General features: G+C 44.8%; 64 protein-coding genes. 57 read left to right on the top strand and 7 right to left on the bottom strand.

Annotated elements, in window-relative coordinates; all coding sequences use genetic code 11:
* The 28 genes from ACGS9J_RS25505 to ACGS9J_RS25370 form a co-directional block, all read left to right on the top strand.
* Positions 1–904 (top strand): GspE/PulE family protein (locus tag ACGS9J_RS25505; protein WP_442233405.1); only part of this gene is annotated, 904 nt, incomplete at its 5' end.
* 41 nt (positions 905–945) lie between these two features.
* On the top strand, positions 946–2,052 hold the full coding sequence (locus ACGS9J_RS25500) for a type II secretion system F family protein (RefSeq protein ID WP_442233404.1): 1,107 nt from the start codon (positions 946–948) through the stop codon (positions 2,050–2,052).
* Between the two features lies 1 nt (position 2,053).
* The gene (locus ACGS9J_RS25495; protein WP_442233403.1) at positions 2,054–2,671 is read left to right on the top strand and encodes a type 4 pilus major pilin; all 618 of its coding nucleotides are present in this window, start codon (positions 2,054–2,056) and stop codon (positions 2,669–2,671) included.
* Between the two features lie 118 nt (positions 2,672–2,789).
* Complete coding sequence (locus ACGS9J_RS25490; protein ID WP_442233408.1) at positions 2,790–3,236, top strand: lytic transglycosylase domain-containing protein; 447 nt, start codon at positions 2,790–2,792, stop codon at positions 3,234–3,236.
* Positions 3,233–3,898, top strand: coding sequence for a prepilin peptidase (locus ACGS9J_RS25485; RefSeq protein WP_442233402.1), 666 nt, complete (start codon positions 3,233–3,235; stop codon positions 3,896–3,898). The genes ACGS9J_RS25490 and ACGS9J_RS25485 overlap by 4 nt, the downstream gene beginning before the upstream one ends.
* 13 nt (positions 3,899–3,911) lie before the next feature.
* Positions 3,912–5,345, top strand: a complete 1,434-nt coding sequence (gene pilV, locus ACGS9J_RS25480; protein WP_442233401.1) for a shufflon system plasmid conjugative transfer pilus tip adhesin PilV — start codon at positions 3,912–3,914, stop codon at positions 5,343–5,345.
* Positions 5,346–5,382: 37 nt separating this feature from the next.
* The gene (locus ACGS9J_RS25475; protein ID WP_442233400.1) at positions 5,383–5,850 is read left to right on the top strand and encodes a hypothetical protein; all 468 of its coding nucleotides are present in this window, start codon (positions 5,383–5,385) and stop codon (positions 5,848–5,850) included.
* Positions 5,851–6,019: 169 nt separating this feature from the next.
* On the top strand, positions 6,020–6,787 hold the full coding sequence (locus ACGS9J_RS25470; RefSeq protein ID WP_442233399.1) for a hypothetical protein: 768 nt from the start codon (positions 6,020–6,022) through the stop codon (positions 6,785–6,787).
* An 11-nt stretch (positions 6,788–6,798) separates the two neighbouring features.
* Complete coding sequence (locus ACGS9J_RS25465) at positions 6,799–7,434, top strand: hypothetical protein (protein ID WP_442233398.1); 636 nt, start codon at positions 6,799–6,801, stop codon at positions 7,432–7,434.
* Between the two features lie 2 nt (positions 7,435–7,436).
* Entirely contained in the window at positions 7,437–7,661 is a 225-nt protein-coding gene (locus ACGS9J_RS25460; protein ID WP_442233397.1) for a hypothetical protein, read from the top strand.
* Position 7,662: 1 nt separating this feature from the next.
* Entirely contained in the window at positions 7,663–9,927 is a 2,265-nt protein-coding gene (locus ACGS9J_RS25455; RefSeq protein WP_442233396.1) for a DNA topoisomerase 3, read from the top strand.
* Positions 9,928–9,929: 2 nt separating this feature from the next.
* Positions 9,930–10,397, top strand: a complete 468-nt coding sequence (locus ACGS9J_RS25450) for a single-stranded DNA-binding protein (RefSeq protein WP_442233395.1) — start codon at positions 9,930–9,932, stop codon at positions 10,395–10,397.
* A gap of 723 nt (positions 10,398–11,120) precedes the next feature.
* Positions 11,121–12,197, top strand: coding sequence for a DUF3560 domain-containing protein (locus ACGS9J_RS25445; RefSeq protein ID WP_442233394.1), 1,077 nt, complete (start codon positions 11,121–11,123; stop codon positions 12,195–12,197).
* A 166-nt stretch (positions 12,198–12,363) separates the two neighbouring features.
* A complete protein-coding gene (locus tag ACGS9J_RS25440; protein ID WP_442233393.1) occupies positions 12,364–13,149 on the top strand; it encodes an LPD29 domain-containing protein in 786 nt (261 codons plus the stop codon).
* A gap of 21 nt (positions 13,150–13,170) precedes the next feature.
* Positions 13,171–13,584: a hypothetical protein gene (locus tag ACGS9J_RS25435; RefSeq protein WP_442233392.1), complete on the top strand. Its 414-nt coding sequence runs from the start codon at positions 13,171–13,173 to the stop codon at positions 13,582–13,584.
* Positions 13,574–13,954, top strand: coding sequence for a hypothetical protein (locus ACGS9J_RS25430; RefSeq protein WP_442233391.1), 381 nt, complete (start codon positions 13,574–13,576; stop codon positions 13,952–13,954). The genes ACGS9J_RS25435 and ACGS9J_RS25430 overlap by 11 nt, the downstream gene beginning before the upstream one ends.
* A gap of 661 nt (positions 13,955–14,615) precedes the next feature.
* Complete coding sequence (locus ACGS9J_RS25425) at positions 14,616–14,804, top strand: hypothetical protein (protein ID WP_442233390.1); 189 nt, start codon at positions 14,616–14,618, stop codon at positions 14,802–14,804.
* 51 nt (positions 14,805–14,855) lie between these two features.
* Positions 14,856–15,044 (top strand): hypothetical protein, encoded by a 189-nt coding sequence (locus tag ACGS9J_RS25420; protein WP_442233389.1) that lies wholly within the window; start codon positions 14,856–14,858, stop codon positions 15,042–15,044.
* Between the two features lie 3 nt (positions 15,045–15,047).
* Complete coding sequence (locus tag ACGS9J_RS25415) at positions 15,048–15,251, top strand: hypothetical protein (RefSeq protein ID WP_442233388.1); 204 nt, start codon at positions 15,048–15,050, stop codon at positions 15,249–15,251.
* A 74-nt stretch (positions 15,252–15,325) separates the two neighbouring features.
* Positions 15,326–15,454: a hypothetical protein gene (locus ACGS9J_RS25410; RefSeq protein ID WP_256364576.1), complete on the top strand. Its 129-nt coding sequence runs from the start codon at positions 15,326–15,328 to the stop codon at positions 15,452–15,454.
* A gap of 127 nt (positions 15,455–15,581) precedes the next feature.
* Positions 15,582–15,896, top strand: coding sequence for a type II toxin-antitoxin system HigB family toxin (locus ACGS9J_RS25405; RefSeq protein ID WP_048797410.1), 315 nt, complete (start codon positions 15,582–15,584; stop codon positions 15,894–15,896).
* Entirely contained in the window at positions 15,893–16,252 is a 360-nt protein-coding gene (locus ACGS9J_RS25400) for a helix-turn-helix domain-containing protein (protein ID WP_442233387.1), read from the top strand. Before ACGS9J_RS25405 ends, ACGS9J_RS25400 begins: the two co-directional genes overlap by 4 nt.
* A 20-nt stretch (positions 16,253–16,272) precedes the next feature.
* Complete coding sequence (locus tag ACGS9J_RS25395; protein ID WP_442233386.1) at positions 16,273–16,473, top strand: hypothetical protein; 201 nt, start codon at positions 16,273–16,275, stop codon at positions 16,471–16,473.
* A gap of 37 nt (positions 16,474–16,510) precedes the next feature.
* Entirely contained in the window at positions 16,511–17,134 is a 624-nt protein-coding gene (locus ACGS9J_RS25390) for a DUF2913 family protein (RefSeq protein WP_442233385.1), read from the top strand.
* A 20-nt stretch (positions 17,135–17,154) separates the two neighbouring features.
* On the top strand, positions 17,155–17,688 hold the full coding sequence (locus ACGS9J_RS25385; protein WP_442233384.1) for a hypothetical protein: 534 nt from the start codon (positions 17,155–17,157) through the stop codon (positions 17,686–17,688).
* Positions 17,685–17,912, top strand: coding sequence for an antirestriction protein ArdR (locus ACGS9J_RS25380; protein WP_442233383.1), 228 nt, complete (start codon positions 17,685–17,687; stop codon positions 17,910–17,912). The genes ACGS9J_RS25385 and ACGS9J_RS25380 overlap by 4 nt, the downstream gene beginning before the upstream one ends.
* A 412-nt stretch (positions 17,913–18,324) precedes the next feature.
* The gene (locus ACGS9J_RS25375) at positions 18,325–18,648 is read left to right on the top strand and encodes a hypothetical protein (RefSeq protein WP_442233382.1); all 324 of its coding nucleotides are present in this window, start codon (positions 18,325–18,327) and stop codon (positions 18,646–18,648) included.
* A 344-nt stretch (positions 18,649–18,992) separates the two neighbouring features.
* On the top strand, positions 18,993–19,142 hold the full coding sequence (locus tag ACGS9J_RS25370; protein ID WP_442233381.1) for a hypothetical protein: 150 nt from the start codon (positions 18,993–18,995) through the stop codon (positions 19,140–19,142).
* Between the two features lie 446 nt (positions 19,143–19,588).
* Here ACGS9J_RS25370 and ACGS9J_RS25365 read toward each other — a convergent pair whose 3' ends face one another.
* Genes ACGS9J_RS25365 through ACGS9J_RS25355 form a run of 3 tightly spaced genes read right to left on the bottom strand, consistent with a single transcriptional unit; the run spans position 19,589 to position 21,293 of the window.
* Positions 19,589–20,071, bottom strand: coding sequence for a hypothetical protein (locus tag ACGS9J_RS25365; protein WP_442233380.1), 483 nt, complete (start codon positions 20,069–20,071; stop codon positions 19,589–19,591).
* Between the two features lie 37 nt (positions 20,072–20,108).
* Positions 20,109–20,810: a StbB family protein gene (stbB, locus tag ACGS9J_RS25360; RefSeq protein ID WP_442233379.1), complete on the bottom strand. Its 702-nt coding sequence runs from the start codon at positions 20,808–20,810 to the stop codon at positions 20,109–20,111.
* A gap of 9 nt (positions 20,811–20,819) precedes the next feature.
* Positions 20,820–21,293, bottom strand: a complete 474-nt coding sequence (locus tag ACGS9J_RS25355; protein ID WP_442233378.1) for a hypothetical protein — start codon at positions 21,291–21,293, stop codon at positions 20,820–20,822.
* A gap of 307 nt (positions 21,294–21,600) precedes the next feature.
* Between ACGS9J_RS25355 and ACGS9J_RS25350 the strand changes: the two genes are divergently transcribed.
* The 5 genes from ACGS9J_RS25350 to ACGS9J_RS25330 all read left to right on the top strand — a co-directional run bounded on the left by ACGS9J_RS25350 (position 21,601) and on the right by ACGS9J_RS25330 (position 27,741).
* Positions 21,601–21,942: a plasmid mobilization protein gene (locus ACGS9J_RS25350; protein WP_442233377.1), complete on the top strand. Its 342-nt coding sequence runs from the start codon at positions 21,601–21,603 to the stop codon at positions 21,940–21,942.
* Complete coding sequence (locus ACGS9J_RS25345; protein ID WP_442233376.1) at positions 21,932–25,036, top strand: LPD7 domain-containing protein; 3,105 nt, start codon at positions 21,932–21,934, stop codon at positions 25,034–25,036. The genes ACGS9J_RS25350 and ACGS9J_RS25345 overlap by 11 nt, the downstream gene beginning before the upstream one ends.
* A gap of 145 nt (positions 25,037–25,181) precedes the next feature.
* Entirely contained in the window at positions 25,182–25,394 is a 213-nt protein-coding gene (locus ACGS9J_RS25340) for a type II toxin-antitoxin system Phd/YefM family antitoxin (RefSeq protein ID WP_442233375.1), read from the top strand.
* Positions 25,395–25,774: 380 nt separating this feature from the next.
* Positions 25,775–26,665, top strand: a complete 891-nt coding sequence (gene repA / locus ACGS9J_RS25335) for a plasmid replication initiator RepA (protein WP_442233407.1) — start codon at positions 25,775–25,777, stop codon at positions 26,663–26,665.
* A gap of 803 nt (positions 26,666–27,468) precedes the next feature.
* Complete coding sequence (locus ACGS9J_RS25330; protein WP_442233374.1) at positions 27,469–27,741, top strand: hypothetical protein; 273 nt, start codon at positions 27,469–27,471, stop codon at positions 27,739–27,741.
* Between the two features lie 155 nt (positions 27,742–27,896).
* Here ACGS9J_RS25330 and ACGS9J_RS25325 read toward each other — a convergent pair whose 3' ends face one another.
* The 3 genes from ACGS9J_RS25325 to ACGS9J_RS25315 form a co-directional block, all read right to left on the bottom strand.
* Positions 27,897–28,124, bottom strand: coding sequence for a plasmid partition protein ParG (locus tag ACGS9J_RS25325; protein WP_442233373.1), 228 nt, complete (start codon positions 28,122–28,124; stop codon positions 27,897–27,899).
* Between the two features lie 64 nt (positions 28,125–28,188).
* The gene (gene parA / locus ACGS9J_RS25320; protein ID WP_442233372.1) at positions 28,189–28,809 is read right to left on the bottom strand and encodes a ParA family partition ATPase; all 621 of its coding nucleotides are present in this window, start codon (positions 28,807–28,809) and stop codon (positions 28,189–28,191) included.
* 122 nt (positions 28,810–28,931) lie between these two features.
* Complete coding sequence (locus ACGS9J_RS25315; RefSeq protein ID WP_442233371.1) at positions 28,932–29,747, bottom strand: tyrosine-type recombinase/integrase; 816 nt, start codon at positions 29,745–29,747, stop codon at positions 28,932–28,934.
* Between the two features lie 770 nt (positions 29,748–30,517).
* Here ACGS9J_RS25315 and dinQ point away from each other — a divergent pair.
* Both dinQ and ACGS9J_RS25305 read left to right on the top strand, forming a co-directional pair.
* Positions 30,518–30,598 (top strand): damage-inducible type I toxin DinQ, encoded by an 81-nt coding sequence (gene dinQ / locus ACGS9J_RS25310; protein ID WP_442233406.1) that lies wholly within the window; start codon positions 30,518–30,520, stop codon positions 30,596–30,598.
* Between the two features lie 104 nt (positions 30,599–30,702).
* Positions 30,703–30,975, top strand: a complete 273-nt coding sequence (locus ACGS9J_RS25305) for a hypothetical protein (protein WP_442233370.1) — start codon at positions 30,703–30,705, stop codon at positions 30,973–30,975.
* Between the two features lie 133 nt (positions 30,976–31,108).
* Here the strand turns inward: ACGS9J_RS25305 and ACGS9J_RS25300 are convergent, their stop codons facing one another.
* Positions 31,109–31,501 (bottom strand): helix-turn-helix domain-containing protein, encoded by a 393-nt coding sequence (locus ACGS9J_RS25300; protein ID WP_442233369.1) that lies wholly within the window; start codon positions 31,499–31,501, stop codon positions 31,109–31,111.
* A gap of 313 nt (positions 31,502–31,814) precedes the next feature.
* Here ACGS9J_RS25300 and ACGS9J_RS25295 point away from each other — a divergent pair, with 313 nt between their 5' ends.
* From ACGS9J_RS25295 to ACGS9J_RS25190, 22 genes are all read left to right on the top strand, one after another.
* Positions 31,815–32,306 (top strand): transcription termination/antitermination NusG family protein, encoded by a 492-nt coding sequence (locus ACGS9J_RS25295; RefSeq protein WP_442233368.1) that lies wholly within the window; start codon positions 31,815–31,817, stop codon positions 32,304–32,306.
* Complete coding sequence (locus ACGS9J_RS25290; protein WP_442233367.1) at positions 32,275–32,481, top strand: hypothetical protein; 207 nt, start codon at positions 32,275–32,277, stop codon at positions 32,479–32,481. Before ACGS9J_RS25295 ends, ACGS9J_RS25290 begins: the two co-directional genes overlap by 32 nt.
* A gap of 6 nt (positions 32,482–32,487) precedes the next feature.
* Positions 32,488–33,138, top strand: coding sequence for a lytic transglycosylase domain-containing protein (locus ACGS9J_RS25285; protein ID WP_442233366.1), 651 nt, complete (start codon positions 32,488–32,490; stop codon positions 33,136–33,138).
* Entirely contained in the window at positions 33,125–33,472 is a 348-nt protein-coding gene (locus ACGS9J_RS25280; protein ID WP_442233365.1) for a hypothetical protein, read from the top strand. The genes ACGS9J_RS25285 and ACGS9J_RS25280 overlap by 14 nt, the downstream gene beginning before the upstream one ends.
* 17 nt (positions 33,473–33,489) lie before the next feature.
* Complete coding sequence (locus tag ACGS9J_RS25275) at positions 33,490–33,855, top strand: VirB3 family type IV secretion system protein (protein WP_442233364.1); 366 nt, start codon at positions 33,490–33,492, stop codon at positions 33,853–33,855.
* Positions 33,812–36,214, top strand: a complete 2,403-nt coding sequence (locus ACGS9J_RS25270) for a VirB4 family type IV secretion system protein (RefSeq protein WP_442233363.1) — start codon at positions 33,812–33,814, stop codon at positions 36,212–36,214. The genes ACGS9J_RS25275 and ACGS9J_RS25270 overlap by 44 nt, the downstream gene beginning before the upstream one ends.
* 2 nt (positions 36,215–36,216) lie before the next feature.
* Positions 36,217–36,873, top strand: a complete 657-nt coding sequence (gene virB5, locus ACGS9J_RS25265) for a P-type DNA transfer protein VirB5 (RefSeq protein WP_442233362.1) — start codon at positions 36,217–36,219, stop codon at positions 36,871–36,873.
* A gap of 79 nt (positions 36,874–36,952) precedes the next feature.
* Entirely contained in the window at positions 36,953–37,348 is a 396-nt protein-coding gene (locus ACGS9J_RS25260) for a hypothetical protein (protein ID WP_442233361.1), read from the top strand.
* An 8-nt stretch (positions 37,349–37,356) separates the two neighbouring features.
* Complete coding sequence (locus ACGS9J_RS25255) at positions 37,357–38,286, top strand: type IV secretion system protein (RefSeq protein WP_442233360.1); 930 nt, start codon at positions 37,357–37,359, stop codon at positions 38,284–38,286.
* Between the two features lie 176 nt (positions 38,287–38,462).
* Positions 38,463–38,816, top strand: a complete 354-nt coding sequence (locus tag ACGS9J_RS25250; RefSeq protein WP_442233359.1) for a type IV secretory system conjugative DNA transfer family protein — start codon at positions 38,463–38,465, stop codon at positions 38,814–38,816.
* Position 38,817: 1 nt separating this feature from the next.
* Complete coding sequence (locus ACGS9J_RS25245) at positions 38,818–39,594, top strand: virB8 family protein (protein WP_442233358.1); 777 nt, start codon at positions 38,818–38,820, stop codon at positions 39,592–39,594.
* 2 nt (positions 39,595–39,596) lie between these two features.
* Complete coding sequence (locus ACGS9J_RS25240) at positions 39,597–40,397, top strand: TrbG/VirB9 family P-type conjugative transfer protein (protein ID WP_442233357.1); 801 nt, start codon at positions 39,597–39,599, stop codon at positions 40,395–40,397.
* Complete coding sequence (locus ACGS9J_RS25235) at positions 40,381–41,598, top strand: TrbI/VirB10 family protein (protein ID WP_442233356.1); 1,218 nt, start codon at positions 40,381–40,383, stop codon at positions 41,596–41,598. Before ACGS9J_RS25240 ends, ACGS9J_RS25235 begins: the two co-directional genes overlap by 17 nt.
* 5 nt (positions 41,599–41,603) lie before the next feature.
* Positions 41,604–42,617 (top strand): P-type DNA transfer ATPase VirB11, encoded by a 1,014-nt coding sequence (virB11, locus tag ACGS9J_RS25230; protein ID WP_442233355.1) that lies wholly within the window; start codon positions 41,604–41,606, stop codon positions 42,615–42,617.
* Between the two features lie 2 nt (positions 42,618–42,619).
* A complete protein-coding gene (locus ACGS9J_RS25225) occupies positions 42,620–42,973 on the top strand; it encodes a hypothetical protein (RefSeq protein ID WP_442233354.1) in 354 nt (117 codons plus the stop codon).
* A gap of 25 nt (positions 42,974–42,998) precedes the next feature.
* Positions 42,999–44,513, top strand: coding sequence for a type IV secretory system conjugative DNA transfer family protein (locus ACGS9J_RS25220; RefSeq protein WP_442233353.1), 1,515 nt, complete (start codon positions 42,999–43,001; stop codon positions 44,511–44,513).
* Positions 44,452–45,429, top strand: coding sequence for a toxin co-regulated pilus biosynthesis Q family protein (locus ACGS9J_RS25215; RefSeq protein WP_442233352.1), 978 nt, complete (start codon positions 44,452–44,454; stop codon positions 45,427–45,429). Before ACGS9J_RS25220 ends, ACGS9J_RS25215 begins: the two co-directional genes overlap by 62 nt.
* A 6-nt stretch (positions 45,430–45,435) precedes the next feature.
* The gene (pilM, locus tag ACGS9J_RS25210; protein ID WP_442233351.1) at positions 45,436–45,882 is read left to right on the top strand and encodes a type IV pilus biogenesis protein PilM; all 447 of its coding nucleotides are present in this window, start codon (positions 45,436–45,438) and stop codon (positions 45,880–45,882) included.
* 14 nt (positions 45,883–45,896) lie between these two features.
* On the top strand, positions 45,897–47,540 hold the full coding sequence (pilN, locus tag ACGS9J_RS25205; RefSeq protein ID WP_442233350.1) for a PilN family type IVB pilus formation outer membrane protein: 1,644 nt from the start codon (positions 45,897–45,899) through the stop codon (positions 47,538–47,540).
* Positions 47,541–48,857, top strand: coding sequence for a type 4b pilus protein PilO2 (gene pilO2, locus ACGS9J_RS25200; protein ID WP_442233349.1), 1,317 nt, complete (start codon positions 47,541–47,543; stop codon positions 48,855–48,857).
* Positions 48,844–49,407: a type IV pilus biogenesis protein PilP gene (gene pilP / locus ACGS9J_RS25195; protein ID WP_442233348.1), complete on the top strand. Its 564-nt coding sequence runs from the start codon at positions 48,844–48,846 to the stop codon at positions 49,405–49,407. Before pilO2 ends, pilP begins: the two co-directional genes overlap by 14 nt.
* 9 nt (positions 49,408–49,416) lie before the next feature.
* Positions 49,417–50,119 (top strand): ATPase, T2SS/T4P/T4SS family (locus ACGS9J_RS25190; protein ID WP_442233347.1); only part of this gene is annotated, 703 nt, incomplete at its 3' end.

Below are 50,119 nucleotides of genomic sequence, written 5' to 3'. Positions count from 1 at the left end.
AGAGGGGCTTGGTTTTTTGCCCGAACAGAATGCCACCATCAAACGTATCCTGCGTCGCCCGGAGGGCATTGTTGTACTGTCAGGCCCAACGGGGTCGGGGAAATCCACCACGCTCAGATCGCTATCTTCGTGTTACCTATCGAGGGCGGGGCTGGGTAAAAATGGTTTGCCAAGGAAAAGACTCCTGACGATAGAAGACCCGCCAGAAGGTCGTATACCTGGTGCAGTACAGACACCCATTATCGCGGATAAAAAGGATGCTCGCGCGGTAACGCTTGCCTGGCTTCGGGCTATATCATCGGCTCTCAGGTTAGATCCAGATGCTATTTTGAATGGCGAGATGCGCGATATGGATTCAGCAATGGCCGCGATTAATGCGGCGATGACAGGACACTTGCTGATGACAACACTACACGCCAATGACGCAATCAGTATTATTGAACGTCTGGAAATCATGGGAATAAGTGCACGTTTAATTGCCGATGCGCAACTTATGGTGGGGTTGATAAGTCAGCGCTTGGTGCAACGATTGTGTCCGCATTGCAAAGTCTCCTACAAGGAAGAGGCGGAGCGCATGGATGAAGATGACCGCAAATTGATAGAACATCACTGTCAACCTGAGCATGTGTATCTGCGTAATACGGGAGGGTGTGAGCATTGTTTTAAAGGCGTTATTGGTCGAACAGTTATATCGGAAGTTATTGCACCTGACGCTAAGTTTTTTGAAATATACCTTGCGCGGGGAAAGGCAGCAGCCAAAACCTACTGGAATACAAACCTAAAAGGCATCACGAGAAACGAACACCTGTTGCACTACATCAATGCCGGTGAAGTTGACCCACTTGCAGCGGATGAAATATGCCCAATTGATGAAGATACTTATACGCTAATCAAAGAGCTTTAATTAGCGACAAATTACCATATTATCATAAGGAGTCATTTGACATGATCCACCGGCTGCAATTCTCCTTGCAGTCCGTCAAAGAAAAGGCCACTCATGCAAATCGATGGCTATATCGACATTCATTTTCAGCTAACGACCGCATCGAGTTTTACGAGATGCTGGCGTTTTTATTAGATAATGAAAAACCTTTGCGGCAAGCGTTATCTGACATGCGCGACGTTGCGACGGATTTTGGTCGAAAAAAACATCCTTCTGCGGTGTTATTGACGGACTGCATACACGCCCTGGATGAAGGGGAGTCAATAGAAGTGGCATTGATTGATTGGGTGCCTATTCAGGAAGCAACTTTAATTGGCGCAGGCGTTCTTGAAGGCAATATCGCTGAGTCGTTGCGTCGGGCCAGCCGGATCGTTGCGGGGAAGGGGGAAATGCTGGCCGCTATCAAAGGCGCGGTCATGTACCCCAGCGTGTTAATCATTATCGTGATTGCGATGATGTATATGGTAAACGAAAAATTCATTCCTCAGTTAGAGAAGATGGTGCCGCGTGAAAAATGGGAGGGTGCGATATGGTTGTTGGGGAATCTATCCCAGGGGGTGATAGAAAACGGTTTTTTATTCATTGTTTTTGCAATATTGATTGTTGGGTTGATTTATTGGTCGTTAGAGAACTATACCGGTAAATCAAGGAAGTTCATTGATTCAATCACGCCCTGGTCGTTATATCGTATTTTTCAAGGAGTAACGTTTCTGCTGAATATATCAGCGCTGCTTCGTGTAAATATACAGACATTGAACGCGCTGAATATTATCAACGAGAATGCCAGCCCTTGGTTGCAACAACGGGTTAAGGAAACACAGATATACATCAGGCAGGGGCAACATTTAGGGAAAGCATTAAAAAGTACAGGTTATAACTTCCCGTCAAAGGAATGTGTAAATCAAATGATGTTACTCACAGAAGGAGATGGCGCTGAAAATATTCTTGAAGGATATGCTAATCGCTGGCTTCAACAAGCGATAAAAGATGTAAAGAAAAAAGCACTTCGTTTAACAATACTTTGTTTTGTCTTGGTGTTTTCGTATATGGCGACACTGTTGCTGGCAATATCTCAAATTAATTCACTTGTTGACTCATTAGGAAAATAAAATGACAGTAATTACACGTAATAAAACTAACGCACCAACCACTAACAAAACTGACAGCGTACACCGTGGCTGGTTGGGACTGGAGGCGGGCGGCGTACTGCTGCTGATTATGGTTGGTACAGTATTGGCGTTAATCCTGGTTGCTTCGCTGTTCAGTAAAAATGATACCAGTACGGAGCTTTCTAACGCACAGTTCATCATGAACCAGACGCGGGGCCTTTTGAAATCCAAGGGGAACTATGACTTTAGCAGTTCCACTAAAATGACCGGCACCCTGATCCAGTTCGGCGGCATTCCTTCCGGCATGACCATTAACGGTACTGCGCAATCAGGAACGGCTACGGCGGTTAACGTGTGGGGCGGTGATGTGACAGTTTCGCCTGAGAAAGTGAATGGTTCTACCAATAACAAGGGATTCTCGCTGACCTACAAGAACGTGCCTCAAGAGGCCTGTGTAACGCTGGCAACAAAAATGAGTGAAACCAGCCTGGTGAGTGAGTTGAGCATTACGGGAACCAATAATGTGGGTGGTGTAACCGCAGAAAAAGCCGGTACACAGTGCAAAGCGGATAACGGCTCTGTCGGTACAAACACCTTGATTTTCAAGTCCAATAACTAATGACATTTCCCTATAGGTAATAAAGGGGGCTTATGCCCCCTGTTACTGAATAAACAGGGGGCGGCGAGTGAAATGTAAGCGTAGCTTTTTATCCTTATTATGTTTTTTCTCTATCATCATGCTGTTTTTTTCTTCCGGTGCAAAAGCCTATTGTTTTGAGACCGCCGGGGAAAAATATAAAATTGATCCGCTGTTGCTAAAAGCAATAGCAACACAAGAAAGCGGGCTAAATCCAAAAGCCATTAATCACAATAAAAATAAAGCAGGTAAGATAACCAGTACCGATTACGGCTTGGCACAGATTAACTCAACGCATATCCCGTCGCTCATTCGTATGGGAGTCATTAAATCAAAAGATGATCTGCTCACTAATCCTTGCCTGAATGTACAGATTGGTGCATGGATACTGGCTAAGCACATAAAGCAATGTGGGGTTAACTGGATGTGCCTGGGAACGTATAACGCCGGATTTCGCGAGGATAACGATGAAAAAAGGATGAAATATGCCAGGCGGATTTACGCAATTTACACGTCATTATTAACGGGAAAGAGGACAACATCATGAACTATTGGGACGTGCTGTTGTTTATCATCACCGCTTATGCATTTCAGATTTTGGCCTTGTATTCTGCTGATCGCTTTATTAAAACACATGAACCACGTTATGGTCTGTCCGTTCAGTGGTGCTATGCGATAATTATACCGTGGTTTTCTGTGTTAGCTGTACTATCAATGCAAAACGATACAAAATTCATGAATATATTATTTGTTTCGGCGTTTTATGGTTTTTTGACGCTATTTATCATATTGGACATTGAACGAAATTGGCTACCAAAGTGCTTTACTCTCACCTTTATTGTTGTCGGTGTTATTTATCGCGCTATTGAACCGGAAAGCGAATGGTGGGTAATGATAGCAACATTATGCATCCTATGGCTGGGGTTATTTCTGTTTAGAATCTATATCAACCGGCGAGCAGGAGGGGAAGTGTTTGGTCTGGGTGATGTTTATTTGATAGTGGGTTTGGCTGTATGGTTTTCAGGTTTAACCGCATTAAAATTAATCACCGTTGCAACGTTGTTGGCAATCCTTTTTCTTTTATTCAAAAAGTATCGTTCTCCTTCTCGTTGGCGTCACCATCATGAATATCGAGGTGCGCCATTTGCCCCATTCTTATGCGGGGTGGCGGCTGTGTGGGGTGTGCTGCCCGTCGCAACCTTCTCATAATCAGGATTAGATCATGAAAAACATTTTGCTTTCCCCGAAGATACATCGGGGCTATATGGCGCTTGAAGCGCTGGGCGTTCTGCTGATTATCATGCTGGCTTCTGTGTTCGCTGCTGAAAAGGTTAGCGAATATCTCCAGGAAAAAGAGTGGGGTGTCATGGCGATACATGCCACGACGTTCAACGAAGCAGCCAAAAGCTATATTGCAGATAATACTGACTCACTGTTGGCAACCTCGACGCCTGGCAATCCCACGAAGATCACCCCCTCGCTGCTGACGAGTAAGGGCTATTTGCAAAATGGATTCTCAGCAGAGAACAGCTACGGTCAAACTTACGTAACGGCAGTTGTCAAAAACGACAAACTGAAAGACAAGCTCCAGGCATTGACGTGTACCGTCAGTGGAACGGCGATCCCCTATCGTGGTTTGCGGTCAATTTCAACGCAAATTCAAGGCATGGGCGGCTATGTGAATGAAGATAATGTCGCAACCGGGGCATATGGCGGCTGGACGAGTAATACACGTGATTTTGGGATCACCTGCACGACAGGCCATATTGCTATTGCGCTGTCTTCCGAAGTGCTGGGAACGGCCATGCAGGAGAGTGACCGTCTGTATCGTTATCAGGTCAATGGACGGCCAGATTTGAACAGAATGCATACCAGCATTGATATGGGGGCTAATGACCTCAACAACGCGAACAATATCAACGCTAAATCAGGTAATTATAGTGAAGATGTTAATGGTAAGCGTTTAATTGCTAATGATAGCGTTTGGTCGAACGGATGGATTGGTTCGAACGGAGATATTCGCAGCAATGCCGGTTGGCTGATTACCAAGCATGGCAAAGGCTGGCTCAATGAAGATCACGGTGGCGGGTTCTACATGGATGATAATGACTGGATACGCTCGGTTAATAACAAAGGCATTTATACTGGCGGACAATTGAAAGGGGGGACTGTTCGCGCCGATGGGCGAGCATCCGTTGGGGAGTATTTACAACTGGATGGAACGGCAAATGAAGGTTGGGGATGTAGCCCGAATGGTTTGGTTGGGCGGGCTAATGATGGTGCGCTTTTATTTTGTCAGAATGGAATATGGAAAGGCGCGGGGAAAAGTAACGGTGCCTACCAGCAATTGGGGTATCACGTCGGTAATTTTTCAGGAAGTAATCCGGGAAGTACAACGATGTGGATCACTGCGCTTGGCGGGCAATCCACTAAGAATTGGGGCGTAGATGACGGTTCATGTGAAAATACATACGCACTAGTCGCAAACGTCAATAACTTAAATGTGGCAACAAGTGTAAGTAATAACCCCGGTTGGGCGAAAAGCACAACTATCAATTTCGCTGTGCCTGCGGGTGCCAGTTACAATATTATTTCAAATCCTTTACCTGAACGAGGATGCAGTCCTGGGCAATTTTGGGTTTTAAGCTATCAGTGAAAAAAATATTAACTTATTTTTAAATTAAGGTGCTCATATGAACTTTAAAAAATTGGGGATATTATTGTGTTGGTTGTTAACTATAACCGCTGTACCAAAGATATCAGTGGCAGCTTCACAAGATGAGTGCGCTATTTGGCTCTGTATGCCTGCGGGTTTCCCTGGTAACGAATGTAATGCACCCCATAATGCAATGCTTAAACGGGTTAAAAAAGGAAAGTCACCGTTACCGAGTTTTTCCTCATGCGCTGTTAATAGTAGTAGCACTGGATCAGCGAACACAGGCAAAGGTGCATGGCTCCCCGCACGCAAGGAATGTGTTCGCTGGGCGCACGGCCACGGCGATGAATGGTGTACCAAGTACGAAACCAAACCTGCTGAGTTCAAGAAAAACCAGTTATGCATTATCAACAATGGCAATCATTATCCGCCAGGATGTCGCAGTCAGAACTATATCGACATTTACATTGACGGGAAAAAGGTTGGCGATACGTATTACTGGTGATACATCATATTATCCTTCAAATCCTCAATTACCTGCTAATTCATACTTAATGCCTTTATTCGTGTGAGTGTATTTTAAGCTGACGCGCCGCAAGCGGCTTGTCCAACCCCGCCATTGCCCGAAATAAATTTCGGGCAATGTCACGGTTTACTGTAAAAGGAAATGTGTGATGAATAATACTGATGTAGAACGCTTCAATACGCGAATTTTCGGGCAAGCGCTTGTTAGTGCCGATATCTATATTGACTCTAGTGTAACCGGTAGTGCGGCTGAGGTAGAGGTAATCGTCCCTGATGATGATTATCAAAATGAATTAGATCTGTATGAGCGCCTTTGTAAGTTTGCCGTGCTTCACGGCGCAGATTTGCAAGGACTATTCCAGAATGACAGATATTACTATATATCATGTTTCGTCCGTGATGTTGAAGCATTCAAGACGGAATTTGAAAAAGATGAAATGTTAAAGACTTTATTCAATCATGGTAAGGGTGAAACGATCGAGTTTCTTATTAGCTTCCCAGAAAAGGCTAATTATGATGATAAGGGGCGAGTTAAAAAATCCTTTATTGATATCACACAAAAACATGTCGATACCCTGGATGATAATACGTGGAGTAATTTTGAACATAGAGCATTTTCAGGTAGTACGGTGGGTTTTGGCATCAATCCCCATACAATGGATTGCATTAACTTCGATGATGAGCGTGACAAAATAACAAAACTATCTCGTAAGGATTTCGTAGCGTCCAATCTCACAGATTCTTTTGAAGATGATTTTTATGTTAACCCTTTACTTAACAGGGCGGAGAAGATTGGTGAGATTGACGGTCATTCCGTCTGGTTCAATTCCAGGGGGTTTTATTTTTACTGGAACAAAGAAACCGAATACCTACTTGAAAGCTGGCTGACGTTCCCTGCTTATCCGTATGGCTGGTAAAGGAGTTAATAATGAAAGTGAGTTCAATAAAGACGGTTTATGATTTCATGCGTTATTGCCGGATGCCTCTCTGGTTTCAGCGTTCAATCAGGGATATGAAAGTCGGTGACACTTTCATTCTTGGAAAATACACGCAATCTGTTTCTCACGACAGTGATTCATTTTGTGTACCTCCACGCTATTCAGCCTGTCTGGATGGTAGCGAGGCTTGCTTCGTTGCGGAGGCATGGATAGAAAGAGAACGCGGGGTGTACTCTTTTTACGCTACATGGACATTCCCGACAAAACCAGAACGTGCTCATGTTATGACTTTTGGTGAATTCAGGATAAGCAAAGGAGGAATTATAGAGTTTGACGACAAAGGCCATGCGGTAAGAAGTTTCGCGCTTGTATGTCGTTATCTCGCTCATATGCTCAACTGCATGCCTGATGAAGATAAAAAGGTTTATTTTAAGAATAACAGTTTTCCTTTATTCAATGGCGTATGGCTGGATAGTGATTGTAATGAAAGGAGACAGCGTGCGGTAGAAGTGGATGGGAAAATTAAACGAGTATGGATTAATTACAAAGATTACATGCCAACGCATCAACTTTCCGCAATTGTTGAGGCTGCATTCGCTATGGGCGCACTTCAACTGGAGGATTAAAAATGGAACACGATAAGAAAATAGCACAAGAAACCCTGATAAAGTCGCAAGGACATATTCTGGTTCATGACAATGAAGATACTTTTGCATTAGCAAGGGATGTCAGTGACCAGTTATCAATAATAGTTAACGCCTTTGACAAAGATAAAGCACAAGAAATCATTGTTGCGGCAGCGGGCGAAATACAGTCTTTAGTACAAAAAGATTGTATTGACAGGAGCCATTAATATGAGACTTTTTATTGCAGAAAAACCTAATCTGGCTCAAGTTATCGCTCAAGCTATTGGGAATTATCAATACAAAGAGGGCTATATCGAATGTGGTGATGATGTGGTGTCTTATTGTGTTGGGCATTTGCTTAAAATTGCCCCACCAGAATATTATGATCCAGCGTATAAAGAATGGCGTAAAGAAACGCTGCCAATGAAACTACGCCCTGTAAAGCATATTGTTATCGATAGAACCGCAGACCAGTTTGAGATTTTGGCAAAATTGATCTCTCAAGCAGATGAAATTATTCATGCTGGCGACCCGGACGAGGAAGGGCAGCTTCTTGTAGATGAAGTATTGCAATACTGTTGTAACACCGCACCAGTAAAGCGTTTGCTGATCAACGACCTTAACCCAGAAACAGCACGTAAAGCGCTCAAGAATATGCGGGATAACACGGAGTTTGCCGGTCTTTCTAAGCGTGCGTATGCCCGAAACGTTGCTGATTATCTTTATGGTATCCCCGTTACCCGCGCTTATACGATTGCCGGTAGAGAGAAAGGACATGATGAGGTTATCTCTGTTGGCCGGGTACAAACACCGATCCTGGGGATGATAGTCCGGCGCTACATTGCGAACCAAAGTCATAAAGAGACTTGGTTTTGGAAAGTCCAGGCGCAGATTGCCGGGGTGAGCGCTCAAATATTGGCGCCGTTGGTTATACCGGAAGATGGGCCTGTTGATGATAAAGGTCAGATTAACTTAGAAGCCTATGCACAAACTGTCGCGGAGTCATGCAAAGGGAAGCAAGCGACAGTCACTAAGGCTAATGTGATGGATAAGACCAAAGCGCCGCCCTTGCCCTTTGCCTTGCTGGATCTTCAGGTAAAAATGAACCGACTGTATGATTTTGACGCGGAAAAAACGCTTAAAATTACTCAGGCATTACGTGAGAAGCATAAAGCTATCACGTATAACCGTTCGGATTGTCGATATCTCTCATCAGAACAGTATGATGAAGCTCCGCAGACCCTTAACGCGATTTCTGGCACGTTCTCTGATTTGGCGAAGCATTTTGAGCAAGCGGATAGCACGAGGAAAAGCAAAGCGTTCAATGACAGTAAAATCACAGCTCATACGGCGATCATTCCAACGGCAAAGCAAATTGATGCAAATGCACTAACCGCAGATGAAAGTAAGGTCTATCGGGCTATTGTCGAACAATACCTTGCGCAGTTCCTTGAAGAAAAAGGTTTCAAATCGGCATTGGCAGAGTTTGCTATTGGTGAATATGAGTTCAGAAAAAGGGCCACCCGCAACACCATACCTGGTTGGTCTGCGTTATTGTCTGATAAAGATAACGCTGAGGAGCAAGATAATGGCGGCGATTTTGATGAACTGGCGAAACTCCATGAAGGTGATACCGTCAATTGCCTCGGTGTGGATGTTCAGCGTGAAAAAACTGCACCGCCACCACTCTACACTGTTGCTTCCTTGCTGGAAGATTTAAGGCGCGTAGCTAGATATGTTGAAGATCCGCGAATTAAACAGCTTCTGCTGGACAGAGATGAAGGCAAAGACGATCAGGAACAAGGAGGTATAGGAACTCCGGCAACGCGCGGGACAATCCTTAATCTGCTCCAGGAGCGGGGATTTTTTGTTGTAGATAAGAAAAAAGTGCTACCTACGGCATTAGGCCTCTCTCTCATTCAGGCCCTGCCAGCAATCATGACGACCCCAGATATGACGGCACTCTGGCACGAACAACAGAAAATGATCGAGTCAGGAGAACTGGAAGTAGATAGTTTCCTTGATGAGCTGGAGAAATTTGTTGCGTTCCAGGTTGAAAATGTTGATGTCTCTGGTTTGAAAGTATCTATTCATCCTTGTGAGTGTGGCGGTCGTTATACACGGCGAAAAGGAGAGAAGGGGGCATTTTGGGGATGCAACAATTATCCTACCTGCCGCAATGCGGTTCCTGATCGTAACGGGCAGCCTGATTTTACGGCTCAGAACTTTGATGCGAAGTGTCCCAAATGTGGCTCAAAAATGAAATTAAATTCTAAAGCCTGCAATTGCTCAAATGAAAACTGTAAATTCGTTTTATGGGGTTCGCAATTTAATAAAGCACTTACGATCACACAAATATCAGATCTTTTAAGTAAAGGTAAAACGAGAGAGATAAAAGGATTTAAATCTAAAGCAGGTAAGAAGTTTGACGCTGCATTACAGCTAGAAAAAGATGGTTCAATCACCCCCGTATTTAGTAATAAGAGGAAATAAAAATGGCTTCTCGCGGTGTAAATAAAGTAATTCTTGTGGGTAACTTAGGCGCAGATCCAGAAGTCCGCTATATGCCTAATGGGGGGGCGGTTGCCAATATTACATTGGCAACCTCAGAAACCTGGCGCGATAAGCAAACTGGCGAATCTAAGGAGAAAACAGAATGGCATCGTGTTGTGTTGTTCGGAAAGTTGGCGGAAATTTCCGGGGAATACCTGCACAAAGGCTCTCAGGTCTATATCGAAGGGGCTTTACAGACTCGTAAATGGCAAGATCAGAGCGGCCAGGAACGTTACACCACGGAAGTTGTGGTTAATGTCGGAGGTACAATGCAAATGCTAGGCAGTCGCCAGAGTAACGGTGCAAGTAGCCCTGTTGGTGGGGATACTGGACAGCAGCAGAACCCGGAAGCACCACCCAATAATAACGAATTACCAACAGACTTTGACGACAGCGGCATACCGTTCTGAATGAAATAAAAATGCGCGGTCAAAATTTTCATTTAAGGCCTCGTTATTCGAGGCTTTTTTTTATCCTAAAATTGTACTCAGGGCGTCCCCAGTTGGGGCGCTACGTTGTGCTGCGCATCGAGCCAGCAGGCTGTCTCGCCCCGTTGGGCTGCCATCGCTGACGCAATGATCAAAATATCTGAATATTGATTTTTATCGATGAACAATCACTAACCGACTGAAAGATCTCGGTTCATTAAAGTGCCGGCTGTTGTTACCGCTCAGTGGCCAGCGTCACAGTGGCGGACGGTTGTGCCAAAAAACCTGAATAAAACGCGGCCATTTGATAATTCCCTGCACCCGCCCCGTAACAGCCGCTTTGCGTCTGTACGCGCAGATACAGCGCCCCGCCCCGTAAACGGTGCGGCGTCCCGTTCGCCAGGCTCACGCGCTAACTGCGTCCGTGCCGGAGGGCTTTATTCGCTTTGAGTGGTCTGTAGGTATGTTCTGAGCTTGGCAGGACGGGGGGAGGGTTTGCGCCTGGATTGGTGGGGATTATTCCGGCGATTCTCGATGGTGCTCAAGTTAGGATCGGCGTGGTCGCCTTCCATGCCCTGACGGGCATAAATAAAACAGTATGAGAGTGTGAAATAAACCTTGATATTACATACTATAATATGTAATATATACACATGGAAGCAATACAGCTTCCCAATAAAGGCCATTAGGCCAGGAGCAATAAAAATGACTGTTATCACTCAATCCTCAAATGTTATTACCAACTGGTCAGAACATCCCAATAGCCGCCTTATGACGGATAAAGGGCGGGTTGTTCATCATGTTGAAGGCCGGGAAATTCAGACTGGTGAGGGGCAACTGTACGATGTAAATGAAGACGGAAAACTCTCTGATGATGGCATTGTCTGTCCTGTCATTGGTCGTCTTTCTGTTGAACTGGTTGATGTGACTGAGCAACTGCGCCGCGCTTGGCTGGATGAGCCAAAACGTGCTGCTGACTATGTGAACCCACACGAAGAACGCCAGGAACAGCGGCGGGAACGCTACAGCGAACGTGCAGCCAAAGCTAGGGCTGAGGGTAGCGCTGCACACAAACGAGCTAACGGTATGTTAGGAGTTATTCCGCTAGGTCAGCCGATCCTTATAGGCCATCACAGTGAACGTGGCCACCGTCGAACACTGGAAAAGGCCGATAATCTTTATCGTCACGCTTTCGTTAAGTGTGCGGATAAGGCCAGTCATTATGAAAGCAAGGCTGATGGTGTAGGTCGAGGCGGTGTTTCTAGTGATGATCCAGAAGCGGTACGTAAGCTGCTGGAACAGTTGCAGGAGCGCATTAAGGCACAGGAAATCATGAAAGCCTGTAATAGCGTAATCCGCAAAAACAAGACGGCAGAGAAGCAATTAGCCGCGCTACTCGCGCTGGGGCAAACAGAGGAAAACGCGCACACGCTGTTGAACGGGGATTTTTGCGGTCGCATCGGGTTTGCTTCCTATTCCCTGCAAAACAACAATGCGCAAATTAAGCGCCTCAAAACACGGATTACTGAGCTGCAAGCTGTTCGGGAAGATGTGTTGGAAATTGAGGAAGAGCATGACGGGTTTGTGATGAAGATCGACAATGAAGAAAACCGCATTATGTTTGTTTTTGATGATAAACCTAAAGAAGAGATCCGCTCTGTGTTGAAATCATACGCATTTAAATGGAGTCCTAGCCGTGGGGCATGGGTGCGGAAAATTACAGCAAACGCGTTGGCTGCTGCTGAAAGGGTCAAAGTGGCGCTAGTAAAAGCCGATAAGTAGGAACAAATTGCGGGGGAATACCCCCGCTTTTTTATCTTCTGGCAGAATAAACAAAGTGGGCAAATAATAAAAATACATATTGATATTACATACTATAATATGTATAATTTAACACATGGAAGCAATGTTGTTTCCAAATAAAGGCCATGCGGCCAGGAGATATAAAATGAAAACATTACCATTCGGCCAGTGTATTACATGTTCCGGTTTTGAATACGCAGTTAGCGCTATTACCCTGACAGAGGGTAAAGTGAGTTACACCATCATCGGGATGGATAATCACACCCTCGCTAATATTCTTGAAACCTCCATTTCGGCTTACGGCCAACCATCGAAAATTTTCACACTGGATGAAGTACGCAGCCGCCGCGTTGAGGTTCAGGCTTATATCGACCAGTGCGAAGCTGAACCACAGGCGTATGAAGATGATCGGGGCAGGTCAGCAGATCGGCAAACCCCAGTGTATGCCGATCTGCTGACCGTGGACAATGCCAGCAATACAACCAATATTGCTACAAAAAACATTCGTATCCTTTTGAAGAAAAATTTCAACGGTATAAAGTTTTCCGTGCGTAAACAGGATTATACATGCATCAATGTTTCCTGGACTGATGGCCCGACAAAAGAGGCTGTAGAGGCAGTGATCGGCCAATTTCAAGAAGGCAGTTTTGACGGTATGGTTGACATGTATGAGTACAATACCACCTCATTTAACCGCGTTTACGGCGGTGTAAAATACCTGTTTTGCCAACGTTCCTACAGTGACGAGCTAATCGCGGAAGCAATCGCACAACTGCGTAAAGAGCGGGGGGAAACTGCGGTTCCTTTAGATGTAAGCGTTGAGGATCATCGTAAAGGCAGATTATGGGGAAAGGGGCTGGAATATTTCCACCACGGATTACAATCGGCGGTATACGGGAAGATTTCCGAGCTGGATAAGACCAAAAGTTGAATAATCATGTAAAGCGCCCAATTGGGCGCTTTCTTTTGTTCATCTTTCGTCAGCTCTATCATAGAGCTGTTAGTAGATTTTGCGGCGCGTACAGTTGCTGCGGGTATCGAACCCGCCGCCACTGTTTTCTGTGCCACTATCAACGGAGGCGATGTGGATAAAATTTTTTATGCTAGAGGCAAAGGTAGGGTTTATAAAATGCTCACTGTCTATAGTGATGGGCAACTGTACCGGCTTCACTATTTAATACTTGACCGCACCAACCCAACAAAGTCAGAGCGTGCAGCAGGTGAGAAAGAAAGACGTTTTGAAACATTGAACCAGGAGTTATACGTCAAATGTGGTGATGTGATTGATTCTAATCAGTTCCCCATACCGGAGCTGACGCAACAATTTATTAATTTCTTAAATGAGGCTACCACCCATGAAGATTGAACCTGATTACCGTGGCGATCTCGCCAAGGCCGCACGGGAAAGTCTGGGCTATTCACAAAAAGAGATGGCCGACATGCTGGGTATGACGCTGAACTCATGGCAGAAAAAAGAACAAAACGATACGCGCGTTTCAGTCGCTGAATATCATTATTTAAAATTATTGGTCAATGATCACCCTGAATACATGTTGATACACAGAATACCGGAAGGGAAAACCTTGCAGCAAGAAGCCGCTCAAAACGCCCTTCTACTGGCTCAACGTCTTTCAGAGCCGGTTGTCTTACCGTCAAAGGTGGAAGCGCTCCAGGATACGTTGAACGGGCAAATTGAAAGCATCCGGGAAGAGTGGGAAAAAAGCATCAGTTGGTGATGTTTCTCAGGGCGTCCCCCTTCCGGGGCGCTACGTTGTGCTGCGCATCGAGCCAGTAAACTGTCTCGCCCCTACGGGCAGCCATCGCTAACGCAAAATATCAAATTATCTGAACATCGATTCCTTTCTTCTATTTTTACTAACCTGCTGAAAATAATCAATTACATTAAATGCCGGCGACAGTTGAAACCAGGTGGCCAGCTGATGCCTGGCTATCGACCGCGACAAATAAATTGAACGATAGCTCCTGTTCACAAATTGCTGCTGTGAGATTGCAAATGCCGCCCCGTAACAGCCGCGATGCGTCTGTACGCGCAGTACAGCGCCCTGCCCCGTAAACGGTGCAGCGTTCCGTTCGCTAGGCTCACGCGCTAACTGCGTCCTCCGGAAGGCTGAATTCGCTGTGTGTGGTCTGTAAGCCTGTTTTGGGCTTTGCAGGGAGGGGGGAGGTTTGCGGTGCTGATTGCCTGGGATTGTTCCGGCGATTGATGGGCAGTGCATCATTCCAGATCGGCGTGGTCGCCTTCCATGCCCTGACGGGCATAAATAAAACAGTATGAGAACGTGAAATAAACCTTGATGTTACATACTATAATATGTAATATATACCTCATGGCATCAACGATGATTCTTATAACGGCCAGTCGGCCAGGAGCCAATAATGAATACTCTCGAAACCTTACGGTTGTCCCGCTTTGATGTGGTTTTCCTTTCAAAAAATCAAGACAATAAAACTATCAAATGTCATTTTATCACCAGCGCTTTAAATTCTTTCGATGCGGCTTTTATCTTTGGTCAGAATAATAAAAGTAAAGGTTATGTCGTTTTGAGTGTTGATGCAATCAACTAATGGTCAATTCCTACCTTTTTTATTTTTGATAAATATGTTGAGGGATTTACAATGGAATATGAATTAAGCGCATTAGCCTCACTGAAAAGAAATGTTAAGTTCTGGTTTGATTCTTGCGGATACAACAAAGAACAGGTCATCAGGCAGATTGAAAAATGGGGTAATTTTGCGTACTCACCCGGCGAACAGGAAAAAGCGAAGGAAGTAATTTTAAGTGGCTTAAAAAATGACAGGGAATAAGAAATGAAAAACCTAACTGATAACGCCAAGAAGTTTTTAGAAAATAAACCGGTATTAATTGGAAGTGTGCTCGGTTATCGATTTTATGAACACCCTAAACGTGGAGATGAAACCGACCTTAAGGTATTGACCCCAGACGGTAGAATAGTGTCATCAGGTTATTATGATTTACCGTCAAAAAGTGAATTGATGAACATAAAATTTTAAAGGTGGCGTTAGGTTGATTGCAACAACCTAACGCCGTATGACAATAAACCACTATCGAGGTAAATTTAATGTCAATGAACCAAATCATAGCGATCGCCGATCAGCTTGTAAAGGGCTGGGAAGTGAAGATCCCCGCAATGAAACCGCAGGATTGGGACGAGTTGCGTTGGTGGCTGGAACATCTGCGCGGCTACGCGCACTGAACACCGGGCGGGCTGGCCCCGCCCTCATCCTAGACCGAATTTTTTACGGCGGCTGAGAGAGAAAAAAGTTGTCTTTGTCCCATTTTGGGATATAATTAATGTATTGAAACAGTAACGGATAGACGCCATGAAGATCATTTCCATCGCAACCTTAAAGAGCTTTTGGGAACAGTACCCGGATGCAGAACAGCCGTTAAAAGCCTGGCTGGACGAAGCGAAAAAAGCCAATTGGCAATCCCCGATGGAAATTAAGGAGCTTTACCGTAGCGCCAGTATTCTTAAAAACAGTCGTGTGGTGTTTAACATCAAAGGTAACGATTACCGTTTAGTGACATCCATATTCTATGCGGCGGGCTGGGTTTATATTAAATTTATCGGCACCCATAAGCAGTACGATAAAATTGATGTCAATACCGTTGAGATTAGAGAGGTAACAAAATGAATATCAAGCCTATTCGTACCGAGCAGGACTATCATGAAGCGCTGAATTCGATTTCTCCCCTGTTTGACGCGCAGCCGGAACCCGGCACACCCGAATTTGATTTTATGGAAATCATGGTATTGCTGATTGAAGCCTATGAAGCGAAACACTACCCCATTGATCCGCCTGATCCGATTGAGGCCATTAAATTCAGAATGGAGCAGTCCGGGCTAACTGCGAAAGATTTACAACCGGCTATCGGACAATTAAACCGGGTTTATGAGATTTTGAACGGCAAGCGTAAATTAACCATTCCAATGATACGGAATCTCAACAAACAGTTTCATATTCCATTGGAAAGCCTGTTAGGCAGTTAATCAGAAAGGCGCTGGCCGCGTTGAGTGCGCAACTCGAAAATGTGAAGGCTGAACTTGAGGCTATTCGTGATGAAGAACAGGACGCCTTTGACAACATGCCGGAAGGGTTGCAGCAGTCAGAACGCGGCCAGGCCTCCGAAGAGGCGATCGGCCTGATTGACGATGCCCTGGAGAGTATCGAGACGGCAACAGAAAACATTGACGAAGTGGCGGGCGGCTGATCGTTGCCGCTTCTTGAGCCAAGAAGGAGGCTATCCGTTGGCAACCCCTGCATATCAACAACGTCCTACGGCTGAACTTGCGCATCTGGCGTGGTGCCTGCTGGTCGCTCTGCGCATGGAACAGCATGACGGGCGAGCAACGTCGGACGTACAACAACACCTGTTCATCATGCGTTGGCTGGCGAACGCCCAAAAACACAAACGCTTTCCCCGCTCGGTAGCGGCTGACATTCTCTGGTTGCAGGCTCAGGGTAAACTTTACGGGTTCCGGGCGAACCTGCGCGGCAAGGTGGACTATATCTACCGCTCCAGTGCGGGAACGCTGGCCTCACAAAGTGATCTGTTCCGCTTCACCTATGCGGTGGAAACGCTGAAAAGCATGGGTTGGGATGATCACCTGGTGTCTGATCATGAATGGAACACCGCGCTGGCGGGGAGTGCACAAATCTCCGCGTTGTATACCCGTAAACAGGCGCTGTCGTCCTGTTTTGACGACAAACAAACGCTGATCAAGCCATTGGTCTTGCGGTTTACCGGCGATATTAGCGGCATACCGGCGTTGTTCGGTCAATGTGCCCTGACGGTGGCGCAACAGGATGATGAACAAGGATTTTCTGTCTTGGCCGTGCAATGCCCTCGACATGAAAATGCGCGTCTATAATCATTAGGGAGGACTTGACGATGAATTTTGGGATGGATAGAGCAAAGACTGCTTTTTTTTGGCTGGGGATTGTTATTCTGGTTGCCGCTAATATTTTTCTCTTATTACATTATTTTCCCACGCTAAAAAATAACGTCGAACAGGGATATTATGATGCAGTGAGTTTTACGGCTTCGGTTATGGGGCTGACCCCTGCGGGAAGTTTTTTAGACTTAATTAATTATCAAATACAGCCCTGGACTGCGGTTGTTTATATCTTACCGATTTCTGCGTTTTCCTGGGTTGTGTTGTTTCTGCCGGTATACTTATTTGTTTTTTGGCGTTTACCGTTCGTCGGCTTGTCAAAATTAACCCGGCGTGACAGTAAAACAGACGTGGCTGTTCTGAATGAAGGGATAGCTGACTCTGGATGGATAGCACAGGGTGAATTAGCGGTGGAAGCGTATATGGGGTGTGAAACCATAGGCGAATTGGTGAAAGAGTATGCCAGTAAAACCGAGGGTAAATCGCTCATTATTCACTTTCCCGATTATCAGACAAGAGCCTTACGATGAAAGAGATCATAGCGATAGTCGCCAGATGGCGCGAGGCGAACCCAGAACATGTTGCTGGCGTGGTGTTGGTTTGGCAGGGTGAAGTCTACGGTTGGAAAAATTACTTACGTGACGCCAGTGATGAGCGCCCCGGTGCGTTGGCCGTTGATGCGCAGGGCCATATTTTTGAGGCTCAAGGGGGGAATGATTATGACGGTGCTAAATGCTGGGTTGCACAACGTTAGAAATGGAGAATTGAGGTCATGTCACGAAATTTTAAAATGTGGTTCCTGGTTATGCTGGTTGGTGCGGTGTTCGCAATGGGTTTTGTATTGTTTCAGGATTGTGACCGCTCCTGGCCTGAAGGATCACTACCTGCATTATTTTGTCCCGCACCAACAGATAAACCGTCACTTCAATAAAATATGGTTAGGTAACACTGAAAAGGAACTAACATGATAGCTGGTTTCATTGACAGAAAGTTATTGCATTCTTCACAGGTAAAGGGATTCGATAAGCGTTACTCTGAAATCATTAAGGTCATTAGGCGTGAATATCCCTATGCGTATTTTCACCTTAACCCTTTCATTTTAATCGGTGCATATAGAAAAGCGAAACGTGAATTTTATGGTTCACTAGCGAAAAAGGAATAAAAGCATGAGAGTAAAAAAAGGTAAGGTCATATGTACGTCTTTTCTAATTATTGCATTCAGTAGTGTTGTATCGGCGACAGGTATCCCTGTTTTTGATCCCGGTGCACCCATTAAAATCTCTGAAAATAAATCGTACAGTTGCGATAAAAACGGTAATGCACTACGGCTATCGGACGGTATTAAGGTTCCTATGTATTACCGTGACAAGCCGATTACATGCCATGACGATCATTTATGGCTTGATGATAAAGCACTGAGTTTTATTGATCTCGTAGGTTTAGCCGCCAATGAAGTCACAACCAAAAACGATGCGTTACCTCACCCATGAGCGCGGCCAGCGGGGTTCTCTGTCCGTTCGCCGAGATTCGGTAAAACGCCCTTTTTACCGAAACGCGCGAAAACTGACCGCACGGGCGCGTTAGCGGCCGCGCCCCTGTGCCTGGTGCGGCGCTTTTGCTACCCTGTCGCGTACCGGACCGGGGCAGGATGGGGCATTCCGTGGGGCGGCCGCCCTGCCCTTCCCCGGTTCGGTCTTCGGTTTTACTTCCATCAAAGGTGTATTCACCGAAATGACGATCGCCGCCAGCGCGATTATTCCGCAAGCCTCCCGCCGCCCGGACGTTTACAATCAACGGTAACACGTTACCCCGGCTGATTGCGGAGAGTAAAAAATTGAGTACCACCGCCCCCACGTTCCCGCAGATCGCGCGTAGCGCCACCGGCACCCCGGCGGCACCCTATATTGATTTTGAAACCGCCCTGGCGGCACGTCGCCTGGCGGCAGTGTGCGATTATCTGCGCACCTTCACTCGATACCTGTAGTTGTAGTGACGCGCAATGATGATCAGGGATTGGTAGGCGCGGTGCGAGGTATTCCGAGGAGCGACTGCTTCGTTCGCTTCCACATGTGTTCTATCTGGTATATAATACTTTAATTAGTAACATTTAAGTTATCCCTCTATTCCTTCGCTGGCTCTTTGTATGGGGCATCAGTTATCCGCTAGGCTGCCTGAAACAATAACGATAAACTCAGCAAGTTAAGCGAGATCTTTCCATGCGCAAAGCGCATAGAAGGCGGCTCACTATAGCAATATATTTTACGAATATTAAACCGCCGGGCTTTACGATCTGACTGATGCCCTGAATCCCCCCCTTCCCTGCCAGGCGGTTTTAACATCGCTGGCACGATTGTTAATGTTGATATATTAGTTAGGTGGCAGGCACGAGGATTAAACAATAATGAAGACGGGTAAAAAAACCCGTCGCTATCATTTATAAAGATAAAAGAGTCCGTTGAAAGCGACTGATAAAATTAATGTGGATGAAAGTATTATTATTGCCACCCAACTTTTATAATTTATAAAACTATTTGATTCTAATATATTTTTAACTTTTCTCTCAAACTGATTAAGTTGTAATTGTGTTTCTTGTATGCTTTCTGAAATTCCATTAGAAATTTCATTTTTTATTGCGGAACGTAGTTCCAGCTTTGATTCGTCAAGCTGATTCATCAGTATTGCTCTGTGTTTCACCGTTAAGTCATCAAAGCTGGCTTCAGCCTCTTCGAGGCAGACTACTAGTTTAGTTATACTGGTCTCAATATTATCAGGTAGAGAGTTAATGGTTTCGCGAAGTTCAATCAGTTCATTACGTATTTTCTCGGGTATAGACTTAATTTCTTTATCAAGTGCTATGTAGTCTTCAAGCAGCTCTTTTACTTTTTGATCTTTGAACTCTTCTGAAATGCTCATTAATTTCTCCTTATTAGGCGGGTAAACCCGCCTAATATTATGCCAAATTTAGCTTTTGAAATGCGATATCAAGATCAGAGTTGAAACCATTCATTAGCATTTTAACTGTTCGTAGGTTTGATAATTCCTGCCTTGTTTCTTTTGACTCTGCGGAGCGAATTAGTGTTCTAAAGTCGCGTTCATCATTGTAAACATCATCATACCGTAAACCTGATTTTGTAAGGATATTGAATATGTTGTTATAGTAAACAATTGCTGGACTATCGCCAGTAATTTTGTTGCATGTTTTATCAGATAAAAAAACAGAATATTGCTTTCTAATTTCAATGTCTTTTTCTGCTTGGTTGAAAATTATTTTTATACGTTCTTGTTCAATGCCGCTATCTAGAAGATTATTGATGGTATTTATAGAGTCGCGTTGCTGTTTATCTTGAGTTGTTACTGGAACGACAAAATAATCAATTAATTCATGACTTCCCTGGAACTCTAACATTTGAACCATGAATTGTTCAATGTTAGATGAACCAATGTCGATGATTGTACAATCGCTATCATCAATACATTTTAAAATTTCATCAAATTCTTTTGCGGAAAGTTTGTTGTCATTAGTTCCATCTGAGTTGATGGTTTCAACTCGGATTATCTCGGAATCTTTTAATCGAGGTTTTAACAGTGTTTGACAGATAGTTGATTTACCTACGTTACCGCTGTTATTTAATACTGCCATTTTCAAATACATAGCCTTTCCTTATTTGTTTTGTAAGTAGTTAGAGAGCGTAGTCCCTAGCCTTATTGCATTTGGGCATTGCCATGTTTTTATTTGCTCAATGCTGACTCCACCGGTCATAGCTCTTGATGCCAGTCTTTCATTGTTGAAACAAACGGCAAGGTAACTGCCCAAATCACTAGTATCATTAATGGATGCCGGTTCTTTATCATCTTGGTTGATTATCTGCTCTCTATTTCTAATAGAATAGGGTGTCTTTTCTTTTAGAACCCTATTTTTATTTTTTGTCCTTGTTAGCATGTTTCTGTATGCGGCTGGAGCTAAGTCATCGTTCGTCGCAGTGTTTATAAAGCATGTGATTTGTTCCCATGAATAAAATTTCTTGGCTTCAATTATATCTGAAAAAAACAAATCAAAAGCTGCTTGCTTAGATTTTGTTGTTTTATCTCTGATTGCTTCACAGAGTCGATGTAGAAAAGTGTCAATTGTAATCATTGTTGTCTCCTTATCACCTCCTTACTTTCTCATAAGAGCACTACGTGTGCAAATATGTGTGCGATTTTGGTTTTAATGTGTTCTATTGTGTATGCGATAGTGTGTCTGCGTCAAGTTGAAAATGATTTTTTGTATGCGGTAGTGTGTGCTTTTCCGTGTTCTTAACCCTACATCCAAACACCAACAGAGGCACGTTACCGACTGTATACAAAGTCCTGCGGCCTTTGTATTCGTCGCGTGCCAAAGGGGAAACCCCTTTGAAACCCCGCATGGCGGGAACATCATCACCAGCACTAGAGGGTGCTTTATGGCTGTTAAACAGAATAAAGAGATCGTTGTGTCGTTACGTATAACGTCTGATGAGTATTCTCCGTTTGAAAAACAAATAAAAGAATCAAAACTGAGTCGTTCAGCATTCTTTAGAAAACTGGTTCTGGATAAAAAAGACTTTATCAATATCGAAGTAAAAGACACCAAACAACTATTATACCTTTTTAATAAATCGAGTAATAATATAAATCAGCTTGCTTTGAAAGTTAACGTCGCTCATAAAAATGGTACAATATCAGATAGAAAATACACGTTATTTCTTAATGCCCTTCTCAATATAGAATCACTGATGAAAAAGGCGGTCGAGGATGCTGATTAGGTGCAAAGGATATAATTCTGGCGTAAAGGAGTATCTCGAAGAGGGGCAGAAGTCCGGTCGAGAACTTTCTCGCGATGAACTAGATGAAAGAGTTATTCTTGACGGTAATCTTGATTTGACTGAGATGGTTTATAAAAGCATCCCGGATAAAGGTCAGGATCGTTACCTTACATTTACTCTCTCTTTTAAAGAAGAGCAGGTTGATGAGGAAATGCTCTCTTCTATTACACAAGAATTTAAATCATTTTTGATGAAGGCGTACTCTCCTGATGAATTTAACTTCTATGCGGAGGCGCATCTTCCAAAGATAAAAACCATGAAGGATAGAAAAACGGGAGGGCTAGTAGATAGGAAACCTCATATTCATATTGTTATCCCGCGAAAGAATTTAGTAAGTGGTAACGAAATGAATCCTGTTGGCAACTATAAACAGAATGAAAAGTATCTTGAGGCCTTCCAGGAGTATATTAACCAGAAATATAAAATAGAATCTCCAAGAGATAACATGCGAGCCACACCTACTAGTTACGCTGATATGTTGTCTAGATATAAAGGGGATGATTTTAGAGCGAAAAACAAAGCATTCAAAAGTGAAGTTTTGCAGAGAGTCTATGATGAAGGCGTCCAATCTAGAAAAGGTTTCTATGAGATTGTTTCCCAGTATGGTGAAACTAAAATCAGAAATGCAGGTAAACCTTCTGAATATATCGCTGTGAAACTGAAAGGAGATCAAAAATTTACAAACTTAAAGGAGACCATATTTAGTGATGATTTCATTATTCATAGACGTGTAACTAAGCCACCTCTAGAACAACATATCATTAAAGATCGGTTTTCAGAGTGGAATAGACGTTCGGAAGAAATTAAGTATATAGATAAAATTTCCTCGAAACGTTTAAGAGATAAATACTATGCATCCAATGACGAAGTAAAGTCGAAACTGATGCATTCATGCATACATGATTTTAACTTAAAACATCGAGGTTCGAATGTCCTACGAAGTGAATGGCAGACAAATAACGAGCGAAGTGCTTTTAAAACTGAAAGAGGATTTGCTCCCAGAACTACCAATAGCTTGCAAAACATGCGAGATGGGAATGTGGCAAGTTCACGCAGCCGGGAAGGAGATAAAGTGCTATTGCCGGGTGATGCACGCATTCTCATGGGAAACAAGCAGGCCGTCAGAGATCTTGGATTGCGACGCACTTTATCAGACGGAGGGGGACGAGGAAGAGTTGCCAGCTCAACCAATGTCGAACCAGGAAAGACAAGAGTTCGAACCCGACCCTTGGCAGGGAATGGAAAACGATCAAGAGGGTTACAGCTAACTCCCTACCCTGCAATCCCACGATTCAAAAATAGGATACCAACACTTGCTGATGTGAATAAGAGAAGTAGTTTCATTTTTTCAGCAGGAACAATCACGGGTAATAAATCAAAGACAGTTTTTTCTAAACCTACTAATGCAGACGTTAATTCTTCTTCATTATCTGCCTGGTTGATTAGGCGAATTAATGATAACTCTCCGCGTAAAAACGTTAATAAGTTATTGAGAGTTATTGAGCAAGATTTTCATGATATCAGACGGGAGGTGTTATCCGATAAAAGATTTAGTGATGAAGAAAAAAATCAACTTGTTTCAGTCATTCACTTTGAGCGCCTGAAAAGGAAAGAAGCAGCCTTTAATAAATATGAGGATTATATTATGGGTAGTAAAGAAATCCGGGAACTGATGGGCAGTAATAATAAAAAAGTGTCAGGATTTACTATCAGTGCTCCTGAACCAGAAGAAAATCAGGGGGCTAAAAGTCGGTTTGCGCGTGTAATGGATAAAATCCGCAACCCTGTTGAATATTCCAAAGTGGCTGATGAGTCCAGGAAGTCAGTAGAAAAGCAACTCGACGCCAGTAACCTTTATACTAAACGAACCCGTAAGGGGCATGTCCACTATCTTGATAAGACGAGTGATAAAACCCTGTTCGTTGATACTGGTAAGTTGATCACTATGCGTAAAAATGGCCTGAGCACGGATAGTGTCGCTATCGCGCTGGAGCTGGCACAGGGACGATTTGGCAGTACACTTAACATTAAGGGGTCAAAAGAATTTAAGGAGATGGTTGTTAATGTTGTTGCTGAAAAGGGTCTCGATATTCATTTCACTGACAAGAAAATGAACCAAATGCTTGAACAACGCCGCCAGGAGTTGGCTAAACGTGATGTACCAGATAATGGAACTGCGTTTACTATTGAAGCTGGTGAGCCACAACAGGCTGTGGCTAAAAATGATAATAAGAACATCCAACCATCTAGTGATCAAGAACAACCACTGCAACAGCCAGTGCAGCAGCAACCGCAGGCGCAAACACAGCGAACGGCAGATGAAATACGAACTATCGTAGAAGATCCTGGATTGCGCCGTATGGCAATGAGTGACGAGCAGAAACGACGGGAGTTCCAAGCCACACCTGAAACATATCATGCTGTTTATAAAGAAATTAGTGCAGAGATTGCGGACAGATTACAAAAATCGGTGCAACAGCCACAGGCGCGAACGGCAGATGAAGTACGAACTATCGTAGAAGATCCTGGATTGCGCCGTATGGCAATGAGCGACGAGCAGAAGCGACGGGAGTTTCAAGCCACACCTGAAACGTATGATGCTGTTTATAAGAATATTAGCGCAGAGATTGCGTCCAGATTGCAAAATCCAGGGCAAGCCCAGCAGGCTATTCCCCGCAACGAACCAATTGTAGGGAAAATTATGAAGCATGGTGCAGCACCTTACCAAAACAAAGAAGGTAATAGTCAAAGTTACTATGTTGTTTTAAAAGGGAAAGATGGATTGGAATCGACTCAGTGGGGCGTTGGACTAAAAGATGCCTTGAAAGGTTTCCGAAGAGGTCAGGAAGTGGCGCTGGATCTGAAAGAGTCTAAGCCGGTACAAGTTCGTACAAGGGATGAAAACGGTAACATCTCTACTCGTGATGTCGTTCGTAACGTATGGGAAGCAACCAAGCTGTCCAGTTCCCCAAGCAGCAAGGCAAGCAAAAAAACAGGCTTGGACAGCAACACTAACGAGCCTGACCTAGCGTAAAAGCAACGATTTCAATCTCCTCAAGGCTAGGCATTGACCTAGCCTTTTTTGTGAGCGCGATCTTTGTTATATACTTTGTACTTGATTTAATGCATTACCTTGTTCTATCCTCATCAAAAGAGACGTATCGCGGAGGAGTTCAAATATGCCTCAAATCATTCTTAGCCGCAGATTAGTCAGTGTCTCTGAGTTCAGAAAAAACCCGATAGAGTGCGTAAATTCGGGGAATGGTGAGGCACTGGCGATTATGAGCTACAACGAACCGGCTTTTTACTGCATTCCAGCTAAGGAATATGGAGAGCTGTTGCAACTCGTAGAGGATGCTAAGAACAAACTCAACCGAGATGTAACTGGTTGAAGAAAAGGATCTTTAGCGGATCTTTTCATTAGATTTATGAATGGTAACTCTTATGAAAAGTGATGTTTGGCACGGTAAAACAACAGGTTAGCGTTAACAAAAAGGGATCGGCTGAATTGATCCTTTTAACCGGGCGTGATAGATTACGTTGGTTTACAAATTCCTACGGGTGGGACGTTCCCGGTAAGAGCGTCTAGGGATGGGGAAGAAAGCGGAAGCTGAACCCCAGAATGCAAAAACCCCCTGAAATCTGCTTCAACTTGGCGGGAGAGACAGATATTCAGGGGGTCGTAAAGCAGGTGCCATCACCTGTGAAGGATTATAGCAAATGCGCTACATTGCACAACCCCTTTGCACCGCCTTAAGTATCGGTGTGTGTGATTGAAAAAGAATCCCATCAAAGTTTTGGCTATCGCCAGGTTAAAAACCCGTTCCCATCGTTTGCTATGCCTAAAAAGAAAGGCTCAAACGATGCCAAGACCACTCTTCCCTTTAACCGGAAACTGATGGAGAAAGCCGAAGGCTTTACTTCTCGGTTCGATTTCTCCATGCACGTTGCGGTTGCCCGTTCCCTGGGTAAGCGGTTCCGTAAGCCTCCAATACTGCGCCTAAGAGCAATCGAGGCTCTGTTGCAGGGACTCTGTTTCCACTATGACCCTCTGGCCAACCGGGCTAACGCTACCTTAACTACTATTGCGATTGAGTGTGGCCTTGCCACTGAGTCCAAGAAAGGTAATCTGGCGATCACTCGCGCTACACGTGCGCTCCAGTCTCTCGCTAAAGATTTTGGGTTTATTACCTATTCTGATAAAGCATTTGACCCGACGATCGGGTGTAATCTTCCGACTGATATCACGTTTACCCCTGCTTTTTTCGATGCCCTGGACGTGTCTGCTGACGCAGTGGCCGCAGCTCGCCGCGGTCGTGCTGAGTGGAAAAATAAAGAGCGTGAGAAAAAAGGTCTTGCTCGTATCGGTATTGATGAATTAATCAGCCAGGCATGGCAAGCATTCCATAAACGTTTTAAAGAGTATCGTCTCATGCGTAAAGCTCATGGTGAGAAGCGGGCCAGAGCGCGGCGTGATGCGAAACGTACCCATCAAGACATCAAAGCGCTAGTTCACCGTGAACTGACCCGCGAACTTGCCCAGGGACTTTTCCCGGCAGACAGAAACGCCGTGACAGAAGAAGTGAAGCGGCGAGTACGAGAGCGGATGGTCATGTCTCGCGGGAACCATACGAGGCTTGCTCGAACGCCAGCACCGGCATAAACCCCCTTCCCCTTTCTTCCCATCCGGTTTACTCCGGAGGATGTTGTGTGGCTGCATATCGGGAATGTATAAAAAACGCACACGTGGCCGTAAAAACGGCAATCAAATACCTGCCTTAGCCATTCGTTTTTATCATTGATGGTGCCTGTTAACTCATTTTTCGTCTCATACTCGATGCTCCAATCTGACGATTATCGTTATACACATCTAACTGCAAGAGACATAACTTGGTAAGTACTATCCGAGGGGGTAATTAAGTGCCACAATTCTTTTTAACTTCTTTTGTTTTTTATCAATTAAAAAGAATACCTACTCGTTGTCTGTCCTGTGGACAGACTGATAATGACCGCCCTTGCAGCGAGCTATGCTCGCGCCGGTTCGGCTGAGTCGCTACGCTCCTTAGGTACCACCCGCCGATGGCGGGCATTTACAACACAGCAAACCTTACCCACATAGCCCAGTTGGAGCTAAGCTGCGATTTGACGACATTTGGTTTTGGTAAAATCGCGATAGCACCGTGCCATTAAGTCTCTAAACGTCTGCAACCTCCGGTCGCATTCGTTAAGACCCCGGAAATCACGCTCAGAACAGCGCTACGCGCGATTCTGACCACTCACCGGGGCTATGGACTTAAATCAATAAAAAATCGCTATAAGTCCGTTAGGCTTATCAGGAAAAGGGGGGGTCAGGTCATCAGTCAGATCGTAAAGCCCGGCGGTTTAACATCCGTAAAATATATTGCTATAGTGAGCCGCCTTCTATCGCTTCGCGCATGGCGAAAAGTAATCAACAATGAGGAAAATATGGACAAGAAAACAATAGAACGAGAGGGGAAAAAAGCGGTAAAAATCGTCAAAGAATCAGAAAAACGGCAGGGTATTATTGGTTATAAAATATACATCACCGATAAAAATAGCTACCTAAAATTTAGCAACGAACCTTCTATCTCCGCGATTGAATACACGGCAAATTTCGAGGATGCTCATGTGTTTAAAAGCCGTATTGATGCGCTTCCAATCATGTTAGGGTTAACGTGTGAGTTTGAACTAAAGCCAATCACAAAAGTAGGGTTCTAAAAAATTGGCCGGCTAGCCAATGCCAGCCAGTCCCATGCTATTCTTAAGCGACTTCGTTAAAAATACTCATTTGAGCAAACACACAAATGATTTTATGTGTATTTACTCAATAAGTGCCCGGCTGTTTTTAAATGTGTTATCACACATATGAGTATTTACTCATTTTCTTTCAGCCAACCATCAACCAACTCCTTGATCACATCTGAAATGCTTGTGCCCTGCTTTACACAAGCGGCTTTAAAACGCAGATGCTTATCGACTGCAATATCAACGTTCACCCGCTTTGTCTTTACTGCTGGGGTTGTCGCGGTGACGACTTTTTCCAAGTCACGGTGTTCCCCGAAACTCATCGTTTTAGAAGTGTGTTGTTTTTGTAACGCCATGATCAGTCACTCTCACTCGTAATTAGGATTGTCTGTGTGTCTGTGTGTCTGTGTTTTTGAGTGTTTACTCAATGAGATCGACTATTTCCCGTGTCAGGATTTGGATCTCTCCTTTTGCTGCATTGTCAGTTGTATCAAACACACTATTCCCTTCAAACACCGACTTCACATAACTTTGCCGTTGAGCGATGGCCGTCTTGAATGCCTTTATTCCGGTGTTCGCAATACTGTCTTTTAGCACACCCAACATGGTGGCCTGTTCAATCTTGCGGGTTATCAAGAAACGCGCTTCCACCGGTCGGTTATACGCCTGTGCTTCCAGGACAGTGACAACTGTCCCGGCGGCGGAGAAATCCAGAGGGCTAGGCGTCACGGGGATAATGATAAGGTCGCTCACCATGATCGCCGCTGAGGTGATCACTGACAGAGAGCCAGCCCCATCAATAATCACGAAATCGTAGTCGCTCAGATCCTTACGTACCTGGTAAACATCTTTTTCTGATGCGGCAGTGAACACATCAAATGCTGCTTTTTCCGTGCTGTTCCAGTTGGTCAGGCTCATTTGTGGATCGGTATCAACAACCGCAACGCGCTTACCTGCGTTGGCTAGGCAGGCACTGACATTAATGGTGGCCGTGGTTTTACCCGACCCGCCTTTGGGATTCAGAAACGCAATGACTTTCATGCTTAAACCCTCATTTACTCAAATGTGTTTATGTGTGCGATGCGTTTATTATACACATAAACACAAATGTGTAAATGTGTTTGCTCTGTGTGTTTACTCATTTGTGTTTATGTGTGGTGTTGTCACGATATCAGTAATTGCTTTGCTTGTTGGGCGTCGTAGCTGAATGATAGGCCATGCCCCGCCAGCACATCGAGCGCAAACACTCGGGTATAAACCTCTGTACTCCGGGCGTAACGGTGGCCGAGCAGCGACTGGAGCACTTTCTCAGGAACGCCACTCATCGCCAGGTGCATCGCATAGCTGTGCCGGAACGTGTGCGGTGTGACGTTAATCGGGAACGTTACGCCGTCACGCGCAGCTCGCTCCAGTGCTTCACCCAGCCAGTTAACCGGCGTCTGCCTTGAGGTGATATCCCACACCGGTTGATGTTTCACGCGTTTTCGCCAGGTTGCCAGAAATTCCCGCATCCTCTGTGTGTAACCGGCATCAAGCAGCGGCACCAGGCGAATGTCGGGTTCCGGGGGTTTCCGGTAGCGCGGATCGGGGTGGGGTGGGTCGTCTTTTATTTTCGGGCGTCCGGGTTTGCGGTTCGCTTCCCTGTTGCGTTGTTTCAGAGTCCGAACGGCGACCACCGGCTGCGGGTGTTTCCTCGATGGCTCCAGTTCATAGTGACGAGGAGTGAGCGCCATCGCCTCATTCACTCTTGCGCCGGTATTCCACAGGGTTTCAAAAAACATGCGTCGGGTGAGATCATCAATGTAGGAGAGCAGCACGGCCACTTCGGGTGCAAGCAGGTACTTAGGCATTCCTGCCCCCAGCCGCGCAGCGTGATCCCGCATGGCGCGGGCAGATCCCAGCGAAACCGGGGCTGAATTGTTTACATTCCAGGCGTCGCTACGTGAAATCTGAAAAATTTCGCGGGGTAAGTGACTCAATTTTTCAATCTCCGCACCAGTGTGAGTTTTTGTGTGTTTACTCAAACACACAGTTAATGCATCCGCGTGCTTTATTACGTTAACCATTATGGCGCAAAGTGGGGCGGTGTCCGATCACAATAAATCCGATCATCCATTTTAAAAAATGGACATTTTTTCCGATAGTGCCATTTTGTCCAGGCGCGTGAGGACGTTTTCACGCCAAACGGGGCAGGGCGGGCTGATGATGACCAGCCCAAAACACAATATGTGGTGCGCCGGTCAGCTGGCTGAGCCACTACATGTTGATTATCAACAGAAACGGGGGATAAGGGTGTGGGTAATGGACAGAATGACGGTTGTGTCCAGGTGGTGCGGGAATTTACGGAGAAGCAAATTTCAGGCGTAAAAAAACCCGACTGGTGAGATCGGGTTTTAATACAGTACCGGTTTTGAGTTGGTTGCTCTGACCGGAGGGAGTCACTCTACACCTAACGCCTTTAATTATATCCCTTGACGCATATTTTGCAACCAGCATCCGGTTATAGGGTGGATGTATGGTGACAAGTGGGTATAATCAGCAGGTTAGCGTTGTTTTGTGACTGTCCTGCCCTTAAACCCAGCGTAATCGGGTGTGAACGATTTTTAAGTCCTGGCCGAACAAACAGGTGGTGCTGTGTCCGGTGCTCTGGCAGGAGGGAGTCACTCTACACCTAACAATGAGAGAACCGTTGTGACAGGCAGTGTTAGAGTAAACTACGGTGATTTCCTCCAGTTTACTGGAGAAACGCATGGGCGCTTTTATTGACAAAGCAATCATGGTTCTGAAAGCAATAATTGTGCTTCTGGAACTGATCCGCATCTTCTTCTGACGGTGACGGAAACGTAGTTAAGGCCGGGGAGTTAACCACTCTCCGGCCTTTAACAATTATGGGCTAAATAAATAACCTAAACTCACAAATTAACGGAATATTTCATGAACGAAACACATGAAGAAGGTAAAGGGTTTACGAGCATCACGCAGGCGAATAATTGGTATCTACGTGTGAAAAACGGAGAGGACTCTTCCATTTATCCGGTTGCTGTATGGGCATCAGAGGGAAATAAAGTTAAGGGGCTAGTCTCTCTTTTTAAAGGTGACTCACCTGCCTTATTTACCCCTCCACCTGGAGCCGTTTCACAATATGTTCACGGTGATCAACTTACCGATATTGAGAAGCAGATCGTTAAGCGTGAATATCGTTTTTAATACTGAGCCGCGAAAGCGGCTTTAATCTTTATGGGGACGTCACCCACTAAAATACTGTTTTTTAGTGAACTTACACAGCGAATTATTAGTGAAAGTAACTATTACAGTTATAGCATACAATTATCGATAATTTCTAAGGCTTTAACGATGAAGGTAATTCTTCATTGAGTGTAATTTCCATTCGGCGTTCAAGCAATGAATGAATGGTTTTTGTGAGAGCCTGCAACTGAACCTCTGCTTTTTCCAGCTCCGTAATTTCAGCCGGGTTAAGTCTGAATCTCTTATGGCGTTTGTATATCGACAGAAGATGTTCAGCCAGGATGTCATCTCGACAGTACAGATAGCATTCCGGTACGCCCAGAACCTCAGCAAAGCGACAGGCTTGCTGAAAATTGGGGCTATGGGTATCCGTTTCGTAGTGGGAGATCCTGCTGACGGTTAGCTCATCGATACCTGCCCGTATGCCCAACTCTGTTTGTGTCATTTTAGCCGCCTTTCTGGCGGCCTTAAGGCGCTTGCCGATCATGCTCTTTCTCCGCGTCTAAACCTCTGTAATTTTAGACTTATTAATCAAATTGTTGTGTATAGATAATCTAACAATTATCTGTTTTACTAACATTTTGATGTGTGGTTATCGGCAAGAATGCATGATAGGTTTGATCGTTTAAACCGATCAATATTACATGGATTGATCTATCAAAACAATTGGACGAAAAGACCGTCAACCCTCAAAATTAGATAATTAACAATCTTAAACATACTAAAAACGTACTACTCAGGGGGCTGATGTAGTGCGCTAGCTATGGTAATTCAATGTCTTATGTCATAAGGAGGCCTTTATGCATGAATGGCACCATACCTGGTATCTTCTGCGCTGCCGTGAAAACACATGGAAGACTACACTGCAAAATCTTACTGAAGCCGGACTGAAAACATGTTGCCCACTTATTTTAGAACGACGGCGGCGGAAAGATAAAAAAAATGCATACAGGCTCATTAATTCCCCGGCATTTCCTGGCTATATTTTCGTAAAGTTTAATCCTGCTCAGATCCATACCACCGCAATAAAACGGATGCCAGGCGCAATGGACTTTGTTCGTTTCGGCAACCGTGTTGCAACCATTCACCCGGATGAGGTTGAAGCTTTAAAAGTTGTCCATCATCCTTCGTCACAGGGAACGGTATGTATGGAACCAACAGGGTTATCTGATGAGTTTCTAACACGAATTCAAGAAATCTATTTCTCAGATGAACCCGCTGTTCGTATCGACTTACTGTTTTCGTATTTATGGAGTAAAAATGCCAAGCGAATCAACCAAGCAAGAAAATAAAAATGAGTATTCTAATAATGTTTATGTTTCTCGCGAACCACGTAAAAGACTGGAAGAGTTAATCACGGAGGTTGGATATAAAAGAGGTAAGGTTATGTCTGCTTCTGCCTTTGTTCGTTATCTGATAGACAACTACGGTGACGAGGCAAAAAAGAAAATCCTCAATAACGGGTAGGGATATATGATATCTACAGCCGCTTTTCTGGCGCTGGCGATGCAGTGCGCCCCCGATGTGGCACCTGATACATTAAGCCGCATTGTTAAAACTGAATCTGGGTTTAATCCCTGGGCTATAGGGGTTGTGGGAAAACCGCTAAGTCGCCAGCCACGAACCAAAGAAGAAGCCCTAGAGGCAATAAGACAGCTCGATAAAAGAAATGCCAATTTCAGTATTGGTCTGGCTCAGGTCAATCGACAATACTTTGATGTCAAAGACGCTGAAACGGTATTCTCACCCTGCACGAACCTGAAAATGGGGGCTGATATTTTAAAAGACTGTTACTCACGAGCTTTAAAAAACGGTGACTCCGAACAACAAGCGTTGAGAAAATCATTCTCATGTTATTACAGTGGGAACTATACAAGGGGGTTCAAGAAAGAGAATAACGGGACAAGCTATGTAGAAAGAGTGGTTGCAGCAAATACTACAAATATTAAAGTTCCTGCGTTGGGTGACGAGACCGTGACAGTGCCATCTTCACGGCGAGACAGGCCGGTTTATGACGCCTGGGACGTCTTACAGCAATATCCTAAATACAGTCAGCCTGAGCAAAATAGCAAGGAGCCTAAGGTTGAAAAAAATGATGAGGAAAAAACAGATGTTAAAAGCTAACGCGAGACCAAAGGCCATTAATAAGTATTATATTCTGGCTATATCAATGCTCGCATTCTCACCTTATGCACTTGCAGCCGGTGGCAGTACGGCATGGCTGGATACCCTTATCCAGTATGCTAAAAATATTCAGATTGGGTTATATACACTGGCTGGTGTCATTGTTCTTTGTTGTGTCATTGTTTCCGGTATCCGTTTAGCCATTTCTCGTATGTCAGGCAATCATGATAAGACCTTCTGGGATTATATCGGTGATCTCAGTATGGCTATCTGGATAGGCGGGGCTATCGTCTTCTTCACTGCGATGTGGCAGGTCTTCGGTACAACTTCCTGATAACGACAGGGGATAATATGGATGATGAAGAATTATCCTTTGAAAGTTATAATGCGATGGGGCGAACGGCGTCTTATGCAGGCGTTCCGCAGTTTGTCCTATTAGGTGTTATCTTTCTCGGGATTATTATTACCGGTATCAGTTGCTCTATTTTTGGCTGGTATGGTTTGATTGCATTAATTATCCCCGGCACCTTATTTATTGTGGTCAGAATCGTTTGTGAGTCTGACAGTCGCTTTCTGACGCGCCTCCGCTTTATGCTGGGGCGTTACATCAGAAATATGGTGTACGGGCGATCTTTACTGATAACTCCCTGCAACCCACGATGGAATCAATTTTATGGCAGGCGAATTGCGCAAAAAAGGTTTATCTCCAGAGACTAGAGTGCCGTGGATGAATTACCATGTGCATGAAAATATGGTTACGCTTTCTGGTCAACGTTTAATTAGTGTGGTCAGGTTTAAAGGAGTTTCTTACGGAACAAAAGAAAAATCAGAACTGAATAGAATGTTCACCAATGAAAATCGGTTCCTTCTTTCTCTTGGAAAGAAAGAAGGGAAAAACTTGATGATTCAAACATGGACAACTAAATCATCAATATCACTGGATGCGGAGTACAAAATAGAGTTGCCGGTATTGCAGGATTTTGTTGATACCCTTACAGAACCTTTCCGAAAAGGGAAGTATCGTCAAGTTGGTTATACGATGGCCTTCATCTTGAAATATAAAGAGCTGGATGAAGGTATTAGCCGCATGAATGAAATTCTCATTATGGTCGAGAGGATGCTGGGGGCATTTGAGCCTTCTGTTCTGGGGGTAGACGAAAATGCCGCAGGATCGGTTTACTCCCAGGTTGGCCGGTATTTTTCTTTGTTGATTAATGGCGAAGAAAAGGATGTCATGCTTTCCGATACCCGGCTTGGCGATGCGATTATTGACAGCGTTACCAATTTCGCGCCCTACGATTATGTTGAAAATCGTCCCAACAGTGGCGGGATGAGGTATGCCACTACGTATGATCTGCGTGATTACCCCTCAAAGACGGTTCCGGGGATGTGGGATGAAGCGATTGAGGAGCAGTTTGATTTTTCGCTAGTTCAAAGCTTCATGTTTGAGGACAGAAATAAATCCAAGGTCAATTTTGCCAAACAGACGGTGGATCTGGCTTCGGCAGAAGGGGAAACAAAGCAAACTAAAGCGCTGGAAGATGCCGTTCAGGACATTACCCAGGGTGAGAAGATGTTCGGACGTTATCATGCGGCGCTTATCGTTTATGGTGAAACGCCACAAAAAGCTATTGATAACGGCGCTACACTGGATTCCATTTTTTCCGCGAGGGATACCAGATTTATTCGCTCCACGGTAACGAACGACGACTCTTACTATTCGCTGTTTCCTGGTTGCACAATTGCCATGTACCCCGTTCCCAAATCAACGGAGAATTTGGCCTGTGGCTTTTCCCTACATGCCTCCCCGGTGGGGAAGGCCGAAGGGAACCCTCCAGGCGACGGTAAAGCGTGGATGCCGTTTCGTTCAGCGAATGATGCGTTGTACTTCTTTAACGCTCATAACAGCCCGGTAGGGAAGAATAATACCGGTGAGCGCCTGCCTGGCCATCTCTCTGTTGTAGGAAAGACGGGTGCGGGTAAAACCACGCTTGAAGCGGAATTAATTATCTTCGCCAGTCGTTGGAATCCCCTTTTGTTCTGCCTGGATTACAACCATTCGTTTGAAAACCTGTTGCGAGCCTTATCCACTGAATATTATGTGATCAGACCAGGGGTATCGACAGGCATCAACCTGTTTCAATTGGAAGATACTCCTGAACTGCGTAGCCAGTTGTTCGATATGGTTCAGACAATGGCGAGTAACTGTAGTGATGCCGAAGAGAACCAGATTAAACAGTCGATTGAGGCCGTACTGTCGCATTCTGTGGTTGAGAACCGGGGGATGTCACTGCTCTTGCAAAACATCGCTGAAACAGAAGATCCGAACTGTCTCCATGTACGGTTGAAAAAATGGTGTCGGGTCTGTCCAGATGGTTCAGAAGGGCGCTATGCGTGGGTCTGTGATGCTCCTGTTAACCTTTTTGACCCAAAAAAATTCCGACGACTTGCATTTGATTGTACTCGCATAATGAATAAAACATTTTTCACGAAGAATCCCGAAATGATGGAGATTTTCCTGAATACGATGTTTTTCCTGAAAAGACTTATGCATGAGTATCAGCCTGCAAATATGCTATTAAATATTATTGCTGAATGCTGGATACCCCTTTCATTTGACAGTACAGCAGATGCAATTAAAGAAATTTTAAAAGCAGGGCGAACCAGAGGTGAAATACTGACTATGGATACTCAGGAACCTGAGGATCTCAGTAAATCAACACATGGTGCGTCTGTAATTCAGCAGGTGGTCACTCAGATATGGTTGGCAAATGATAAAGCCAAACCAGAAGAGTATGGAAAGTTTAATATTGAAGGTAAAGAGTTTGAAATTGTATCAGGGCTGAACCCGCTAGCGTTTGAGTTTTTAATAAAGCAAGGTCAGCAATCCACCGTTTTGTCCTTTGCAATGGAAGATAATCTTAAATATTGGCTTCCTCTTCTTTCTACCACGATTGGTAAAGAAGGTAATGCGAATATTGCAGCCAGCATCAGGGAAAAACTGGGAACGAACGACCCGAAAATATGGGTGAGTGAGTTTCTTGATGAAATGCAACGTATTAAGAAAGAGAGATGAGCATGAAAAAGAGTCTTATAGCAATTGCGACTGCATTGGGTATCGGCGTAACACCTGTGATCACTACTGCGACGGGAATACCCACTATCGATGTGGCGAATATCGCTCAGTTGGCGCTAAATGCCAAGCAGCAGGCAGATGAAGCCCTATCACAGTTGAATAAGGCAAAGGAGGCGATCCAACAGGCGAAAAGTCAGTATGACCATTACAAAGGCCTGGTAACGGGTAACGACCAATTGGGAAACTTTCTTAACGATCCTCTGCTTAACAAAGTGTTGCCGCTTGGTGATTGGAACGATATTTATTCAAATACAAAGAATCTGGCTGATCTGCGTAGCCGCTATGGCTTGACGTCCAGTGACCCTAACGTACAGAAATCGTTTGACCACTTACTGTATCGAGCCGGAGCACTGGAAGATACATATAACGCGGCCTCACAACGCATAAAAAACGCGGAACAGCTCCGTCAGAAACTTAATACAGTGCAGACGCCGCAACAACGTGAAGAACTGGGGTTGCGGCTACAGCAAGAGCAGTTGGAGTTGCAGAACCAACAGATGCAGCTTCAAAACGTCAAAATGTTGATGGATCAACAAGAGAGAATTGAAGATAAAAAAAGAGGTCAAGATTTCATGGATAAATTAGGAGGTGGCGCATAAATCCTTAACTCACATTATGTTATTTGTTGAATATTAATGGGTTTAGGATGTAAAATAATCTTTTAAATTTGAGGTTATTATGAAGAAGATTATATGTATGGCTTTTTTTTCAACTATCCTGCTTACAGGATGCAAGGGTGATGGTAATGAGTTTAATGGTGCGTGGAAACAAATAAATGGGTCTCCTGATTCCCCTTATCTTTTAGAAATTAATTGCAATGATACATGTCATGTTACCAGTCGTTCTATTAATAATGGTAAGTGGGCAGTTATAGAGGCCGATTGGTTAATATCCAACGGTACAATAAGCCATTCAGGAAAGTCTCTGAAATTTAATGATGGAAAGTTATCTGGTGGGAATTTGGTTTATCAAAAGATAGATTCCAATAACATTTCATCGATGATGCAAGAGAAAGAACGGATGGATGATAAACAACGAGCCAATGACTTCATGAAAAAACTTGAAGGAAACTAGGAGGCTGCGTGGCTATAGAGTTGCACATTGCTGACACTCTATATCGAGCTATAGATACTGCTTTATCAGGAACCATATCAACCGGCACCTCATTACTAATGATTGGTGTCGGTACTATTTTTGGCACTTTCTGGTTGATAGATAGAACGGTAAACTCTATAACTTGGTATTTTAAAGGCTTTGAGGGCGTTTTACGAGATGAAATTATGAATGCAATAAAATCCGCGTTCATAATATTTAGCGCGTTTAACATATCATGGTATATGAATGTTGTTGTTCCGTTTGTTAATGATATGCCTACATGGGCGATGGCTCAATTAGCAAGTGGAGGCATAGGTAATAATCAAGTTGATACTTTAATTAATGGGTTCCTGAATGGTGTTTGGGAATTTATAAAAACAATGAAATTTAACCCGCTCACTAATGATTTTTCAATCATTATCGGTGGGGTTGTTACTTTAGTTGCGATGTTATTAGGCGGCGTTCCATTTCTTCTGACATGTGTTGCTACATTAATGACGTTAAAGGTAGCAACAGCACTTTTTCTCGTTGTCGGCCCGTTATTTATTGCTTTCGGTTTGTTTGATCAAACTAGGCAGTATTTCTGGGGATGGGTTTCGTTAATTGGTGGATTTATGCTTACGCAAATAATATTTGGGGTTGCAATAACCCTTGAAATAAATTTCTTAAATGCATACGTGATTACAAACGATCCTAATGGATTATTAAGTGGTACTTTTAGCGGAGCATTTGCTCTTCTGTTCTATTTCGGTGCATTTACTGCAATAGCTACCGAGATTCCAAACTATGCGGCATCTGTTATGGGAGGCTCTCCTAGTGGTGTTCATGGACTAAAAAAATTGCTTCTTAAACCTACAGGGTTAGGTGCTGCGACCCGAATGTCTGGTGCTCTGAGAAACCGTATTCGTCCCGCCTAATATCAGCAGTTACTCTACAATTTAATCTAAATAGTGAATTCAATTATGACCAATAGACTTTGTTTATGGTTATTAGCATTGTTATTCATCATATCCGGCTGTAGTTCGCAACCGGATAAAAACACTCATGCTGATGAGTGGATTAATGTTAATAAGTTTACAGCTAATAACCATTAATGATTGATATTATGAATCTAATGGGAACTATTTTATCTAAACCCGGTAACCGGAGTGAGAATGTGATGAAATCTAGGAAAGTCAGCATAAATGATACTCATGAAATGCCAATAATCCCTGGCGATACCACGCCGATTCGCGGTAAGGGTGTGGGATTGATTATCCCTACAATGCGAACGTATCCAGATTCAGTAATGGTTATGGATGTGACCCATGATGTGTGGGACTTCATGGAGGTTATTAAAACTGGACATTCAGGCAGCCTTGTTTCGCTTTCCGGTTCGCCCCATGAAGCGTTTAATCGTTTGGAATCGCTTAAATGTTCAACGGCTAATAATCATTCTGGAGATTGATATGTTTGGAAAGAGAACAAAGGAAGTTGTAAAAGAGGCCTACGATATTGAAAAGGGAAAGGATAACCTCTCGCCTGAACAAGGCAGGAACATTAGCGAGGCAAGTCGAGCTTATACACAAGCCGCGCAATGGTTCGAAAAACATATTGCAGAGGAAGAGAAAAAGAAAACCAAAAATGCAAAGCGCCTAACCATTTTTTTTGGTGTAATTGCTTTTATGTCAATTGGTGCTGTTCTTGGTCTGACTCCATTAAAAACAGTAGAACCCTATCTTCTTCGTGTTGATAATAACTCCGGTTATACCGATATTGTTAAGTATGGGGGGTATAATGACGCTAGTGAGCGTGATGACTCATTCTGGACGACAACGTATATAAGACAGCGTGAGAGTTATAATTTCTCAACACAGGATGCTCGTTATCACATTGTCGATTTAATGTCTTATCCTGGGACGTTTACTGAGTACAAAAATTTCCAGTTATCCAAAAAGGGATATATGGATCAGTTGGGTGATAAACGGCAAATCCGGGTTGATATTAACAACATCGTTTTCTCCCAAAGAGATAAAGACAAGCATACCGGAACGGTTCAAATACGGTTTACTAAAAACGTTCTCGATGATGCTGGTGTTCCTGTACAGGAAATCCCTGCAACAAAATGGCTTGCCACGCTCTCCTTTGACTATGGCAAACCGCCAAAAGTGCAAAAAGACGACTGGCTCAACCCAAGGGGCTTTGCTGTACGCTCGTATGAGTTAAGCCAGGAGGTAGGATATTAACGATGAAAATACACTTACTGGCGCTCTGTATCCTCACGGCTTATGTGTCTGCGACTCATGCTGAAACTGTTGGAAAGGGGTCGCAGTTGGATAAGCGCATCCAGACGGCGACTTACTCGCCTGATAACGTTTTTCGGGTGAATGCTTCGGTTGGCCGAGCGACTATGGTGCAACTTGAACCTGGTGAAACAATCCGGCGAGATAACGGGATTATGGCGATGGGCGATCCTGATGCATGGGAGGTCGGTCCGAATAAATCTGGTGATATGGTGACAATAAAGCCGAAGACTGACCAAGACCCTGACACCAACTTTATTATCAATACTGACAGGCGTACTTATATTATCGAATTGAAACTAGTAAAGGATGCATTACAAACTACCTATTTGTTGCGATTTAATTACCCGAAACCACCGAAAGTTGGTGAAACCCCGTTTGTTGGCCGTAACTTAAACCAGAACCCTTGCTCAGGTAGAGAGAATCGGAGTTACGAGAAGAAAGGTGATCTCGTCATCTCACCTTCTGAGGTTTGGGATAACGGTACATTCACATGTATGAGATTTCCTACAAATGCACCTCGTCCGGTTGTGTATGAAGTCCTTCCCGATGGAACCGAAACGCTTGTTAATTTCCATAATGTCAATGATATTTTGGTTATTCACAGTGTCAGTTCAATGTATAAGTTGCGATTGAATAAATTGGTGCTGGCTGTCAGGACAAATGCGAATAATACCGGTTTTTATAATTATAACGGTACGACGACCGGTGAAATTAGGGAGGCGAAAAATGACAGAAAACAGTGATGTTGATGAATCCACAAAAAACACGTCTCGTGGTGAGTTTAATCTTCTTGGAGTAAAAAAAGACCGAAAGCCTAAAGCAAAAGTTTTACTCGTTATTGGCGGCGGTGTTCTTTTTCTTTTTCTGGCTCTTGGTATTATTTTTTATTTTGCATTTAAAGCGATTGAAGCAAATAATCCTAATAAAGTTGATGAGTCAAAAGTTAAAGCCGATGCAGCATTGGCGGCGAAACCTACCACCGATGATGATATTCAAAAGAAAAGAGAACTGATCCTCAAGAGGCGACAGCAAGAGGAACAAAAGAAACTGGAAGACCCAACCCCAGCCCCCCAGAAAGCCGGTAAAGCAAATGCAGCAGCCGAGCCTGAGCAACCCAGCCCGGCCTATTTGCGAAAGCTCAGTGGTGGGATTGCCGTTCAGGAAACTGGCGGGGGTGGAGGCAGCCAGTCACAACCAGCCAGTAGTGATGCTGACGAGCAGCGCATTCGCACTTATGCTCAGGCCGACCCGGTAGCACCTGATGTGGATGGCGCTGCAAGCCTGGGCGCTCCGGTAGATAATACCAAGGGTAATATCGCCGATCTCAATGGCTCCCGTTATACGCCGACAAGTGCATATTTTTCGCCAAATCGTAAGTTCCTTCTAAAACGCAAGTCAAGCCTTCGTTGTGCGCTGTATACAGCGGTGAAAACGGATCATCCAGGCTTTGTTAAGTGCATACTCACGCAACCGCTTTATTCCTCAGATGGCAGCGTGATTATCGCCGAAGCCGGGGCTGAACTTGATGGTGAACAGAAGGTTCAGATAAGGCCGGGTCAATCAAGCGTATTTACTACCTGGACAGACCTTGAAACAACAGCAGGGGTTCGCGCCAGTTTGAATGCTCTTGGCACCGGTGCAATGGGCGAAAGCGGTACTGAGGCGTATGTAGACAATCATTATGGCGATCGGTTTGGTGGTGCAGTGATGCTGTCCTTTATACAGGATGCTTTCGCCAGTGCGGCAAATGCTACCAAACGCAACGACTCTACCTATTCATTTGATAATAGCCAAAGCAATGCTGAGAACATGGCAACCAAAGCGCTGGAAAACAGCATTAACATCCCTCCTACTGGTTATGTTCTTCCTGGAACCGTTATTAATGTGATTGTGGCTCAGGATGTTAATTTTTCCACCGTATTCAAGACCCGCACACCAAGGTAAATATTATGAGTTTTGATAATGCAGCGTTGGCGCGAGACTTTCTTAATCAAAGTGGCGTGCATGAGTGTTTGAATCGCCCAGGGATCAGGGATGTGGCGATTAATCGACCGGGGGAAATATGGCTTGAGAATGAGGACGGGTGGGTGAGGGAGGATAAGCCTAATCTTGATTACTCCCTTTGTATGAGATTAGCAAACTCCTTGGCAGCTTATAATAATCAAAGTCTCACAACTAAGTTTCCAATTAAAACAGTTGAACTCCCTGATAACGAACGTGGATTAATTGTTATGTCTCCGGCATGTGAAAAGGGAACTCTTTCCATGACATTTCGTAAACCTTCACTCGATAGGTTCACTTTACAGGACTACATAGAAAGTGGCCGTTTTGATAATGCCCAGGCGATTGATAGCAGTTCTATGGAACTGGAAGAATGGCAGATTAGATTAAAAAAATATCATCGTGAAAAGGATTGGGATAAGTTTTTCAAACTAGCAATTGAAAAAAAGTTAAATATTATTATATTTGGTGGTACGGGGTCGGGTAAAACAACATTCGCCATGTCATTGGTTGATTTGTTTCCAGCATATCGACGAATGCTAACGATAGAAGCTATTAATGAGTTAAAACTGCCACGTCACCCTAATCACGTTCATTTAACTTACGGTGATATTATTACGCCGAAAGAGCTAGTTTCTTGTTCATTGCGAATGAAACCTGACCATATCTTCCTTGCCGAGCTTACGGGGGATGAAACTTGGGACTTCATGGAGCTTCTTAATACAGGCCATCCTGGAACCATAACAACGGCTCACGCAAACGACACGATTTCTGGCTACGGTCGAGTTTGCGGGATGATAAAACAGTCTCCGGTAGGAATGGGACTTGATTATGATTATATAGAGCGACGAGTCAGAACATCGTTTGATGTCGTTCTTTATATGGGGAAAACAGAAATATTAGAAGTTCATTATGATCCAGAAACCAAGAACCAACTTTTAAATGGTATCTCTAGGCGGTAATCATGAAAATATTTTTCTTTGGTGTAGTTATATGGTTACTGGCGCTTGCTGCTTGCGTGATGATTGGTAACTATTCTGGTGGGGCGCTATATCTCTATCTGTCTGATGTACCTGTTAGCCAGGTAACATGGTGGACGTTATATAATGGTGTGCATTTACCCTTTAAACACCCTGATTTTTCCAGTGCAATATGGGGGGCTGTTTTAGGAGCGTGGATAGTTTTCTTACCTGTGTTTGTAGCGATTATTTTCCTTTGGTTGTATTTCATGCCTAAAACAAAGTCGCTTTATGGTAATGCAAGATTTGCCAATAATCGAGAACTTGAACCTCTTCATTACAAAGGCGACTACAACTAAATATAACCGAGTAAAGGATTTCGTCATGAGTAAAATTAAAAAGAAAGAATACCCCGGCATTATCATTGGCAAACATCCCACTAAAAACATTTTTCTTACATCATACGGTCAGACATTTATTCTTCTTGCCGCTCCTCCGGGAAGTGGTAAAGGGGTGAGTTTTGTCATTCCTAATCTGTTGTCATTTCCTGACTCAGTTGCAGTGAATGATCCAAAATTCGAAAACTGGAACATTACATCCGGTTTTCGTGCTGCCTGTGGTCATGAGTGTTATCGCTTTTCTCCCGAACTGCTGGAAACTCATCGCTGGAATCCGTTGTTTTATCTCTCCCACGATGAGTTAGAACGTTTTGCTGATATCAAAACCATAGCCACGACGCTTTTTGTCTCGCCGAACCCTGAGAACCAGGCTTTCTACAATAACGCAGGTAAGATTTTCTCTGCCCTCGTGTTGTACCTGATGGAAACACCCGAATTGCCGCTTACGCTACCGCAGGTGTACGAAATCACCAGTTTGGGGGAGGAGCTGCCTCAGTGGGTGGAAGAGACTATTGAAGCAAGGGATAACGAAGGGCGGATGCTGTCTCCTGAATGTATCCGAGAACTAATGAATATCATATCCATATCATCAAACCCGAAATCCTGGTCTATCTATATGGATATTCTCTCCGAAGTATTGGGGATGTTTGGTGAAAAGAAGGTTGCGTGGGCTGTCTCAGGAAATGATTTCGACTTTTCTAAGATGCGTGAAAGGAAAATGAGCGTTTATTTTTCTGTTACCAATGAGTCTGTAGATAAATTCGGTACACTTATGAATTTGTTCTTTACTCAACTTATGGGGGCAAACTCGAAAGTATTACCGGAAGATGGCGGCTTAGATGTAAATGGTGATCTGCTGCTTAAATACCAAATAGGTATGTTTATGGATGAAACGAAAGTGATGGGGCGTATAAAGGCATTTGAGAATGCACCTGCCCTTTTACGTGGTTATGGGTTTAGATTTAATTTTATATTCCAGAATAAACCGCAACTGCGAGCCAGAAACATGTATGGGAAAGAAACCGCAGATGCAATGATGAATGCCTTTCATGTTGAAATTGTTTACGCTCCGGCGAAGCAGGATTTTTTAACAGCAGATGAATACAGTAAGGCATTGGGAACAACTACCGTTCCAGTTACAACGTATTCCGATAATGTAGGTGGTAAACAAAAAAGTCGTGGACGTAACAGAACGGTACAGCCTAGACCGTTAATGCTTCCGCAAGAAATTCTCGATATGCCGTATGATGAGGAGATCGTTTTTATTCAAGGTAATAACGATACTAAACCGTTAAACATAAAAGCACGTAAGATATTTTGGTATAAGGAGGATGTTTTTAAATCAAGGGCAAATTTGCCCAGGCCTAATATACCTTTAGCCAGTAGGGACCAATTAGATGGAATAGTTATCCCTATGCGCCAAAAGGAGCAACATCTCAATGCTGAATTTAACGAGGGTTTTTCAGCCGTCATTGATGATGAACGGAAAAAAAGGCTTTGATATGCGAATAAAGAAAATAATCTTGGTTGGTTTAGTCGCTAATGTGTTATCAGCATGTAGCTCGCCTCCTAAACTCTCTGAACCAGAGGGAGATTGGGTCAGTTTTGAGCCTGTCATTTCACAGTCTCCCGTCCGGAAAACTTACCAAAGTGGTGCTGTAGACGTTGTGCCGCAGCCAATACCGATTATAACGACCTCAAGACAAGGGAACTCCGGTAAAACAGATTTCGTGAAAGCAGATGGGAAGCATGTTCCCTTATATACTGCTGTGCGAACGATTGTTCCTGAATCATGGAGTGTAAAACTCTCACCTGATGTCTCCCAGAGATTTCGGGGTACTGTTTCATGGACTGGCAATGATCAATGGCCCTATGTTCTTCAACGAATGTTGGAATCGAATAAACTTAATGCTCTTGTTGATTGGAACAACAGTAGAGTTTCCATAGCCTTTGCAGAAAAGCCAGCAGAGAAAGTATTGCCCGAAGTTAAAAAGCCAACGTCGGATAAATTACTGAAACCTACTATTCAGAGTAAGGCTAGGGACACAACATCGCCAGGCGGGGGTGATGCTAAAGTGGGGAAAAATCCCTTCACGATAAACACGGCTAAAAAACCCGATGTACCAGTGAAAAAGCCACAGCCTGTTCGTCTCCCTGTCTGGCGCGGCGAAGTGGGTTCGACGCTAAAAGACACGGTGTTCCGCTGGTCTGCGTCTCAAACCTGCACCGAAGGCGGTAATTGGCGTGTTATTTGGGATACCCCGGTAAATTATCATATTGATGCGCCGTTACGTTTTGAAGGTGACTTTAAAACAGCATTGAATGGCATATTTGGTCTGTATCAGTATGCACAAAAGCCGCTGTATGCGTTCACCAACAGTACGCAGTGTTTAATTAAGGTTACTGATAAGGGGTAGAATACGATGGGCTACCTTCTATTTTCGCTCTTTCTTGTTATTTTTTCTCTTGTTGGCTATATCGATAATCGACAAGCTTTCGAGCAAGACATTACGCAGATAGAGACAGTCACAACACAACGCGCTATAGATACTGTAAGGCTTATTAACGCCATAAATGATTATATTTATGACCACCCTGATGTAATTAATAGTGACAACCCTATTGTTCTACCCAATGCTCAATTGGGTATTACGGTTGATTCGGCAATAAATAATGTCATTTTTATAAAACGGGTATATGTCTGGCAAATGCCAGAGAGGGGATTAATGAAAGCATTGAAAGTGCAAACACTCTCCTCTGCCTTACTTGGTGAGGTTAAACATCGGCGACTCATTGATAACGGGAACGTTGATATGGGCGTAGACGTTCCCGCACAAATACCCGAAGGCGCAATAGTCTATTTAAATTAAATTGGAACGAACTCATGAAATTAAAAAAACTGCTTCTGACATGCTCAAGTGCGCTTGTTGCGGCGGCTCTACTCAACGGTTGCGCCAGTGTCGATCGCATTAATAACACGATGGATCAGGCCGGTTTAGACTATGACCGGGCGCAACGTCATATGTCTAACCTACAGGCTCAAAAATCGGTAGTGAAAGAGACAAATGCACAGTGGATTAATACGACGCCAATTATTGAACAGCGCACAGTAAATAAAGCGGCTCCTGGGTGTTCAATCACACTTAATCGACAGGGGAGTATCTCGCTGAGCGAAATAACACAACGGATCACGTCGGTATGCGGCGTACCTGTGACGATCTCGCCTGATGCGACGATGGCGTTGGGTGGAGTCAGTGGCGGGAAGACAGAACAGATCAGCGGCAGTATTCCTGCTCCTGATGCAACCGGCATGGTGCCGCTGGCGGCAATGGGGGGAGCAACAAAAACGGTTGTTACAGGCAGTGGGAACACCTTGAACGGGTTGTACTGGAGTGGCTCATTATCCGGCTTGCTGGATACCATATCCAGCCGGTTAGGGATTTCCTGGCGTTATGAGCAGGGCCGCATTTTCTTCTATTACCTGGAGACGCGATCTTTTGCGATTGCCTTCATGGATTCGAAAGCGGATTTCAACTCAAAAGTGGTCAGCGGGACAACGTCTTCGGCGGGAAATACCGGTGGGGGTGGCGGCAACAGTATTGCCGGGGATTCGAACACCTCTCAAAGCACGACAATGGAAATCAAAAGTTCGCTTTATGCCGATCTGCAAGAGTCGGTTAAGTCCATGCTTACCCCAACATCTGGAAGGATGTTTTTGTCCGCAGGGGTAATGACCGTAACCGACACACCGCAGGTGTTGGATGCGATCGGTAAGTTTATCGAGAACCGCAATAAAGAGCTTAATCGCCAGGTCGTGCTTAATGTTGAGGTGCTCAGTGTTGAAAAACGTTCTCAGGATCAGTTAGGCATAGACTGGAACGCGGTGTTCAGTAGCGGCAGTATCGGCGCTACGTTAGGCAGCGCTTTTACCGAAGCTGCCGCCAGTAGCATGACCGGCGGATTGTCGATCGTTGATGGGAAGCTGGCAGGTTCGAAAGCCTTTATTAAAGCCTTGTCCGAGCAAGCCAGGGTGAGCGTTGTAACCCAGCAGGCTAGTACAACAACCAATATGACGCCGTTGCCGATGCAGGTTGCTGATCAGGAGGATTACGCCGCCCAGGTCAGTACCAACTCTACGGCTAACGTAGGGACATCAACCTCTATCACACCCGCGACGATTACCACCGGCTTTAACATGACGTTGTTGCCTTACATCATGCCGGATGCCAACAACCTGCAACTCCAGTTTTCTATCAGTCTGTCCGATTCGCCGACCCGGAGAACATTCACCAGCGGCGACAGTTCGGTGGAACTGCTGAAAACCAAACTGAAAACGGTCAATCAGCGCGTCAATATGAAGTCCGGTCAAACCATCGTACTCAGTGGGTTCCAGCAAGGGAGCCGTAAAGGCAGTAAGCAGGGCGTAGGTAGCGCGAATTTCTTTGGCTTGGGTGGCGGGTATAACGGCGAGAATGACAATACCTTGCTGGTGATCCTCATAACACCAACCATCTTGCAGGGGGAATAAATGGGAGCCGTTCAAGACAATGCCAACGTGTGGCCGCTCGTCAGAGGGAAAACTGCTTATCTCGCTGGCGTAAATTGGGTGCCGGTATCCACCCGTTATCGCAAAAATATCAAGGGGCTGGCAAGACGCCAGGGCGCTGACAGGGTTGTCACCTATTCTTATCAAAATCAGGATACCGGGCGCGAATATGTGGCCGGGTTAATCAACCTGGCCGATCTTGGTCAACCGGTTCAAGCGGTGAAAGGTGTCTATGCCCTGGCGTTAATGGTTATTCCTGTATTGGAGCAAGCAGGGTACGCCATTATTAACCTTGCCCCTGACGTTTACACCTTCGTTGGTTGTGTTGATGGTGTGCTGATGAACGATGTTGTCGGCGACAAATCGGCGATGGAGCAGGCGCAACAGACTTTCCTCCAGTTTAACCCGGAGCCGGAAGCGGGCTGGCAGTGTTATGCACCGCCGGAATTTGGTTTAGAGGGCTGCTCAGTCTTCGATCTGGACAGCCTTCTGGCGGTCAAAAAACTCCCCGCATCGGCGCGGTTTCAATCGGTGTCCGCGAAAAAACCGCTCACTTGGGTAATCGTTCTGGTGCTTGCCTTGTGTGGCAGCTATTACGGCTACCGTCTTTATGCTGACCACGAGGAAGCCTTACGGCTCAAAGCCGCCCATGAAGCCTATTTACAGGCGCAGCAGGCGGCTCAGGAAGCAGCAACACAGGTCACGGCACCTTGGGAAAATGCGCCAGGTGTCAAAAGCTTCGTTGCTGCCTGTTCGGCGCGCTGGCAATCAGCGCCCTTGTCCCTGGCCGGTTGGTTATTCAGTGAAGCTGAGTGTGCGCAGATGAAGGGGAGTCAGGGGCGTATCCGACTGGCCTACACCAAACCGGAAGGTGGCACTGTGGGCGATTTCGCTTTCCGGGTTAAACGGTATTTCGAGGGTGAATACACGCCTTTCTTTAACGTCCCTGGGCCGGGGGATCTTGGCGGGTTTACGCAGCCTGTAGAACTGCTGATAAGCAGGGATAACAGACCGCTGCCAAGTGCAGATATTCAGGTTCAACGCATGACCACGTTCGCACAGCAAACCCGCCTCCAGTTTACCTTTGCGGAGGAAAACAACCGTATTACCAACGATGTCGGCGTAGAAACGCTCTTGCCCTGGCGGGTGTTCACGATGTCGTTGAAAACCGATATTCCCCCAACGTTGCTCTTTTCGGGACTGGACGATACCGGCGTTCGATTGAGCGCTATCAAGCTGTCGCTCCAACAGGGGCGCTTGACGTATCAAATTGAAGGAAAATTCTATGCTAAACAGTAAATTAATTCCGGGATGGCTTGTCCTGATTATTTGTGGCATGTGGGGACAATTGCCCGCGTATGCGGTGACAAATGAGTTACCGCCGTCTCCGCCGGCACAGGCGTTAGAAAAGGTCGAACCGCCGAAAGAACCCACTCAAAGGGTGGGGCATGGCGATGAAGCAAAGGATTTTACCCTTCGCCGCCTGGAGATGATCCAGGCCGAAACGGTGATCGTAGAAGCACAGGTTGCACGGGCAAAGGCCCTGAAATCCCTTGAAGACAGCGGTTCGTCCGGCAGTGTACCGGATGTGACGGCCGGAACGGCTGCGGTGGCGGTCAATGTGTCACAAGCGAAAAGCAAAGCGACGCCATTACCGCAGATCAATGAAATTTATGGTGCAGGCAACCGGCTGATTGCCCGTCTGGCGCTCGGTGATGGAAGTTATGCCGAATTGACTACCGGGCAGCAAGTGCCGGGAACTCAACTGAAAATCACCAGCATTTCAGCGCGGGAAGTGCGCGTTTCGGCTCTGGATGGTGCCGGGGTGCAGTCGTTACCGTTCAATTGAGGATAAGCAATGGATAATGTCGTTGAACGTCCTGGTGAAGACATCGAGCGCTTTGTGTGTGCGTCGTCTACTGACGAAGGTATTATCGATATCGTGGTGTCAGATAACCACAGAGCACAATTCTCGGTGCAGAATTACGTCAGCACTCTGCAACGTAAACATCCTGGGAAAACAAACGTAAAGTTCGTCTCATTCGATGAGGTGAGTCAATTCCGCGAGGCGAAGGGTATTGATAACCCACAAGGTGATGCGCGGGAAAATGTTGAAAGTCAGCAGCGGGTGCTGCGTTATTTCAAGCAGGCCGTCGAGCTTGGCGCTTCTGATATTCACTTTACCATTGGCCGGGATAACAGTGAGTTTACCTACGTAGAGGTTCGCGTTCACGGCGAACTGGAGCAGATTGATTGCATCGATAAACAAGATGGGATGCTGCTGGCTGCGGCTATCTGTCAGGGCATGTGCGATGTGACGGAAAAGCAGTTTTATCCCAACAGGCAGCAAGATGGCCGTATCAAAGAGGAATTCGTTAAGCCCCTTGGTATTTTTGGTGCGCGTTACAGTCATACCCCTGCTGTGGGGGGGCTTTATGCCGTGATGCGCATTATTCCTGATGATGGTAATAATGTTCCTTCATTAGAGGGGCTTGGTTTTTTGCCCGAACAGAATGCCACCATCAAACGTATCCTGCGTCGCCCGGAGGGCATTGTTGTAC

The organism is Serratia quinivorans, from assembly GCF_052113645.1.
Taxonomy (GTDB): Bacteria; Pseudomonadota; Gammaproteobacteria; order Enterobacterales; family Enterobacteriaceae; genus Serratia; species Serratia quinivorans_B.
Note: the sequence above shows the minus strand (reverse complement) of the source record. Positions and strands in the feature narration are given on the sequence as shown.

Bases quoted from the DNA above. Each gene is read 5' to 3' on its own strand.
- ACGS9J_RS25465 (WP_442233398.1), top strand. From the start codon at position 6,799: ATGAAAGTGAGTTCAATAAAGACGGTTTATGATTTCATGCGTTATTGC.
- parA (WP_442233372.1), bottom strand. From the start codon at position 28,809: ATGAAAGTCATTGCGTTTCTGAATCCCAAAGGCGGGTCGGGTAAAACC.
- pilN (WP_442233350.1), top strand. From the start codon at position 45,897: ATGAAATTAAAAAAACTGCTTCTGACATGCTCAAGTGCGCTTGTTGCG.
- ACGS9J_RS25305 (WP_442233370.1), top strand. From the start codon at position 30,703: ATGAACGAAACACATGAAGAAGGTAAAGGGTTTACGAGCATCACGCAG.
- ACGS9J_RS25280 (WP_442233365.1), top strand. From the start codon at position 33,125: ATGTTAAAAGCTAACGCGAGACCAAAGGCCATTAATAAGTATTATATT.
- ACGS9J_RS25330 (WP_442233374.1), top strand. From the start codon at position 27,469: ATGGACAAGAAAACAATAGAACGAGAGGGGAAAAAAGCGGTAAAAATC.
- pilP (WP_442233348.1), top strand. From the start codon at position 48,844: ATGCTAAACAGTAAATTAATTCCGGGATGGCTTGTCCTGATTATTTGT.
- ACGS9J_RS25460 (WP_442233397.1), top strand. From the start codon at position 7,437: ATGGAACACGATAAGAAAATAGCACAAGAAACCCTGATAAAGTCGCAA.
- ACGS9J_RS25420 (WP_442233389.1), top strand. From the start codon at position 14,856: ATGGAATATGAATTAAGCGCATTAGCCTCACTGAAAAGAAATGTTAAG.
- stbB (WP_442233379.1), bottom strand. From the start codon at position 20,810: ATGTATTTGAAAATGGCAGTATTAAATAACAGCGGTAACGTAGGTAAA.
- ACGS9J_RS25300 (WP_442233369.1), bottom strand. From the start codon at position 31,501: ATGATCGGCAAGCGCCTTAAGGCCGCCAGAAAGGCGGCTAAAATGACA.
- ACGS9J_RS25245 (WP_442233358.1), top strand. From the start codon at position 38,818: ATGTTTGGAAAGAGAACAAAGGAAGTTGTAAAAGAGGCCTACGATATT.
- ACGS9J_RS25250 (WP_442233359.1), top strand. From the start codon at position 38,463: ATGATTGATATTATGAATCTAATGGGAACTATTTTATCTAAACCCGGT.
- ACGS9J_RS25455 (WP_442233396.1), top strand. From the start codon at position 7,663: ATGAGACTTTTTATTGCAGAAAAACCTAATCTGGCTCAAGTTATCGCT.
- ACGS9J_RS25425 (WP_442233390.1), top strand. From the start codon at position 14,616: ATGAATACTCTCGAAACCTTACGGTTGTCCCGCTTTGATGTGGTTTTC.
- ACGS9J_RS25410 (WP_256364576.1), top strand. From the start codon at position 15,326: ATGAACCAAATCATAGCGATCGCCGATCAGCTTGTAAAGGGCTGGGAA.
- ACGS9J_RS25220 (WP_442233353.1), top strand. From the start codon at position 42,999: ATGAGTAAAATTAAAAAGAAAGAATACCCCGGCATTATCATTGGCAAA.
- ACGS9J_RS25355 (WP_442233378.1), bottom strand. From the start codon at position 21,293: ATGATTACAATTGACACTTTTCTACATCGACTCTGTGAAGCAATCAGA.
- ACGS9J_RS25275 (WP_442233364.1), top strand. From the start codon at position 33,490: ATGGATGATGAAGAATTATCCTTTGAAAGTTATAATGCGATGGGGCGA.
- ACGS9J_RS25485 (WP_442233402.1), top strand. From the start codon at position 3,233: ATGAACTATTGGGACGTGCTGTTGTTTATCATCACCGCTTATGCATTT.
- ACGS9J_RS25470 (WP_442233399.1), top strand. From the start codon at position 6,020: ATGAATAATACTGATGTAGAACGCTTCAATACGCGAATTTTCGGGCAA.
- ACGS9J_RS25430 (WP_442233391.1), top strand. From the start codon at position 13,574: ATGAAGATTGAACCTGATTACCGTGGCGATCTCGCCAAGGCCGCACGG.
- dinQ (WP_442233406.1), top strand. From the start codon at position 30,518: ATGGGCGCTTTTATTGACAAAGCAATCATGGTTCTGAAAGCAATAATT.
- ACGS9J_RS25350 (WP_442233377.1), top strand. From the start codon at position 21,601: ATGGCTGTTAAACAGAATAAAGAGATCGTTGTGTCGTTACGTATAACG.
- ACGS9J_RS25240 (WP_442233357.1), top strand. From the start codon at position 39,597: ATGAAAATACACTTACTGGCGCTCTGTATCCTCACGGCTTATGTGTCT.
- ACGS9J_RS25375 (WP_442233382.1), top strand. From the start codon at position 18,325: ATGAGAGTAAAAAAAGGTAAGGTCATATGTACGTCTTTTCTAATTATT.
- ACGS9J_RS25365 (WP_442233380.1), bottom strand. From the start codon at position 20,071: ATGAGCATTTCAGAAGAGTTCAAAGATCAAAAAGTAAAAGAGCTGCTT.
- pilM (WP_442233351.1), top strand. From the start codon at position 45,436: ATGGGCTACCTTCTATTTTCGCTCTTTCTTGTTATTTTTTCTCTTGTT.
- ACGS9J_RS25235 (WP_442233356.1), top strand. From the start codon at position 40,381: ATGACAGAAAACAGTGATGTTGATGAATCCACAAAAAACACGTCTCGT.
- ACGS9J_RS25400 (WP_442233387.1), top strand. From the start codon at position 15,893: ATGAATATCAAGCCTATTCGTACCGAGCAGGACTATCATGAAGCGCTG.
- ACGS9J_RS25445 (WP_442233394.1), top strand. From the start codon at position 11,121: ATGACTGTTATCACTCAATCCTCAAATGTTATTACCAACTGGTCAGAA.
- ACGS9J_RS25290 (WP_442233367.1), top strand. From the start codon at position 32,275: ATGCCAAGCGAATCAACCAAGCAAGAAAATAAAAATGAGTATTCTAAT.
- ACGS9J_RS25450 (WP_442233395.1), top strand. From the start codon at position 9,930: ATGGCTTCTCGCGGTGTAAATAAAGTAATTCTTGTGGGTAACTTAGGC.
- ACGS9J_RS25345 (WP_442233376.1), top strand. From the start codon at position 21,932: ATGCTGATTAGGTGCAAAGGATATAATTCTGGCGTAAAGGAGTATCTC.
- ACGS9J_RS25215 (WP_442233352.1), top strand. From the start codon at position 44,452: ATGCTGAATTTAACGAGGGTTTTTCAGCCGTCATTGATGATGAACGGA.
- ACGS9J_RS25340 (WP_442233375.1), top strand. From the start codon at position 25,182: ATGCCTCAAATCATTCTTAGCCGCAGATTAGTCAGTGTCTCTGAGTTC.
- ACGS9J_RS25440 (WP_442233393.1), top strand. From the start codon at position 12,364: ATGAAAACATTACCATTCGGCCAGTGTATTACATGTTCCGGTTTTGAA.
- virB11 (WP_442233355.1), top strand. From the start codon at position 41,604: ATGAGTTTTGATAATGCAGCGTTGGCGCGAGACTTTCTTAATCAAAGT.
- ACGS9J_RS25405 (WP_048797410.1), top strand. From the start codon at position 15,582: ATGAAGATCATTTCCATCGCAACCTTAAAGAGCTTTTGGGAACAGTAC.
- ACGS9J_RS25380 (WP_442233383.1), top strand. From the start codon at position 17,685: ATGAAAGAGATCATAGCGATAGTCGCCAGATGGCGCGAGGCGAACCCA.
- ACGS9J_RS25260 (WP_442233361.1), top strand. From the start codon at position 36,953: ATGAAGAAGATTATATGTATGGCTTTTTTTTCAACTATCCTGCTTACA.
- ACGS9J_RS25385 (WP_442233384.1), top strand. From the start codon at position 17,155: ATGAATTTTGGGATGGATAGAGCAAAGACTGCTTTTTTTTGGCTGGGG.
- virB5 (WP_442233362.1), top strand. From the start codon at position 36,217: ATGAAAAAGAGTCTTATAGCAATTGCGACTGCATTGGGTATCGGCGTA.
- ACGS9J_RS25500 (WP_442233404.1), top strand. From the start codon at position 946: ATGATCCACCGGCTGCAATTCTCCTTGCAGTCCGTCAAAGAAAAGGCC.
- ACGS9J_RS25225 (WP_442233354.1), top strand. From the start codon at position 42,620: ATGAAAATATTTTTCTTTGGTGTAGTTATATGGTTACTGGCGCTTGCT.
- ACGS9J_RS25270 (WP_442233363.1), top strand. From the start codon at position 33,812: ATGGCAGGCGAATTGCGCAAAAAAGGTTTATCTCCAGAGACTAGAGTG.
- ACGS9J_RS25415 (WP_442233388.1), top strand. From the start codon at position 15,048: ATGAAAAACCTAACTGATAACGCCAAGAAGTTTTTAGAAAATAAACCG.
- ACGS9J_RS25495 (WP_442233403.1), top strand. From the start codon at position 2,054: ATGACAGTAATTACACGTAATAAAACTAACGCACCAACCACTAACAAA.
- pilV (WP_442233401.1), top strand. From the start codon at position 3,912: ATGAAAAACATTTTGCTTTCCCCGAAGATACATCGGGGCTATATGGCG.
- pilO2 (WP_442233349.1), top strand. From the start codon at position 47,541: ATGGGAGCCGTTCAAGACAATGCCAACGTGTGGCCGCTCGTCAGAGGG.
- ACGS9J_RS25295 (WP_442233368.1), top strand. From the start codon at position 31,815: ATGCATGAATGGCACCATACCTGGTATCTTCTGCGCTGCCGTGAAAAC.
- ACGS9J_RS25285 (WP_442233366.1), top strand. From the start codon at position 32,488: ATGATATCTACAGCCGCTTTTCTGGCGCTGGCGATGCAGTGCGCCCCC.
- ACGS9J_RS25325 (WP_442233373.1), bottom strand. From the start codon at position 28,124: ATGGCGTTACAAAAACAACACACTTCTAAAACGATGAGTTTCGGGGAA.
- ACGS9J_RS25475 (WP_442233400.1), top strand. From the start codon at position 5,383: ATGAACTTTAAAAAATTGGGGATATTATTGTGTTGGTTGTTAACTATA.
- ACGS9J_RS25490 (WP_442233408.1), top strand. From the start codon at position 2,790: ATGCTGTTTTTTTCTTCCGGTGCAAAAGCCTATTGTTTTGAGACCGCC.